Annotated in this window: 50 protein-coding genes and 1 pseudogene (2 of these 51 cut by a window edge); 19 read left to right on the top strand and 32 right to left on the bottom strand. The window is 65.7% G+C overall.

Annotation, left to right across the window (positions count from 1 at the left end; all coding sequences use genetic code 11):
- Positions 1-162, top strand: partial view of a hypothetical protein gene (locus KDG50_08935; protein MCB1865544.1) — the 3' portion only. It extends 90 nt beyond the left edge of the window; 162 of the gene's 252 nt are visible here — the last part of the coding sequence; its start codon lies beyond the left edge, outside the window; the stop codon is at positions 160-162.
- 135 nt (positions 163-297) lie between these two features.
- On the opposite strand, the gene KDG50_08930 is transcribed toward KDG50_08935, so the two are convergent.
- Positions 298-432 carry a DUF3096 domain-containing protein gene (locus KDG50_08930; protein MCB1865543.1) on the bottom strand — a complete coding sequence of 45 codons (135 nt, stop codon included), beginning with the start codon at positions 430-432 and terminating at the stop codon, positions 298-300.
- A gap of 285 nt (positions 433-717) precedes the next feature.
- Between KDG50_08930 and KDG50_08925 the strand changes: the two genes are divergently transcribed.
- Entirely contained in the window at positions 718-3,153 is a 2,436-nt protein-coding gene (locus KDG50_08925; protein MCB1865542.1) for a PD40 domain-containing protein, read from the top strand.
- Between the two features lie 9 nt (positions 3,154-3,162).
- On the opposite strand, the gene modC is transcribed toward KDG50_08925, so the two are convergent.
- The 9 genes and pseudogenes from modC to katG all read right to left on the bottom strand — a co-directional run bounded on the left by modC (position 3,163) and on the right by katG (position 12,543).
- A complete protein-coding gene (modC, locus tag KDG50_08920) occupies positions 3,163-4,242 on the bottom strand; it encodes a molybdenum ABC transporter ATP-binding protein (GenBank protein ID MCB1865541.1) in 1,080 nt (359 codons plus the stop codon).
- Entirely contained in the window at positions 4,239-4,922 is a 684-nt protein-coding gene (modB, locus tag KDG50_08915; protein ID MCB1865540.1) for a molybdate ABC transporter permease subunit, read from the bottom strand. Before modB ends, modC begins: the two co-directional genes overlap by 4 nt.
- A 14-nt stretch (positions 4,923-4,936) precedes the next feature.
- Entirely contained in the window at positions 4,937-5,728 is a 792-nt protein-coding gene (gene modA / locus KDG50_08910) for a molybdate ABC transporter substrate-binding protein (protein MCB1865539.1), read from the bottom strand.
- A 23-nt stretch (positions 5,729-5,751) separates the two neighbouring features.
- On the bottom strand, positions 5,752-6,378 hold the full coding sequence (locus KDG50_08905) for a hypothetical protein (GenBank protein ID MCB1865538.1): 627 nt from the start codon (positions 6,376-6,378) through the stop codon (positions 5,752-5,754).
- Between the two features lie 18 nt (positions 6,379-6,396).
- A complete protein-coding gene (locus tag KDG50_08900) occupies positions 6,397-7,659 on the bottom strand; it encodes a YrzE family protein (protein MCB1865537.1) in 1,263 nt (420 codons plus the stop codon).
- A 107-nt stretch (positions 7,660-7,766) separates the two neighbouring features.
- Positions 7,767-8,462: pseudogene (locus KDG50_08895) on the bottom strand (DUF2075 domain-containing protein).
- Positions 8,429-9,778 (bottom strand): DUF2075 domain-containing protein, encoded by a 1,350-nt coding sequence (locus KDG50_08890; protein ID MCB1865536.1) that lies wholly within the window; start codon positions 9,776-9,778, stop codon positions 8,429-8,431. Before KDG50_08890 ends, KDG50_08895 begins: the two are co-directional and overlap by 34 nt.
- Positions 9,779-9,940: 162 nt before the next feature.
- Complete coding sequence (locus KDG50_08885) at positions 9,941-10,198, bottom strand: hypothetical protein (protein ID MCB1865535.1); 258 nt, start codon at positions 10,196-10,198, stop codon at positions 9,941-9,943.
- Between the two features lie 173 nt (positions 10,199-10,371).
- Positions 10,372-12,543, bottom strand: a complete 2,172-nt coding sequence (gene katG, locus KDG50_08880; protein MCB1865534.1) for a catalase/peroxidase HPI — start codon at positions 12,541-12,543, stop codon at positions 10,372-10,374.
- Between the two features lie 258 nt (positions 12,544-12,801).
- Here katG and KDG50_08875 point away from each other — a divergent pair, with 258 nt between their 5' ends.
- Positions 12,802-14,253, top strand: coding sequence for a hypothetical protein (locus tag KDG50_08875; GenBank protein ID MCB1865533.1), 1,452 nt, complete (start codon positions 12,802-12,804; stop codon positions 14,251-14,253).
- An 85-nt stretch (positions 14,254-14,338) separates the two neighbouring features.
- Positions 14,339-16,111 (top strand): radical SAM protein, encoded by a 1,773-nt coding sequence (locus KDG50_08870; protein ID MCB1865532.1) that lies wholly within the window; start codon positions 14,339-14,341, stop codon positions 16,109-16,111.
- A 425-nt stretch (positions 16,112-16,536) separates the two neighbouring features.
- Here KDG50_08870 and KDG50_08865 read toward each other — a convergent pair whose 3' ends face one another.
- Genes KDG50_08865 through KDG50_08855 form a run of 3 tightly spaced genes read right to left on the bottom strand, consistent with a single transcriptional unit; the run spans position 16,537 to position 17,911 of the window.
- Positions 16,537-17,151 (bottom strand): hypothetical protein, encoded by a 615-nt coding sequence (locus KDG50_08865; GenBank protein ID MCB1865531.1) that lies wholly within the window; start codon positions 17,149-17,151, stop codon positions 16,537-16,539.
- Positions 17,115-17,546, bottom strand: a complete 432-nt coding sequence (locus KDG50_08860; protein ID MCB1865530.1) for a cytochrome c — start codon at positions 17,544-17,546, stop codon at positions 17,115-17,117. The genes KDG50_08865 and KDG50_08860 overlap by 37 nt, the downstream gene beginning before the upstream one ends.
- Entirely contained in the window at positions 17,543-17,911 is a 369-nt protein-coding gene (locus KDG50_08855) for a hypothetical protein (GenBank protein ID MCB1865529.1), read from the bottom strand. The genes KDG50_08860 and KDG50_08855 overlap by 4 nt, the downstream gene beginning before the upstream one ends.
- A gap of 74 nt (positions 17,912-17,985) precedes the next feature.
- On the opposite strand from KDG50_08855, the gene KDG50_08850 reads away from it, so the two are divergent.
- Complete coding sequence (locus tag KDG50_08850; protein ID MCB1865528.1) at positions 17,986-18,489, top strand: hypothetical protein; 504 nt, start codon at positions 17,986-17,988, stop codon at positions 18,487-18,489.
- A gap of 20 nt (positions 18,490-18,509) precedes the next feature.
- On the opposite strand, the gene KDG50_08845 is transcribed toward KDG50_08850, so the two are convergent.
- From KDG50_08845 to KDG50_08835, 3 genes are all read right to left on the bottom strand, one after another.
- Positions 18,510-19,394 carry a right-handed parallel beta-helix repeat-containing protein gene (locus tag KDG50_08845; GenBank protein MCB1865527.1) on the bottom strand — a complete coding sequence of 295 codons (885 nt, stop codon included), beginning with the start codon at positions 19,392-19,394 and terminating at the stop codon, positions 18,510-18,512.
- A 124-nt stretch (positions 19,395-19,518) separates the two neighbouring features.
- Positions 19,519-20,169: a hypothetical protein gene (locus tag KDG50_08840; protein ID MCB1865526.1), complete on the bottom strand. Its 651-nt coding sequence runs from the start codon at positions 20,167-20,169 to the stop codon at positions 19,519-19,521.
- The gene (locus KDG50_08835; GenBank protein ID MCB1865525.1) at positions 20,166-20,963 is read right to left on the bottom strand and encodes a glycosyltransferase; all 798 of its coding nucleotides are present in this window, start codon (positions 20,961-20,963) and stop codon (positions 20,166-20,168) included. The genes KDG50_08840 and KDG50_08835 overlap by 4 nt, the downstream gene beginning before the upstream one ends.
- A gap of 82 nt (positions 20,964-21,045) precedes the next feature.
- On the opposite strand from KDG50_08835, the gene KDG50_08830 reads away from it, so the two are divergent.
- Positions 21,046-21,804, top strand: a complete 759-nt coding sequence (locus KDG50_08830) for a glycosyltransferase (protein MCB1865524.1) — start codon at positions 21,046-21,048, stop codon at positions 21,802-21,804.
- A gap of 10 nt (positions 21,805-21,814) precedes the next feature.
- Here the strand turns inward: KDG50_08830 and KDG50_08825 are convergent, their stop codons facing one another.
- From KDG50_08825 to KDG50_08810, 4 genes are all read right to left on the bottom strand, one after another.
- Positions 21,815-22,654: a hypothetical protein gene (locus KDG50_08825; GenBank protein MCB1865523.1), complete on the bottom strand. Its 840-nt coding sequence runs from the start codon at positions 22,652-22,654 to the stop codon at positions 21,815-21,817.
- Positions 22,647-23,843: a glycosyltransferase family 4 protein gene (locus tag KDG50_08820; protein ID MCB1865522.1), complete on the bottom strand. Its 1,197-nt coding sequence runs from the start codon at positions 23,841-23,843 to the stop codon at positions 22,647-22,649. The genes KDG50_08825 and KDG50_08820 overlap by 8 nt, the downstream gene beginning before the upstream one ends.
- Positions 23,844-24,158: 315 nt before the next feature.
- Complete coding sequence (locus tag KDG50_08815) at positions 24,159-24,683, bottom strand: IPTL-CTERM sorting domain-containing protein (protein MCB1865521.1); 525 nt, start codon at positions 24,681-24,683, stop codon at positions 24,159-24,161.
- Between the two features lie 149 nt (positions 24,684-24,832).
- Positions 24,833-25,870, bottom strand: a complete 1,038-nt coding sequence (locus KDG50_08810; protein ID MCB1865520.1) for a Fic family protein — start codon at positions 25,868-25,870, stop codon at positions 24,833-24,835.
- Between the two features lie 834 nt (positions 25,871-26,704).
- Here KDG50_08810 and KDG50_08805 point away from each other — a divergent pair.
- Positions 26,705-27,256 carry a hypothetical protein gene (locus KDG50_08805; protein MCB1865519.1) on the top strand — a complete coding sequence of 184 codons (552 nt, stop codon included), beginning with the start codon at positions 26,705-26,707 and terminating at the stop codon, positions 27,254-27,256.
- 38 nt (positions 27,257-27,294) lie between these two features.
- Here KDG50_08805 and KDG50_08800 read toward each other — a convergent pair whose 3' ends face one another.
- The 4 genes from KDG50_08800 to KDG50_08785 all read right to left on the bottom strand — a co-directional run bounded on the left by KDG50_08800 (position 27,295) and on the right by KDG50_08785 (position 30,466).
- Entirely contained in the window at positions 27,295-28,113 is an 819-nt protein-coding gene (locus tag KDG50_08800; protein MCB1865518.1) for an ion transporter, read from the bottom strand.
- 174 nt (positions 28,114-28,287) lie between these two features.
- Positions 28,288-29,232 (bottom strand): phosphatidate cytidylyltransferase, encoded by a 945-nt coding sequence (locus tag KDG50_08795; protein ID MCB1865517.1) that lies wholly within the window; start codon positions 29,230-29,232, stop codon positions 28,288-28,290.
- Complete coding sequence (locus KDG50_08790; GenBank protein MCB1865516.1) at positions 29,229-29,828, bottom strand: 1-acyl-sn-glycerol-3-phosphate acyltransferase; 600 nt, start codon at positions 29,826-29,828, stop codon at positions 29,229-29,231. Before KDG50_08790 ends, KDG50_08795 begins: the two co-directional genes overlap by 4 nt.
- A 2-nt stretch (positions 29,829-29,830) precedes the next feature.
- Positions 29,831-30,466, bottom strand: a complete 636-nt coding sequence (locus KDG50_08785) for a CDP-alcohol phosphatidyltransferase family protein (protein ID MCB1865515.1) — start codon at positions 30,464-30,466, stop codon at positions 29,831-29,833.
- A 291-nt stretch (positions 30,467-30,757) separates the two neighbouring features.
- On the opposite strand from KDG50_08785, the gene KDG50_08780 reads away from it, so the two are divergent.
- From KDG50_08780 to KDG50_08765, 4 genes are read left to right on the top strand one after another with little or no spacing between them, the layout of a single operon-like run.
- Positions 30,758-32,908, top strand: coding sequence for a glycosyltransferase (locus KDG50_08780; GenBank protein MCB1865514.1), 2,151 nt, complete (start codon positions 30,758-30,760; stop codon positions 32,906-32,908).
- On the top strand, positions 32,905-33,759 hold the full coding sequence (locus KDG50_08775) for an HAD-IIB family hydrolase (GenBank protein ID MCB1865513.1): 855 nt from the start codon (positions 32,905-32,907) through the stop codon (positions 33,757-33,759). The genes KDG50_08780 and KDG50_08775 overlap by 4 nt, the downstream gene beginning before the upstream one ends.
- Positions 33,749-34,636: a carbohydrate kinase gene (locus tag KDG50_08770; GenBank protein ID MCB1865512.1), complete on the top strand. Its 888-nt coding sequence runs from the start codon at positions 33,749-33,751 to the stop codon at positions 34,634-34,636. Before KDG50_08775 ends, KDG50_08770 begins: the two co-directional genes overlap by 11 nt.
- Entirely contained in the window at positions 34,633-37,035 is a 2,403-nt protein-coding gene (locus KDG50_08765) for a sucrose synthase (protein ID MCB1865511.1), read from the top strand. The genes KDG50_08770 and KDG50_08765 overlap by 4 nt, the downstream gene beginning before the upstream one ends.
- A 45-nt stretch (positions 37,036-37,080) precedes the next feature.
- Here KDG50_08765 and KDG50_08760 read toward each other — a convergent pair whose 3' ends face one another.
- A complete protein-coding gene (locus KDG50_08760; GenBank protein MCB1865510.1) occupies positions 37,081-39,204 on the bottom strand; it encodes a hypothetical protein in 2,124 nt (707 codons plus the stop codon).
- Positions 39,205-39,724: 520 nt separating this feature from the next.
- Between KDG50_08760 and KDG50_08755 the strand changes: the two genes are divergently transcribed.
- Positions 39,725-40,759 carry a prolyl oligopeptidase family serine peptidase gene (locus KDG50_08755; protein ID MCB1865509.1) on the top strand — a complete coding sequence of 345 codons (1,035 nt, stop codon included), beginning with the start codon at positions 39,725-39,727 and terminating at the stop codon, positions 40,757-40,759.
- A gap of 330 nt (positions 40,760-41,089) precedes the next feature.
- Here the strand turns inward: KDG50_08755 and KDG50_08750 are convergent, their stop codons facing one another.
- The gene (locus tag KDG50_08750) at positions 41,090-42,307 is read right to left on the bottom strand and encodes a cytochrome P450 (GenBank protein ID MCB1865508.1); all 1,218 of its coding nucleotides are present in this window, start codon (positions 42,305-42,307) and stop codon (positions 41,090-41,092) included.
- 109 nt (positions 42,308-42,416) lie between these two features.
- Here KDG50_08750 and KDG50_08745 point away from each other — a divergent pair, with 109 nt between their 5' ends.
- The 7 genes from KDG50_08745 (at position 42,417) to KDG50_08715 (ending at position 50,209) form a co-directional block, all read left to right on the top strand.
- Positions 42,417-43,316 carry a hypothetical protein gene (locus KDG50_08745; protein MCB1865507.1) on the top strand — a complete coding sequence of 300 codons (900 nt, stop codon included), beginning with the start codon at positions 42,417-42,419 and terminating at the stop codon, positions 43,314-43,316.
- Positions 43,313-44,170 (top strand): sulfotransferase domain-containing protein, encoded by an 858-nt coding sequence (locus KDG50_08740; protein ID MCB1865506.1) that lies wholly within the window; start codon positions 43,313-43,315, stop codon positions 44,168-44,170. The genes KDG50_08745 and KDG50_08740 overlap by 4 nt, the downstream gene beginning before the upstream one ends.
- A gap of 125 nt (positions 44,171-44,295) precedes the next feature.
- Positions 44,296-45,057: a hypothetical protein gene (locus KDG50_08735; protein MCB1865505.1), complete on the top strand. Its 762-nt coding sequence runs from the start codon at positions 44,296-44,298 to the stop codon at positions 45,055-45,057.
- Positions 45,054-47,753, top strand: coding sequence for an alkaline phosphatase family protein (locus KDG50_08730; GenBank protein MCB1865504.1), 2,700 nt, complete (start codon positions 45,054-45,056; stop codon positions 47,751-47,753). The genes KDG50_08735 and KDG50_08730 overlap by 4 nt, the downstream gene beginning before the upstream one ends.
- Before the next feature lie 7 nt (positions 47,754-47,760).
- A complete protein-coding gene (locus tag KDG50_08725; protein MCB1865503.1) occupies positions 47,761-48,249 on the top strand; it encodes an aspartyl/asparaginyl beta-hydroxylase domain-containing protein in 489 nt (162 codons plus the stop codon).
- A 55-nt stretch (positions 48,250-48,304) separates the two neighbouring features.
- Positions 48,305-48,937 (top strand): YdcF family protein, encoded by a 633-nt coding sequence (locus KDG50_08720; protein ID MCB1865502.1) that lies wholly within the window; start codon positions 48,305-48,307, stop codon positions 48,935-48,937.
- Between the two features lie 18 nt (positions 48,938-48,955).
- Complete coding sequence (locus KDG50_08715) at positions 48,956-50,209, top strand: redoxin family protein (GenBank protein ID MCB1865501.1); 1,254 nt, start codon at positions 48,956-48,958, stop codon at positions 50,207-50,209.
- Positions 50,210-50,406: 197 nt separating this feature from the next.
- Here KDG50_08715 and KDG50_08710 read toward each other — a convergent pair whose 3' ends face one another.
- From KDG50_08710 to glnE, 6 genes are all read right to left on the bottom strand, one after another.
- The gene (locus KDG50_08710; GenBank protein ID MCB1865500.1) at positions 50,407-52,134 is read right to left on the bottom strand and encodes a carbamoyltransferase; all 1,728 of its coding nucleotides are present in this window, start codon (positions 52,132-52,134) and stop codon (positions 50,407-50,409) included.
- Positions 52,135-52,254: 120 nt separating this feature from the next.
- Positions 52,255-53,298: a lipopolysaccharide heptosyltransferase I gene (gene waaC / locus KDG50_08705; GenBank protein ID MCB1865499.1), complete on the bottom strand. Its 1,044-nt coding sequence runs from the start codon at positions 53,296-53,298 to the stop codon at positions 52,255-52,257.
- A gap of 13 nt (positions 53,299-53,311) precedes the next feature.
- The gene (gene waaF / locus KDG50_08700) at positions 53,312-54,313 is read right to left on the bottom strand and encodes a lipopolysaccharide heptosyltransferase II (GenBank protein ID MCB1865498.1); all 1,002 of its coding nucleotides are present in this window, start codon (positions 54,311-54,313) and stop codon (positions 53,312-53,314) included.
- A 40-nt stretch (positions 54,314-54,353) separates the two neighbouring features.
- Positions 54,354-54,575 carry a zinc-finger domain-containing protein gene (locus KDG50_08695; protein MCB1865497.1) on the bottom strand — a complete coding sequence of 74 codons (222 nt, stop codon included), beginning with the start codon at positions 54,573-54,575 and terminating at the stop codon, positions 54,354-54,356.
- 18 nt (positions 54,576-54,593) lie between these two features.
- Positions 54,594-55,523, bottom strand: a complete 930-nt coding sequence (locus tag KDG50_08690) for a branched-chain amino acid transaminase (GenBank protein MCB1865496.1) — start codon at positions 55,521-55,523, stop codon at positions 54,594-54,596.
- Between the two features lie 13 nt (positions 55,524-55,536).
- Positions 55,537-57,671 carry the 3' portion of a bifunctional [glutamate--ammonia ligase]-adenylyl-L-tyrosine phosphorylase/[glutamate--ammonia-ligase] adenylyltransferase gene (gene glnE, locus KDG50_08685; protein MCB1865495.1) on the bottom strand. Its footprint extends 646 nt past the window's final position, so the window shows 2,135 of its 2,781 coding nt (coding positions 647-2,781); its start codon lies off the right edge, out of view; the stop codon is at positions 55,537-55,539.

Here is a 57,671-nt window from a genome sequence, read left to right as displayed (position 1 = left end):
AGCTACGCCAAGGTGACCTCTGAGTGCACCAAGCTCGAGGGCGACGCACAGGTCTGCATGGTGCAGTTTTCCGATGGCACACGCTGCGTGGTGGCGCGCGAACCAAGGGAACCCGGCACGAGCGCAGCACCCTCGCCGGCGATCGCCTGCTCGTTCCGCTAAGGAGACTCTGAACAATTCAGAGTTTCCCGCAGCACAGGAACGTGCTGCTGTTCTGGCAATCCGGGACGGATTGACCAGACCTTCCCCATGGGCCGACACCGGCCTGCGGTCGGCCGCGCACCGACCGCAGGCCGATCAACGCACCAGACCGAGCACTCCGATCGCGATCAGATAGATGGCGACCACATAGTTCAGCAGGCGCGGTTTCACGAGAATCAGGATGCCCGCGACCAGCGCGAGCAGAGGGGCGATCTGGACATTCAGGGACATGGTCGTGTGCTCTTTGTGGTTGGACTGGAGTCGTTGTCCGGCACGCGCCGGCCTGCCGGGGCAATCGTAGCTCGCTCCGCCCGCACCCGGAACCGGAAGGCGTCCCCGCCTCGCCTGGCGTGGAGCAGGCCGTACCGGCGGGTTCATCGCCGTAAACCCGGATATTTTCTGATATAACGCAAGGGCAGTGACTGCCGGGCCTTGGCACGCAGGACCCGGACATAATCTCAAAAGCCGGCACACCGGAATTCAGAACGAGCGTCAACCGCTCAGGGAGTCAGCTACATGATCCGATCGCTAGCCACGGCGGCATTGGTTTTCTTTTCCGGCATCGCCCCTGCGGCCGAGCCGTTCGAGCAATGCGGTTCCACCGAACTCCTGAGGGCCAGCACGCCGTTCAGTTTCATTCCGTCCACCAACGAGGACGGTACGCTGACGGTGTTCTATTCCACGGCTGATTTCACCGGCGGGAATCCGAACGGTGACTTCCAGGCGTTCTTCCATAACACCGTGACCGCGCAGATCGTGCAGCTGACGGGCGGCGTCGTGCCCGTGATCGCCGCACCGAGCACCCAGAACGCCTTCACCGCCGATGGCACGCTCCTGGCCTATGCATCGAATGCGAATCCGACTGGTGGCAATCCGGATGGTAACACCGAGATCTTTCTGTACAACACGGTGCTCGAATCGCACACGCAGCTGACGAGCACCACGGGATCGATCAACGGGTTCCCGGCGCTCAGTGACGACGGTACAACGGTCGCGTTCTTCTCCACCGGCGATTTTCTGGGCACCAACGCAGACGGCAACGCAGAGATATTCATACTTGCGATCGGGGCCGGGACGATCAAACAGGCCACGAATGTCGCCGGTTCCCATCTGTCGAGCGCGCCAACGATCAACGCGGCCGGCACCGCGATCGCGTTTACCTCGTCCGCGGACCTGACCGGAGGCAATCCGGACGGCAACACGGAACTGTTTTTCCAGCACACGGCGACGCTGTTGACGACCCAGGTCACCAGCACCGTCGGTTTCGAGAGCAACGATTCGCCACAGATGGACGACCTGGGCAACACCGTCGTGTTTACCTCCAGCGCCAACCTGGTGCCGCCCGGCAACATCGACGGCAACACCGAAATCTTCCTGTGGGAGAACGGCGTGGGTTTCACCCAAGTCACCGCGACCACGGGCGGCGAAACCGATGCGCCGACCATCAGCGGCGATGGCACGCGGGTGGGCTTTGTTTCGGATCGCGACCTCGTCGGCAGCAACGCCGACGGGAACCAGGAGATCTTTTACTGGAGCAGCATCTCGGGCGCGACCGGTCAGGCCACGGATTCAGCCGGCGACCTGCTGCTCGGCAACGATTTCCCCGCATACTCGGGCGATGGAGAACACATCGTTTTCGCAAGTGACGCGGACTTCAGCGCCATGCCACCGATGGGCGTGTTTCTTTTTGGTTCGATTCAGAATGCCGAGATACTGCGCTTCGATCACATGGGCGGCGGCATCGTCGCACTGACGGACACGCCAACCAACCTGCTCGCGGCCGTGTCGCTGAGCGGGGACGGATTACGGCTGGCGTTTGACGGTGTGCTGGAGATGTTCCCGCCGCCGGTCAATCGGCTGCAGCTCTATGAGGGTCCTGTGGCGAGCCTGTCGACTTCGCAGCGCATCGTCACCGATGGAGCATCGTTCATATTCTTCGTCCCGCAGGCCGCGGCCAACAGCACCGATGGTTCCCAGGTGATGTTTGCATCCACCGGCGACCCAGCCGGCAACAATGCGGACGGCAGTCTGGAGGCGTTTGTCTACGACGCGACCGGGCCGACCTTCATTCAGCTTACGGATGCCGGCGCCGTGACCGATCAATTCGCCGCGCCGACCTCGATCAGTGGCGACGGCATGCGCATCACAATCCTGTCGAGCGCGGATCTCACCGGCTTCAACGCCGACAACAGCGTTGAGCTGTTCCTGTTCGATCGCGGCACCAACACCCTCACACAGATCACCAGCGGCTCGGCCGGACTCGGCACCTCGCCGGCGTTCATCAGCCGGGACGGTTCACGCATTGCGATGATCTCCAACACCAACCCGTCCGGAACGAACCCGGACCTCAGCATGGAGATCTTCGTCTACGACATCGCATCGACGACCTTTACCCAGCTGACCAGCAACCCGACGGATATCCAGGACCTCGCGATCAATGCCGATGGCAGCCGGGTCGCGTCCACGTCCATTGACGACCTGACGGGACAGAACGCCGACGGCAACCGCGAGGTGTTCGTCTTCAACGTGCCGGGACCGGGTGTCACCCAGATCACCCAGACGACCAGCGGCGAGAATACCGGCCCGGTCATCAATGGGGACGGAAGCCGGATCGCGTTTCTTTCGAACGCGGATCTGCCTGGAATCGTGCATGGCACGGAGAATGACGTGATCCGCTACGACCTCGCGACCGGCGTTTTTCGCCAGTACTCGTCGCCGGGCGACACGTCCCGATCATCCCCGTCCATCGATGCGGCGGGCGACAAGGTGGCCTATATCGAGGGTGGCGCCCTGGCGCTATTCTCGTTTGAAGCGAGCGTGCGGCTCGGTCAGTGCGTGACCATTGATCCAAAGGATGTGCCCACGACGAGCACTATGACGCTCTGGCTCTCGCTGCTGACGCTCGCAGTCGTCGGCCTTGTGGCACTTCGGAGCAGAAAGCGGTTGAGCTGAACCGCGCCGTCAGACCAGCGCCGCGGTCTTGACCTGGGCGTAGACGCGGGCGCCTTCGCGCAGACTGAGCGCATGCGCGGATTTGCGTGTGATCCGCGCCAACAGGGGCGATCCGCACAGATCGAGCCGTACGAGCAACTGCGCCGGACCATCGTCGGCGAGTTCGGAGACGGTTGCCGGGAAGATGTTCAGGATGCTCGTGCCGGTCTGATGTTCCAGCGTCAGACTCACGTCGCGCGCCAGCACCCGCAGTCGTGCACGCTGACCGACGGGCAGTTCGTTACGCGCGATGCTGAAGCGTCCGCCGGCGAAATCCAGCAGCGTCAGATGAAACCTCTCGTCATGCGCGGTGACCTGCGCCTCGATAACAGTGTCGGCCTCCGCCCCCAGGTCACGCGCAAGGTCGAGTCGGGTGCGCAGCTCGCGCAGAGCACCGCTGGCGCGTACGCGACCCGTTTCCATCAGCACCAGATGATCGGCCAGTCTCGCGACCTCGTCGGGTGCGTGACTCACGTAGATGACCGGCATCGCGAGTTCCGCGTGCAGTCGTTCCAGATACGGCAGGATCTCGGCCTTGCTGCGCTGATCCAGCGAGGCAAGGGGCTCATCCATCAGCAACAGTCGCGGACTGGTCAGCAACGCGCGTGCAATCCCCACGCGCTGGCGTTCACCGCCGGACAGATCGGTCGGCGCACGATCGAGCAACCGGTCGATTCCAAGCAGGGTCGCGGCGTCGCCGAGGCTCACGCGCCGATCCGCGGCGGCGATGCGTCGCAGGCCGTACTCCAGGTTGTCGCGCACGCGAAGATGCGCGAACAGGCTTGCTTCCTGAAACACGTAGCCGATCGGGCGCCGATGCGCTGCCAGAAACACGCCGGCGGAGTCGTCCTGCCAGACCTCCCCGCCGACGTGCAGTTGTCCACCCAGGCGCGCCAGACCGGCGATACAGCGCAGCACGGTGGTCTTGCCGCATCCGGACGGACCGAACAGCGCGGTGATGCCGTGCATCGGTGCGCTGAATTCGGCATCCAGCCTGAAGCTGCCGATGCTTCCGGCGAAACGCAGACGGATTGCCTGCGCGCCGTTCATGGTGTGATGCGCGCGCCGCGCCTGTTGAGCAGGAACATCGCGAGCACCACGACGAACGCAAACACCAACATGCCGCCGGCGAGCCAATGGGCCTGCGACCATCGCAGGGTCTCGACGGCATCGAAGACCGCAATCGACAGCACCCGTGTTTCGCCCGGGATGTTGCCGCCGATCATCAGCACCACGCCAAATTCGCCAACTGTGTGTGCAAAGCCGAGTACCGATGCGGTCAGGAATCCCGGTCGTGCAATCGGTACGGCGACCGACCAGAACGCATCCCAGGGTGACGCGCGCAGCGTCGCCGCCACTTCGAGTGGACGATCGCCGATGGATTCAAACGCATTGCGGATCGGCTGCACGACGAAGGGCATGGAATAGATCACCGAGCCGATCACGAGCCCGGTGAAACTGAACGCGAGCGACCGCCCGCCGAACAGGCCCGCGATCCAGCCGCCGGGTCCGTCGGGCCCGAGTGCAATCAGCAGATAAAAGCCGAGCACGGTCGGCGGCAGCACCAGCGGCAGCGCGACAATGGTTGCCACCAGTTCCTTCCACCGCGCGCGGGAACGCGCGAGCCACCAGGCGATCGGCGTGCCGATCACGAGCAGGATCAGCGTCGTGATGGACGCCAGCGCGATCGTCAGCCGGACGGCGCTCCAGATCGCGCCAGAATCAGCCATGCCGGTTGTGTGCTTCAGTCGCCACGGTCATAACCATAGCGTGCCTTGATCCCGTCGGCGGCCGCACTGCGCAGAAAATCCAGGAACCTGCCTGCCGCAGGGTTGGTTGCGCCGCGACTCAACAGCACTGCGTCCTGCGCGATCGGCGGGTGCAGCGAGTCCGGCACGATCCAGCGTGATCCATCCGTGCGCTGGATGACCTGCGACAACGCCACGAAGCCGAGTTCGGCATTGCCGGTTGCGACGAACTGAAACGCCTGCGCGATGTTCGCCCCCTGCACGATGCGCGGTGCGACGGCGTCATACACGCCCAGCGCGTGCAGCGTTGCAACCGCCGCGGCACCGTAAGGCGCGGTCTGCGGGTTCGCGATCGCGAGCCTGTGAAACCCGCCAGCCCGCAGGCTGGATGCGCCCGCAACGCGGTCGGCCTCGCGGCTGAACAGCACCAGCCGACCGGTGGCATAGGTGAACTGGCTGCCGGCGACGGCAAGACCGTCGGCGATGGCCTGGCGTGGACGCGCCTGATCGGCGGCGAGGTACACCTCGAACGGCGCGCCCTGGCGGATCTGCGCATAGAGCTGACCGGTGGAGCCGAAGCTCAGGCGCACCGTGTGACCGGTCTCGCGCTCGAATTGTGCGCCGAGTTCCTTTGCAGGCTCACTGAAGTTCGTCGCGACGGCTACGAAAAGCTGCGCAGCCTGCGCGCCGCCCGGTGCCGATACAAAGCCGACGAGCGCGAACCACAGCGCAACATACCGAATCCGGCCGCGGCGCCCCGTCAGGTTGTGCAATCGCTGTTCAGTCATCGTGCCGTTGCGCGCCGCGTTCGCTACAGGTAAGCCGCCGGATCGATTCCCAGCCGCACGCATAGCTCACGAAACACCGCCTCGCGCGCCGCGCGCTCCGGCGTGTTGAAGCGCAGAAAGAATGGCCGTTGATCCATGTCGAACGACGACTCGGCCTTGCCGTGCAGATACATCAGCATGGCGGCGAAGTGCACGGCCACCTCGCCCGTGCGATCAAGTGCGCCGCGCAGCAGTGCGCTCAGTATCGCCTGTGGGTGAAATACCTCGACTTCATCGAGCGCCTGACTCAGACCGCCGTAGAACTCCGCGCGCTCGAGCGCGTCAACCAGCGTCCGCGTGCGGGTGTCGGAGTCGGCCAGTTGCGGCGCATGGCGCAGCACGGCCGTGGCGAGTTCGCTGTCATCGCCGTGCGCGAGCGTCTCGCGCAGCCGTGTCAGCGCCGGCTCGCTGCCGATTGCGGCCAGCGCCTCGACATCGCGCCAGTCGCTCACACCGCGCGCGAGCAGAATGGACTCGATCGTCGCACGCTGCACCGGCGTCGCCGCATGGATCGCGCCGATGTCATAGCCGGTGCCGTCGTGCCACTTCTCGTAGTCGATCCGCATGCTCTGCACAAAGCGTTCGACCAGCGGGTCGCCGGGGTTATGCATGATGCGTTTCGATTCGCGTCAGTTCGCGGGCTTGTTGCGCTTGTCCATTTCGTCGAGCAAAACCTGCGCGTTGGTGACGATCTCGCCCATCGTGGTGTCGGCTGCGCGTTTTTCAGCGAGGTCGCGCATGGTTTGCAGTGGTGTGCGTCCGTCAATCTCAAAGCGGTGAATCACGACCCACCAGGCGGTCTTCCACTCATTGAACCGGCTGCGCAGCGCCACCTGTGTATCCATGAAGCCGGTGTCATTGGCGTCCATGGCATTGAATGCGCGCAGCGCATCCGCGAGCGCTTCACCCTCGGCCGCGACTGCGTCGCGTATCTCGGGCTGGACCTGCTCCAGACTGACGACCACGCGCAGACCGGCGGCGCGAAGTTTCCCGTCCGGCGCGCGAATCAGTTGCGCGACCTCGGGCTGGCGGGCCTCGACGACCTTCATCACCGCCTGCACGCGCTTGAACGGGGCGCTGTAGGGCATGTGTGCGATCCACTGCTCGACGGGGTCGTCGGGTCTCAGCGCCACGAACGCGTCGGCCTCGGCAATGCGCGGGTCGGGCGCCGGCTTCGGCGGCGCATTCAGTTGATAGCGATAGCGGTACGACATCTTGCTGTCGGGCCAGGCGCTGCCGTCCTGCTGGCGTGGCGGCAACCACTCGCTCCAGGCGTCGCCGGCCCGCACCGGACCGCTCGTTGTCGGCATGCCAAAGGCGGCATAGCCTTCGAGCCCCTTGGCCAACCGGATGACGCGCTGGCCGCGCTGCGTGAACAGGTAAACGCCGGCGGGCATGATCCAGCGTCCGGCTTCTTCACGGACCGCGTCCATTCGCACGCCGCCTTCCTGCTTCGCGCGCTGGCGGCCGCCTTCGACCGAGGCGAGTTCGAAACGCCAGTCGGCGTCGGCGTCCGGGCGCTCACCGGCCGGGAAACGAAGCTCGACCTCGAGCGTCAGCGTCTGGCCGTCCTGCTCGGGTGCAATGTCCGCGCCCATGCGTCCGATCACGGCGGCGATTCCGCCGATCGATGCGATGCAGGCGAGCGAAATCAGGCCGGCCTTGAGGAACCCCGCCGAGCCGGGGCCGCCGAGATAACGGCTTACGAGCACCCCGATGACGATGCCGGCGACACCGCCGAGCAAACCGATGCCGACGACCAGATAGCCCGAGGCGCCCTCAAAGTTCGAGACGTGGTACCAGTTCGCCCAGGCCGCGGCGACATAGCCCGCGACCGCGAGCCCCAGGGCGCCGCTCAACAGTGCGACGACGATCGTCACAATCCAGCTCATCTAGGTCGATCCTCTCCGGCGCCGAGTCGATCTCGAGCGTATTGGCGACTCATTATGTGCGGCTTTTGGGACAAAACAAACGTGACCTACCCTCGGGCCTCGTCAGTTCATATTTCTACCAACCCCACTCCCTTTAGGTACCTGAAAGTTTCATCGTAGAATCGTGGCAACCGCGTGTGATCCTCGGGGTCGCCGGGAGGCACCACGATGACCATTCCTTGACGTGCTCGCGTAAGTAGCACTCGGTAAGCATTCTTCTGATACATCTTGCGCTCTGGTTTGTTGATTTGATTCCAGCGGTTTCCTATGAACGATCTGTGTTGCCAGCCGACCTGAGAGTAACGAAAGTCGGCATCCCAAGTAACGCAGGCCCAGTCGAGTTCCAGCCCCTGAATATGGAATTCAGTTGCTACGTCTTCCAGGTAGTAGGACGAGCGGACGTCCTCTTTGCCATCTAAGAACCAGTGCACTGGATCAACCGGTGTCTTTACGTCCATCGCGTAGGGTTTAAGCCGCTGGGCCTGCGAGGAAACCACAATGCCATAGCGCTCACTACCGCGCGCCTGCTCACGCAACCAGGCCTTAGCAACGCTCACATCACGGGTCAGCGCAATGGGATATTTCCCATGCAATTGCGACAAGGTCTGCTTTGCCAGATCGGAGTCGCAGTCCAGCAACTGCTTAACCCACAGCGCTAGATTCTCGGCACGAAAAGAGCGCATTGAAACCCCCAGGTGCAATTCTGGCCTGTGGTTAACCCTTGGATGACTTACAAGCTTTTCGAGCGCACCTTGGGCACTGTATTCGCATCCGTTAAGTTAGAAGAAAGATGTACATCCCAATTGGGATAGCTGCGAAGAATGGCATCAATCCACCCCCCAATACCGGCCTCCCCTGTATTGATTTCCTGTCCGCCGCCAACCAAACACACGACAACAGCCCAATCTGGGTGGCGATCCATACAGGAAATCAGGAACTCAGGCTCGGACTGCTGGAACCCATAAAGCCCCTTCTTGGTCGCCATAAACTTGGAAGTTTGCGCAATATTCCAGGCTCGCTGCGCCTCGTCGAATAGCGCCACATGCTCGGCAGGTGGGTCTTCGTCACGGAGACAGTCGTCTCGGAAATGGTGGACATTCTGGATGAACGCTTTCACCTTGCTGAGCGCTTCGCCCTTTCTCATACGTCCGCCCTGCTGTTTGGCACGACTGACGGTATCGCGCGCCAGGGCCTCGTGCAGTATTTTAACCAGCGGGCCGTTTCCAGAAAGGAATACGCTGTACAACGATTCGGCAGGATCGATGTGCTTTGTAGCAATATCCAGCCCTACCAGCGTTTTTCCAGCGCCAGGCACGCCAGTAACAAAGCAAATAACCTTGCGTTTCTTGTGCTTCGCTTCGGCGATGATCTTGTCCAAAGCAGCCGAAGTAACAGACAAATTGGTCGCGTCAGCATCACTACGCGAGATCGCTTCAACGGAATGGCCGCTGTATAGCGCCATTGCGGCCTCCACGATTGTTGGGGTTGGGCAATAACGGCCAGCGCGCCAAGCATCGGCACTCAAGGCTGGCGTATCGGCGAACGCCAACACTCCGCACAAGACTTCGCCAAGTCCCTCGCCATTAGTCAAGATCGGCTTAAGAATGTGATCATCCTTGCTCTGGGCAACCATTCTGAATGAGCAATCGGCGCGAGTGGCAATCAATATTGGAGCCACAGTCGCCGCATGGCTGACGTCATGAAAGTTCTTGAGGTCTAGGGCATAGTCCACCACTTGATCAACCGCATGGGCGGCATGTGCGCGCTCCCCCACCTTGAATTCCAGCACAAAGATCGTGGAACCCAGCAGTAGCACCACATCCACCCGCTTGCCCATGCGAGGAATTGCGTATTCAAAGTACACTGCGCCTTGCGCTCGTATCGTTTGCAAGCGGAGGTCGACCAAGACCTCCTTCAGTATGCGGATTTGCTCCCGCCAAGCATGTGTTTGCGCTTGCTCAATGGCGAAATCGCTATTTCTTGCGAGGCAGCCAAGTATGGATTCCTCGGTCGCCGCGAGAAAAGCAGGGAGTGTGGCGGAGTAGTACTCACGAGCGAGGCCTGGGTGTGGAGAACGCATTTGGTTGATCCTTCAGGAATGCACCGGGCTACCACGCTGCCTGTGCGCAGCCATGATCGCGGCGGGCGCGCGATTACGGGCGGCTTGCGCGCAAGACAATCGTAGCCCGAATCTCCGGTGGGCGCAGTCGCTGAAGGCAACTCCGAACTGGCCAGCGTTGCCTCAACGCGCGGTGGAGGCCGCCGTGCCGACCGCCGGTGGCACCGCGCCGGCCGGCTTGGACGCAGGCAGGGCACTGACGCCCGCCATGAATACGCTCGTCGCGTATGGCAGGGACTGAATCATCAGTACGACGATCCACACCACCATGTCGAGCAGTTCGGTGCCGTCGCCACGCGAGCGGGTCGCAACACTTCCAGAGGCCGGACTCGCCCGGTCGCGAGGACTTGGACTTGCAGTTGAACCGTTCGCCGGCGTCATTGCGCCCCTCGGACCTACGGCAAATGCGGTTCGGCGCAGCGCAACGTGAAGGCGCCCCTTGTAGCGACAACTCGACACGCGCGGGGCAGTGAGATGGGGGCAAAGAAAAAGGGGCGTCCGCCACGGTCGCGGCGGACGCCCCGGGATGCCCGAGTCAGGAACGACTCAGCGTGTCAGGCGAGGTCGAAACGGTCCAGCTCCATGACCTTGGCCCAGGCCGACACGAAGTCGTTGACGAACTTCTTGCCCGCGTCGGCGCCGCCGTAGACCTCGGCGATGGCACGCAGCTGCGAGTTCGAACCGAACACCAGATCCACGCGGCTAGCCGTACGCTCGACCTTGCCGGTCTTGCGGTTGGCGCCCTCGAACGCGTCGGCATCCTTGGTCACGGGCGTCCATTTCGTGCCCATGTCGAGCAGGTGCACGAAGAAGTCGTTGCTCAGCACGCCGGGACGGTCCGTGAACACGCCTTCCTTCGAGCCACCGAAGTTCGCGCCCATTGCCCGCAGGCCGCCGACCAGCACCGTCATCTCAGGCGCGCTCAGCGTCAGCAGCTGGGCCTTGTCGAGCAGCATCTCCTCGGCCGAGCAGGCGAACTTCTTCTGCTGATAGTTGCGGAAGCCGTCGGCGAGCGGTTCGAGCACCTCGAACGATTCGACGTCGGTCTGCGCCTGCGTGGCATCGGTGCGGCCCGGGGTGAACGGCACGCTGACCGTGACGCCGCCGTCGGCCGCGGCCTTCTCGACGCCGGCGCAACCGGCCAGCACGATCAGATCGGCCATCGAGATCTTCTTGCTGCCGGTGTCGAAGCCGGCCTTGATGCCTTCGAGCACGCCGAGCACTTTCGCGAGCTGATCCGGCTGGTTGACGGCCCAGTCCTTCTGCGGGGCCAGACGAATCCGCGCGCCGTTCGCGCCGCCGCGCTTGTCCGAGCCGCGGAAGGTGGAGGCCGACGACCATGCGGTGTAGACGAGTTCCGACACCGACAGGCCGGAGGCAAGGATTTTTTCCTTCAGCGCCTTCTGATCGGCCGCATCGACCAGCTCGTGATTCACGGCCGGCACCGGGTCCTGCCAGATCAGGTCTTCGGCCGGAACCTCGGGACCGAGGTAGCGCGACTTCGGACCCATGTCGCGGTGCGTCAGCTTGAACCAGGCGCGCGCGAAGGCATCGGCGAACTCCGCCGGGTTCTCGCGGAAATGCCGCGCGATCGGCTCGTAGGCCGGGTCCATGCGCATGGACATGTCGGCCGTGGTCATCATGATCGCGCGTTTCTGGCCGGCGTCCTCGGCGGCCGGGGCCATGTTGCGGTCATGATTGTCTTTCGGCGTCCACTGGTTCGCGCCGGCCGGGCTCTTGGTCAGCACCCACTCGTTGTCGAACAGCATCTCCAGGTAGGTCATGTCCCATTTGGTCGGGGTCGGGGTCCAGGCGCCTTCGATGCCGGAGCCGATCTGGTCGCCGCCCTTGCCGCTGCCGTGCCTGCTGATCCAGCCGAAGCCCTGCTCTTCGAGCGGGGCGGCCTCGGGTTCCGGGCCGACCAGCGCGGCGTCGCCGGCACCGTGGGCCTTGCCGAAGGTATGCCCGCCGGCGGTCAGCGCGACGGTCTCGTAGTCGTTCATCGCCATGCGCTTGAAGGTCTCGCGCACGTCGCGGCCCGAGGCGACCGGGTCCGGGTTGCCACCGGGGCCTTCGGGATTCACGTAGATCAGGCCCATCTGCACCGCGGCCAGCGGGTTTTCCAGGTCGCGTTCGCCGGAGTAGCGGTTGCCATCGGCCAGCCAGGTGCTCTCCATGCCCCAGTAGGTGTCGATCTCGGGGGCATAGACGTCTTCGCGTCCGCCGCCAAAGCCGAAGGTCTTGAAGCCCATGGATTCCAGCGCGACGTTGCCGGTCAGCACCAGCAGGTCGGCCCAGGACAGCCGCTTGCCGTATTTCTGCTTGATCGGCCACAGCAGGCGGCGCGCCTTGTCGAGGTTGACGTTGTCCGGCCAGCTGTTCAGCGGCGCAAACCGCTGCTGACCGCTGCCCGCGCCGCCGCGCCCGTCCATCGTCCGGTAGGTGCCCGCCGCGTGCCAGGCCATGCGGATGAACAACGGACCGTAGTGACCATAGTCGGCGGGCCACCAGTCCTGCGAGTCGGTCATCAGCGCCGTGAGGTCTTTCTTCACGGCCGCCAGATCGAGTTTCTTGAACTCCTCGCGGTAGTTGAACTCGCCGTCCATCGGGTTCGAGGCGGGCGAATTCTGGTGCAGGATGTCGAGTTTGAGCTGGTTCGGCCACCAGTCGCGGTTGGACTGGCCGCCACCGGCGGTGTGATTGAACGGGCAAGTGCCATTGGACATGGGGGAACTCCTCGTATTGGCTTCGGGTATCCAGGAACGAGGCTCATATAGAAAAGTAATTGAGAATCAATCTCCAATACTTATTTTCAAATTGGTCGATAGCCTCAGACTTTCGGAGGTCCGGCGAGGGCTTGGCGAATGCCCCGGGTCGCCGTACTGTGCCTTCCACGCACAGGGGCGGACATGACGCCGGGTTTTCCAGGGCGCCAGGCGACCCAACGGGTGCCAGCCTGCGCGTCCGTCAATCGTGAGTGATGAATGAAGAACCTGCCGGCTGTTTTTGCGGTTGCGGACCGCATCGCTTTTGGCGCTCCGCAGACCGTCGCCGAACGGGGGGTGCGGGGGCTGCTGGTTCTGGCCTTGTATCTCATTGGCGCCGCACATTTGATCCTGTTTTTCAACGGCGGCGACCTGGCGCTGGTGGCCTACGACTGGATCAAGGAGGACGCCTACCTCAATGCCCTACGCGATGCGCAAACGACAGGCGTACCACCGTGGACCTGGAGCGAGGCGTTCTACCATTCGACGCCGCGACTTCTGGCGAACCCGGAAATCATCCTGACACCCGACATCATTCTGCTGCGCTGGGTGCCAAACAGCATCTTCGTGATCATTCATATCCTGTTGTTCTACACAATCGGATTTCTGGGCAGTCTGTCGCTGGCCAGGCGAGCGAATGCGAGCCTTGTCGCCTTTGCGTTCTTCTGGCTGGTGTTCAATTTCAACGGAAGCATCACAGCGCATCTCGCGGTCGGTCATCTGCAGTGGGCGGGCTACTATCTGCTGCCGTTGTTTTTCGCCCTGCTGTTCCGTATCGCGGCCGATACCCGTGAAACCCCGGTATTTGAGCGATTCCCGATGCTGGCTATGGGGTTGCTTCTGGGTCTGTGGTTTCTGAACGGCTCATTTCACTTCGCAATCTGGGCTTGCATGTTCATGCTGATCGCGGCGCTGTGGAATCGTTCGCTGTTCAAGGGCGCGCTCTGGTCGATTGCCATCGGCGTCCTGTTGGGATTCGGCCGTGTATTGCCGGCGGCGCTGTGGTTTCCTGATCAACGGTCGTTTCTGTCCGGATATCCGGGATTCAGCGTGCTGTTTGACGCCCTCGTACTGATGCGGGAGCACGACCACCCGGCGATCGGCGGCCTGTTTGGGCGGCTGGGTTGGTGGGAGTACGACGTCTTTGTCGGATACGTGGCCCTGTTCGCTGTCGCGGTGGCGGGATACGCGGGCTTTCGCAGTCACAGAATCAGGTTTCGGGCACCGTTGATTGCCGCAGCCTGTGCGATGGCGCTGCTGTCTATGGGTGATGTGTTTGCCGTAGTCGCCAACTCGCCGCTGCCTTTTGCGGGAGTCGAGCGCGTTTCGTCGCGTTTCATCCTGCTGCCGCTCGTGCTGATTTTCGTAGTCGCCATGGCAGGACTGGATCCGCTGTTCCGGTCATCTCCAGCGATCTGGAAACCGGCGGTACTGGCGGCGCTTCCGCTCATGTTTGCCGAGTTGATGAACCACTCGCGGATCTGGCAGGTCGGGCGCCTGGAGGCGGCCGTGCACGATGTTGCCAAACCCGGGCTGTCGATTTCGCCAACCCACGACGCCGCCTATGCGTTCAGCGTCTATGCCGGCTGGTTCGTCTCGCTGCTGGCCATGCTGTTTGCGTTCTACTGTCTGGTCCGCGCCAGGGCCGCCGCCTGGCGGGCTGCCCCATGAGGACACCGGCGATCCGGGTCTCCAGCGTCCACGCGCCCCGCGGGTTCTGCTAGATTATTCTGTCTTAACGGGGGGTTACGTGAACATGAGCGCACCAGCGCAGCGCAACCGGTCGACCTTTCACGTCGAGCTGATCAAGCCGTCGCACTACGACGACGACGGCTACGTCATCCAGTGGTGGCGCGCCTGGATTCCGTCCAATTCCCTGGGCGTGCTGCATGCGCTGATCGGTCAGGCGGCCGAGCAGCGGGTGCTGGGCGACGCGGTCGATATCGAACTGCGCGCCTACGACGAATGCCACACCCGCATCCCGGTCGCGCGCATCGTTCGACGCATCCGCCAGGCCGGCGGTCGCGGCTTGGTCTGCCTGGTCGGCGTGCAGACCAACCAGTTCCCGCGCGCGATGGACCTTGCGCGGGAATTCCGCGCCGCCGGGATCGATGTCATCGTCGGCGGTTTCCACGTCAGCGGCTGCCTGGCCATGCTGCCGGAGACGCCGCCGGACCTCGTCGAGGCACAGGCACTGGGGGTCACGCTGTTCGCCGGCGAGGCCGAGGGCCGCATCGATCAGGTGCTGCGAGATGCTTGGGAAAGGCGCCTGCCGCCGGTCTACAACTATCTCGATTCGGCGCCCGCGATGAACGGGCAGCCGACACCGTCGCTGCCGCGCAGCCTGGTTCGACGTTACGCGGGTTCGCTTTCGACCTTCGATGCCGGCCGCGGCTGTCCGTATCTGTGCAGCTTCTGCACCATCATCAATGTCCAGGGGCGCAAATCGCGCTACCGCGACGCGGATGACGTCGAGCGGCTGATCCGCGCGAATGCCGAGGTCGGCATCAACCGTTATTTCATAACCGATGACAACTTCGCCCGCAACAAGAACTGGGAGGCGATCTTCGACCGTCTCATCCAGTTGCGAGAGCGTGAGGGGTTCGATTTCAACTTCCTCGTGCAGGTGGACACCATGTGCCACAAGATCGAGGGATTTGTTGAAAAGGCCGCGCGCGCCGGCTGCAAGAAGGCGTTCATCGGGCTGGAGAACATCAAGCCGGAAAACCTCGTTTCCGCACGCAAGGGGCAGAACCGCATTGGTGAATACCGCGACATGCTCAACGCCTGGCGCAGCCATGGCGTCGTCACCTACTGCGGCTACATTCTCGGCTTTCCGGACGACACGCCGGAATCCATACTTTCCGACCTCGCGCTGATCAAGCGCGAACTGCCGGCGGACATGCTGGAGTTCTTCATCCTGACGCCGCTGCCGGGCTCGCAGGACCACAAGAACCTGGTTCTGAAGGGCGAATGGACCGATCCCGACATGAACAAGTATGACCTTGAGCATGTCGCCAGCCGTCACCCGCGCATGTCAGCCGACGAATGGCAGGGCATCTATCGCCGCGTGTGGGACGAGTACTACACCCAGGAGCACATCGAAACGCTGTTCCGTCGAGCCGCGGCCAGCGGCGTGAAGCCCAAGCGCATCCTGAGCATGGTGTTCCAGTTCTACGGCATGATGATTTTCGAGAACGTGCATCCGCTGCAGGGCGGGTTTCTGCGGCGCAAGAATCGCAGACAGCGTCGGCCCGGCTTTGCACGCGAGAGCGTATGGTCGTTTTATCCGCGGCGGGTGCGTGAGTTTGCAACCACCTACACGCGCGGAACGCTGTATTACCTCGCTCTGCGGCGCACCCTGCGGCGCATCCTCGCAGAGCCCGGGGTGGCCGGCTATACCGATCGGGCGTTGCAGGCCGATGATCAGTCAGCAGTGGACGGTCTGACGGCGCTTGAAACCCGGCAGCGTGAAGTCACCGCCGCGCGACACGCGAAGGCGCGCCTGGCGGCCAGTCGCGCGCATTAGTGTCCTATCCCGCCAGGGCGCGGCGCGAATCGATCGCCACGCATCGATTCGCATGACGGTGCGTGATACGCACCCTACATGTGCGGCGTGAGTAGGGTGCGCACCGCGCACCGGAAGGCGATTGAAATGCCGTACGCGGTGCGTGGTATGCACCCTGCCGAGTTGCAATGAAATCTTTCTGCGTGCTCCGCGTCTGTGCGGCTTGGTGCCAACGGCCTTTGAACCGCAGAAACGCAGAAACGCAGAGGGCACAGAGAGTTTCAGGGAACGAGGCTGCGCACGGCGTAACGTGTTCAATGATCACGCGCCGGAAATGGTGCGTGGTACGCACCCTACATGTGCGGTGTGAGTAGGGTGCGCGCCGCGCACCGTTTGTATCCTCGGCCCTGCGAGATGATCGCTGTTTAATGGAAGTGGCGGCGGCATCAACCGCAGGCATCCTTGTCGCCGAAGTTCTCCGGCTTGCGGGACCAGCCGACCCTGCCGTCCGGGGTCTTCACCTTGACCCACCAGGTGGACTCGGGAAACGCCATGCGTTTGCCCCAGCAGGTTCCGTCAGTCACGCAGCGATCCCAGCCGCCGTGCCCCTGGTACATGAACGTGGCCTCTTCGTCGAACAATTCGCCGTCGTGCCAGACCTGAAAGAATCCTTCGCCCCGTTCCGCATATACGCGAACGATGTCGCCCTTGCGATAGTCGTGACCGGAATCGAGGCTGCGGTAGTCGTGTAGCACCTCGATCCGGCCTGGCCGCGTCACGATGAGTTTTCCCGTGAGTCCTGCGACGCGGGTGCCGGGCAGTACGACCGCGACAACCGCAGCGGCATCGTCGGGATCAGCCAACAAGGTCGTTTCCGCGAGCGTGGACCATTCGCGGTATGCGCAGCACTCGAATGGACAGGCGCCGTCTTCGACCAGGGTTTGCGGCGGCGTCCGGTCGCTCGCGGCGGCGCCATCCGAGACAACGATCAGAAACCACAGCGCGCTACATACGGCGCGCGACGCTAGCGAACCCGGTATGCGGTGTGACACGCGACGCACGCGGCGGTCACTTCCGCCAACGCGCCCTGGGCCGCCTGTGCATCGCCTTCCTGGACTCTGAGCGCAAACCGGCTCGCCGCGCGGTGCATCTGCGTTCCGGTTTCCCGCATCGCCTGCGGCATCAGCCCGGCCATGTGGTGCGCGCCGTGCGCATCCAGTGAACTCATGCCCAGCCGCGCCTCGGCAATCGCCGCCGCCTGATCGTGTTCTCCTGCGGCCATGGCGTGGAGGATTTCGTCGAGCGCCGCGAGATGATCACGCATGTTCGCCATCATGTGGTTCTGCATCATCGCGGGAAACTCGACGAGCTGCCGCGAGTCGTTTTCCGCATGGGCCGAACCGGCCCCGATCACCAGCCACAGCAACGTGGCCGCAAGCCCGTGGAACCGCGTCATTGCCATTGTGACGGATCGTTGCATTTCGGACTGTTGAGCCGCTTCGGCAGCAGTTCCCGCTCGAAGTTGCCACCCGCGCAGCGGCCGACCTGCTGGCCCCAGGTCCTGCCATCCTCGGGCTGCCTGAGTTCATCCGGGAGTTTCGGGGCGACCTGTTTAAGGCAGGTCTCGGTCGTCGCCGACGCCTTGGCGTGGCAGGCGTCCGCCGTGATCGAGAAGCAGGAGCGAAAATAGCTCCCGTCCTCGCAGAACACCCGCGGCAGCAGGTCCTGCATCCCCGCCACCCAGCCGTCGCGGCTGACGACCACCTCGGCCGCCTGCGCGGGCGGCGCGCCCGCCAGCATCACGATCAGGGAGCCAGTCATAAAAGATTTGCGAACGTTCATGATGGAGTCTTTGAGGTACTGTCGACGACGGGGGTGCTATTGTAGCCACCCTCATGTTTCACAGGTCGCGTCGGTCTTTCGCCGTGCTCGGCGCCCTGCTCGCCTCGCTGGTCGGCTGCGAGCGTCCGCCGCGCGAGGTCCCGGTCAGCGAGCTGCGGTTTCCGGTCGTGCTCGTGTTTGGCGATACCGAAGCGCAGATCAACGTCAACGCACAGGACCTGGCGCTGATGCACATGGGGCATTACACCCACATGCCCGAGCAAATGCGGGTGATCGACGCGCAGGCACGGGTCTTCGAAATGCGCGACATCCAGGGCGAACACGGCGGCCTGTGGATGATGCTGAACCCGACCGGTCTGATGCCGATTTCCTTCCGGCTGATTCCGGCGCGGTCGTCCGGCCTTGAAGCCGCACGTGGCGTGATCCTGGGCTGCGAGTTCTTCGACCGTGTGCGGGGCGCGGACGAAACCGAACGCGTGCGCGATGCGGTGCGTCGCGCCTCGGACATGGCCAGCATCCTGCGCGCGATAGTCAACGCGCCGGAACCGGGTCAATAGGCCCTGCCGACGCCCGGGTGTTATGGGCAGAGAACCCCGTGGCAGTAATTCGCTCCGAACTGGTCCCCACCCGTGACCTGGTTTGTGGGGTCCGGCGTTCCGGATTGTTCATTGGCCTGAAACACATTGCCGCCGTAAATGGTCACGCTTGTTCCCACCAGGCCGGCGCCACGATTGCTCGAAACAGAGTTGTTCTCGATGAAGCCGTCCGCGATGATGCCCGGGCCGGTCATGCCACCGCCGATCCCGTTCGACTCCACCTGATTGATCCGGATTCTCGACAGTCCAGCGCCGACTATCCCATAGGCGCCGTTGTTTGTAACGACATTGAATTGCATGAGGCATGTAAAGCACTCGATGCCAGCTTCGCCGTTCTCGCGCGCAACATTGTTCTGCACCACACCGAAGCTGTTGATGATCCCGGAACCGCCGTTGTGTTTCACGACCACGTTCTCGATAAGCCCCTCGAATGACCGGATGCCGGTATCGCCCATGTTCCGAACGGTGCCATTCAATATCGAGCCGGTTTTGCCGGCCTGAATCTCTACGCCGTTCCCGGTCCCCGTCTGCGTGCAGACCAGCGGACTGGTGCCGCTGCAAGTTGTCACGCCCGAAATCGTGAAGCCGCCCAGGTCGATCGAGACCGAATCCGCGCTGGAGTAGATCGCAGTCGTGTTCTCGTCCGCCACGGCGATGTTGGAGGTCAGCACGTAGCTGCCGCTCGCAGTGATTTCGACAGGGAATCCCGGGGCGTCGCCCGGGAGACAGCCGGCCGCGACACAGGACTGACTGATCTCAAGGACTCCGTTGGATGCGTAGACCTTCGTCAGTGCGCAGGACGCGACTAGAAGGAGCGAAACAAAGCCCGCGAGACGGAAACCTGAATCCGGGTGGAATGAATGCATCGGCTGAGCCTCCGGAACCCCAAACTCGAGAACGTTTCGCGACCGTGCCCGGCCGCGTGCATCGGAGTATAGGCCGATTGGGCCCCGTTGCGGTGTCTGCGGGACGGGCGATCGTCGGCCCGTTTCAGGTCGCCACGGTGCCAAAGTGCTGCGTGACGATCTCGGCGTCGACGTGGATGTCGAAACCAAGCCGTCGCAACGTTCGACAGACCCAGAAATCCTCGGACAGGTAATCACCGTCCACCACGCCGACCTGGAATACATCGTAGTGCACGGTGGGGCCACCTTCGCCGCGCTGCGAGTCGGGTGGTGAATAGACCCGACCGTCGTTCTTTGCATCGGTGATCAGCGCGTCCACGGCGCGTCGCGAGAGCATCAGTGCGGCCGTGCCGATGCGTTCGTGCAGACTCAGCACGCCGTCTTCCCCGACCGCGCGACCGACATTGAAGATTCGTGCACCGTTCGCATCGCGACCCTTCAGGGCAACCGGCGCGCCGATCACGTCGCGATCGTGTTCGAGCAGCTTTACGAGTCCTGTCGCCGGCAGCTCGACATCGGCATCCAGAAACAGCAGATGTGTGAATTCCGGGCGGGCATGAAACAGTGCGAGCAGGGTATTGCGCGCACGCGTGATCAGGCTTTCGTTGCCGATGCTCACCAGGCTGAACGCAATGCCCGCGCGCTGGTAGCCGAGCAGCGTTTGCGTGAAGTTCATGTGCACCATGCCGCCGTAGGCCGGCGTGCCGATCATCACGTTCGCGTCGGGATGCTTCATGCGAAGGGCCGGTATTTTTCGCGATGGCCCATGGTCTGGCGGTTCAGCTCGCCGAGGCGCGAGAGCTCGGCGTCCGAATAGCGCAGATATCGCTGCACGAGCCCGTGGTTCTCCGCGTAGTGCGGATGATCGTAAGTGCTGCCGTGCGGCCGGGGATGCCACAGATGCACGGCCGGGCGTTCGTCCAGTTCCACCGTGGCCAGCCGCGCGCGCTGGATTTTCAGGGTCATTGCATCGTCCTCGCCACCCCAGCCACGAAACCGTTCGTCCCAGGCGCCGATTCGTGCGAACGCGGCCGCGCGGATCAGGAACATGCCGCCGCACAGCACGATGCGCTCGGCGATACCCTCGCGGTTGGGTTTGATATCGGTACCCCGCTCGGGGACGAACGCATGTTTCCCGTCTCGCACCCGGGCGGTTTCCTCAGGCGTCAGATCGATCAGCCGGCGATACGGCTTGACCACCTCGAAGCCGCGTTCAGCCGCCGCGATCATTGCCGGGAGCATGTCGCCGGCCACGAGATCCGCGTCGCTGAATATCAGCAGCGAGGTGTCGGCCCGGCGCGCGCCGACGTTGAGCCCCCAGGCCTTGTTGAACGGCCCGGGGTTGTAGGCGAACACGATGCGTCCGTTCGGGTGCTGCAGCGGTTCGGTGAGCCGGGGAAAGGTGTCCTGCTCGACCACGATCAGCGGCTGGTCAGGCCATTGCGCGAGCCAGCCGGTGACGGCTTCCAGGTTGCGGCGGCGGTCGTCCGTGGCGCCGTCGCGATAGGTTAGGATGATGGTCGCGCGCATCGGGCGATTCGCGTTTTCGGAGTTCCCGCTAGCGTACAGGATTGCCCACGATTTCGTGATTATTCACCCCTCCCGCCACGCGATGCTCGTCAGCTGTATCACCGTCACCCAGCCCGGCCGCGAGGCGTTGTTGCAACTCGCGATCAGCGATTTTCTGCGGCAGACCCACTCTAGGCGGGAGCTGCTGATCATCCACGACGGCGGGGCGGCGTTCGACGCACGGCTGCGCGCCATGGCGGCGGTGGATGCCCGCGTTCGCGTGGCTGGAACCCCCGAACGACGCACGCTCGGGGCCCTGCGCAATTTCGCCGTCGAGCGCGCGCGAGGCGAACTCGTCTGTCAGTGGGACGACGACGATCGCTTCCATCCGCTGCGCCTCGAATCCCAGCTTGCGGCACTCGAATCGGCAGGATCGGACGTCTGCTTCCTGTCCGATCAGTTGCACTGGTTTGCGGACACGCGCGAACTTGCCTGGGATGACTGGCACACCGAGGCCTATCCGATGAACTTCGTGCAGGGCACCCTGCTCGCGCGACGCGACCGGCTGCCCCGTTACCCGGAGCTGCCGCGCGGCGAAGACACGGGGCTGGTGTACGCGCTGTTCGAGGCCGGGCGTTCCATCACGCGGCTGCGCGGTGTGGGCTGGTGTTATGTCTATGTCTGTCATGGCCGCAACGCCTTCGATCACGCACACCATGCGGCGATCTCGCGCATGAAGGCGATGAGCGCGGCGCGCGTTCTTGCGGCCGAACGGGTGTTGCGCGAACGGATTGCCGGGTACGAACCACCGATCGGACCCGCGACGCTGTTCTACAAGGGTGGAAAAATCGAGTTACCGTGAGACGTCCGGTTTACGGCAGGAACCAGCGGGCGATGCGCGCATAACTCGTATCCGCGTTGCGCACATAGTCTTCAGTCAGAAGCCCGGCGTGAAAATTCGTGAAGTCGCGGCGTCCCTCGCTCCACCACAGATGCGACCACAGGTGGATGCTGCATACATCGCGCAGGTTGCCGACGTTCTGTTCGAACAGGCTTGCGAAGCTCGCGCGGTCCACGCCAAAGCGATAGAACATCCGCCGTGGCGCGACGTGGATCCCGGCATGGCCCGCGTACCAGAGTTCGGAGGCCGTCTGGCAGGAATGCCGGCTCCAGCTGCCGTCGAATACCTTCGCGGCAAGATCACGCCAACCCCCGAGAAAGCTCGCGCCGGGTTCGGCAAGGATCACGGCATTGCACAGCGAAGGACGAATGATGTCGTTGTGCCAGAGGATCGGCGGCTCCTCGCCAAGCACGCAGCGGTGCTGAAAAAGCGCGTCAGGATATGGAGCGACGAACAGCGTATCGATGTCCGCATACACGCCGCCATGTTCGATCAATGCATCCAGGCGGATGAAATCGGCCTCGTGCGCATATGACCAGCCTTCACGTTCGATCAGTCGCCCGACCTCGTGCGCGCGATAGCGTTCGGGCGCGAATCCGGACGGCGGTTCCGTGACGGGCACGAGCTCGAGATGTGGCGCGATGCGATCCCACCACGGCCCATACGGCAGATGCCGGTAATACAGGCGCATGCGTGCCGGCTGGTTGACCTGTCGGCAGGATTCCAGGCACAGCCAGTGGGCGATGTGAAACGGCCCGGCCTGCGGGCGCAGGCCGAACACGAAATGGAAGATGCGCGGAATCTCAGCCACGAATCGCGGCGAGAAAACCGCGGGTGACCTGCGGTTCGGCGAAACGGTTCGTGATGTCTTGTGCGATGCGCGCCGCCGCGGTGCGCCATTCCTCAGGCATGGTGACGGCCAGCCGCATCTGTTCGATCGCATGATCAAGGTTCGCGACCGCCCAGCGCTGTGGTGGCCACAGGGACGGCCGATGCGGCGGGAACACCGGCACGTTGGTCAGGCCGCCGCGCACGGCGCCCGGCCAGTCGCTGCCGAGGAAATCCGCATGGCCGCCCCAGCCCGTCATCACGACCGGCGTGCCACGCGTGGCGGCATCGAACGCACCAAGCGACCAGCCCTCGCCATGTGCGAGTGAAACGTAGCAGTCGCCGATTTCGTGCAGCAGGTCGATGCCTCGGCCGTTGAGTTCGAACGGCATCAGGCAGACTGCTGGCGCCTCGTGCCCGCTGCGCTCGACTGCTGTTTCCATCACCGATTCGGCCAGCCCTTCCACGGCGACTTCCGGGTAGTACGGTGCGGCGCCGAAACCCTTCGCGCCGGTCTTGACGACGAGGGTTACCGGGTCGTCCGCGCTGAAGGCGCTCGCAAACGCGAACAGCAGGTCGTCCAGCGCCTTGCGTGGCGTCCACTGCCCGATCGTGTAGAACACGAAGTGCGATTCGGGAATGCCGAGCTGTTCGCGGAACTCGCTGAGCTCGGCAGGCGCGAACTCATTCCACGCATAGCGGTATAGATGCGGCACCGTGTGCACGGGCACGCGGATGCCGGAGGCACGAAACACCTGCGCGTTCAGGCTGGAGGGCACGCACACGCCATCGGCGCGTTCCAGCAACGGCAGCCAGTGCGGCGGCAGCGCGTCGGCCTCCCAGGTCGTGTAGCCGATATTGCGGTGGTCAGGCTGGAACAGCCGGGGCCAGTGTTCGGGGACCGTGTGCGCGACGACGGTGTCGCATTCGACCGGGCGCGCAGTCGCGGCGATCAGGGCCGGCAGATCACGCAGCGCCGCATCTTCGGCAAGCGTGTCCAGAAATGGGACTGACTCGCCGGGCTGGACCCGAAGGACGGCATCGCCGTTGGAAACCACCGGCACCCAGTGCACCGGCACGCCGGCGTTGACCAGCCCGCGCACATAGGCGATGCCGGCCAGACCGTAGCCAGTGGCCTCCAGGAACGAGCAGTAGCGAATACCGGCGGACAAGGTCTGGCTCCCGGTTCGGGCCCGCGCCGGTCGCGGACCTGCTAGCGACCGCTAGTGTCCTGTCCCGCAATTATCTGGCATTTCTGAGGGTTCCTACGGTTCGAGGGCAAGGCGCGTCGTGAAGGCAATGGTCATTGCATTGGCAAGCGGCGCAACACCGCCCTCGAACCGTAGAAGCCCTCCCTGCGGGCGCGGCTGAGCAGGGCTGACTCGGCGTTGGCGATCCTGTCCATAGCCCGCTATGGCTGCGCATCGCCGCCTTGATTCAGCCCAGCTCAGCCACGCAGAAACGATAGATAATTGCGGGACAGGACACTAGTTTTCGTCTTCGTCCTTGCGACGGCGACGCAGGCCCATCCAGCCGAGTGCGCCGGAAAGCGCCGCGACCGCCGCGGTGCCGAGCGTCGGCACATGTGGTGGCGGCGTGACCACGATCGTGACCAGTGCGTTGTCCACGCCTGAGGACGCGTTGAGTAGGTAGCTGACCGTGTCCGTACCCGCGAATCCGGGGGCAGGGGTGTAGCTCAGCACACCGCTCGGCGAGATGGCCGATGCGCCGTGCATCGCGGGCACGGTTTGCGTAACCGCAATACCGGCGGAATTCCAGAAGTCGTTGTCCGTGACGTTCTCGGCGGTGATCGACTGGCCCTGCCGAATGACGTAGTGGTCATCAATGGCATCGGTCGGCGAGCCGAGCAGCGCCGAGCTTGTGCCCGGTGCGGCGGCGGCCAGGACGCCCAGCCCTGCCAGCAGCTTCGGCCCGGCGACGCGCAGCCCCGCCTTCGGGCTGCCTGCGGGTTTCTTCGCCTTAGCGCCGGCGCTGTGGTCGTTCTTGCCCATCATCGCCCCCCAAGGCGAAAACTCGGTGCCGCAGACTATAGCTTGGCCGCTGGCATCGGGCAATTCGAGGCGGGTGGCTTGGCCGTGCCGGCGACGCTTGTCGCAGACCACCGCGGGCGGTAGATGGCACCCCGCGCCTGTAACGTGGGTCAGCGCTTTCGAGTTGCGGCGTGCTCAATGCGTTGGCGGAGATCCGCGGGCGCATGAAAGATGAATGCGCGTCCCTGTTTGCCCTTGTCCAGCAGGCCAAGCGTAACCAGCTGTTCGAGGTCCGTCCGCGCGGTCTGCTGGGTGATGCGGTGTGAGCGTTTGTGGCTCATGGTTGTATAGCCGTGACTGGCATGGCGCAACGCATGGGTCAGCAGCGCAACCTGCCGATGGTTCAGTTGATTCGCCAGACGCGGAGCCGTACGCAACAGTTTTTCCGCTGCGTTTTGTTCGGTCATCTTGTGCTTCAGGTAGTCATGCAGCGCCTGAATGGCCTTCTCAATCACTTCCAGTTGGTGAACGATGAAATAAGTCGTGTCGTTCGCATCGGTTTCCGTATGCAGAAAGGCGCGTGCATATTGTGCCGGCGCCTTGTGGAGCAGGCGAGAGATCGAGACGTATTCGATCAGCCAGTAGCCTGACCGCGCCATGCTCCAGTAGAAGATGGCACGCGCAGTGCGCCCATTGCCATCAACGAACGGGTGGTCGTAGCCAAGCATGTAGTGCAGCAATATGGCGCGAAGCACCGGGTGTACGAACTTGCCGCTGTCTGCGGACGCGTTTGCAAACGCGCACAGACGTTCCAGGCGGTTTGGCAGTGATTCGGCTGCCGGTGGCTCGTGTAGCACCGTGACGTGGTCCACGGAAACGACGTTAATGCGTTCGTCTGGCCGTCGCAGGCGGCCGACGGCGCTCGGATTTTCAAGCGTCCCTTCTGTAATCACACGATGCAGCGCCAGGACAATCTCCGGCGTGAGCGCCCTGTCGCGAAATTGCCTCACGGCCTCCATGGCGTTGTAGTTGTTCATAATCATTCGCTCGGAGCGGTCGCGTGGAACACGACCGCTTCGCAGCATCGCCTTGGCTTCCTCGCGCGTGGTGGCAGCGCCTTCGAGTTGGCTGGATGTGATCGCTTCCTCGATCAGCGAACTCACCAGATAACGATCACGGTCATCGAAGGTCGCGACAGGCAGATCCATCGCGACATGACCGGCGGCCTGGCGGTCGATCGAATGCAGGCGCGCAAGCACAGGGTCCGGCGTGCCGAACTGCACCGAGTTTCCGGTCTTGTCAACAAACGGCAGGCTGCGAAGCTGCGTCTGCCGTGCGAGCCGGACACCAGCCCACCAGGTTTCATGCGACAGGCCTTCGGGCGGCTGCCTATGGCGCAACTCGTCCCAGTGCAGGTAGCGGTCACCCACGAGCGGCCCCATGCCGAACAGGGGTGACGGGTTGTCCATCTCCTGAATCACGCGCAAAAAGGGCGGCGGTATCAGCGGAATTTGCATCGCTTAACTACTAAATTTTGTCGAATTAGCATTTCACTGACAGCTTAGTCTTAATTACTAAATTTGGTCAATTTAGTAGTTCATTGGCGGTTCCGGCAAAGACTTCATAAATTAATATATATTTCAGTTAGTTATGGGGAGATCGCCCGATCCGGGCTGACTGTCCGGTGCAAAACCGGGTGAGCCGATGTCGCTTGGATGGCGAGCCAAGGGGGGTGAGGCCACCCCGGGGTACGCATCCGTCCCCGTAACTGCCTAAGGCGGGTAGCCGAAAATGCAGCAGGACAGGCGAGTTTCCCTGTTGCCATGACGCCCACGAGGCCCGCGCAGATGCAGGGTTGCATATCACGCCCCGTCGCGAGATGTTCCCGGGCGGTGCTTGGTGCACACCCCGCGGGACGTCGGTTCCCCTGGCAGCTGGGTGCGTCAGGCAGGGCAGCAAACTCGCGCAGGGTTTTCAGCCAGCTTCTATCCTTCATACTCCGGATTGCATGGGGGCCGCCGACAACGGCGGTAGAGTGGGCCTTGAGTTCGACTTTCGCCGTTCCGTTGCTGTTGCTCGCCGGTCCGTCCGGTGCGGGCAAGACCACCGTCGCGCGAATTCTTGCCGCGACCCGCCGCTGGCAGCATTACGAACTGGACCCCTACTCCCGTGCGACGCGCCATTCGGGTGTGCCGGCCGCACAGTGGAATACGTTTTACGCCGGGGGCAATGCCGCACACCTGGCGCTGGAACTGCGACGCCGCGCGATGATTGCCGGCAAAGCGGGCGCGGTGATCTGCCTGCCCAGCCATATGCTGCTCGCGCCGGAGCAAATCCATGCCGCGGAACTGGGAGGCTTTGCGACCGTTATCCTCCACGGGGGTGCGGCGGAATGTCTCAAGTCCTTTGAATCGCGTGAGGCGACCACGGGGCGTGGGCTGACGCGCGAGCACTGGGAGCAGTACAGCGCGCTGGCCTGTCAGCGTTATGCGGGGCCAGACTATGTGCGCTACCGCGTCGATGCCTTCAGTGGGGGCCACCATCGTCTGATTGAACAGACCCTGGGCGAGGTCACCCGGCGGTTCGCTTCATGACTCCCAGCGACGGAGAACCTTCAGGCCGAGCGCGACGCTCACCGGTAGTCGGGCGATTCGGTCGCCTCGGCGAGTGACTTGCCGCAGTGCGGGCAGGTTTGCGTGTACGGTGATTCGCGCCGGCGTTCGATCTGTTCGACAAATCCTGAACTGATGATGCCGGCCGGCAGCGCGACCATGCCGATGCCAATGCTGGCGATCAGTCCGCCAAAGACCTTGCCGAGCAGCGTGATCGGGTAGGTATCGCCGTAGCCCACTGTCGTCAGCGTCACGACCGCCCACCAGAGTGTTGCCGGAATGCTCGAGAACGCCTCGGGCTGGGCATCGTGTTCCGCGTAGTACATCAGGGTCGCGGAGATCAGCAACAGGAACACCAGCGTGATGCTCGTCAGCACCAGTTCTTCGCGCCGCGAGACGAACACACGACCGATCATGCGAAACGCCCGCGAGTAGCGCGCAATCTTCAGGATGCGAATCAGGCGGAACAGCCGGAAAATTCGGGCAACGCGCGCATCCACGCCGAGGAAGGGCAGATAGAACGGCACGATCGCCAGCAGGTCGATGATCTGCATCGGTCGCGCGGCAAAACGCCAGCGTCCCCGCGGACCGGCGAATCGCGGGTCTTCCGCGCATGACCACAGCCGCAGCAGATACTCCAGCGTGAAGACCGTGACGGAGAAGACCTCGAACGCCCAGAGCGGCCCGGCCCAGGCCGCTTCGACATCCGGAATGCTGCCGACGATCACCGCCGCGACATTCGCGACGATCAGCGCGATGATCGCCATGTCCACAAAGCGGCTGGGCCGATCACCAGCGCTGGCGGCGGAAAGCATTTCCCAGGTTCGTTTGCGTGTCATGCAGGGATTCTCGGCGGCGCGGGTTAGCCGTGGCGAACGGGTTGGCCACGATTGTAGAGCGCGTCGCACCCCGGCGGTTCGAGCGGCAGCCGGGCAACCGGCGTGCGGGTGCGAGTCCGGCCGTGGCGAATGGTGCGCGGTGCGCATCACGCACCGAATGGGCCGTTCTACGGCTCAGGGCGTGAAGAAATATCGCGTCAGATGAAAGAAAATCGGTGCGGCGAAGCTGACCGAATCCATGCGGTCCATCATGCCGCCATGGCCCTTGATCATGCTGCCCCAGTCCTTCGCGCCGAGACTGCGCTTGACGGCCGAGAGCACCAGCCCGCCGAGGAAACCCATCAGCACGATCGCCAGTGACATGCCGGCCGCCTGCAGCGGCGTGAACGGTGTGATCCACCACATCGTGGCGCCGAGTGCGGTCGCGCTCGCGGCACCGCCGACGAACCCCTCGACCGTCTTCGACGGGCTCACGACGGGCGCAATGCGCGTCTTGCCGAACAGCTTGCCGAATACGTACTGAAACACGTCGCTGATCTGCACGACCAGCAGCAGGTAGAACAGCAAAAGCGCGTTGTGACCCTCGTAGCCTGGGATCTCCAGCAGCAGGATCGCCGGCACATGACTGATGCAGTAGACCGCGATCATCACGCCCCACTGGATCTTCGCGGCGCGCTCCAGAAATGATTCTGTGTCCTCGGCGAGCGCCGACAGCGATGGCAGCAGCAGGAATCCGTATACCGGAATGAAGATGCTGAACAGCGCATACCACTCGATTGCGATCAGGTAGTACTGCACCGGCACCAGCACGAAGAACGCGACCGACAGCGCGCGATAGTCACCGGCCCGCGTGGGTGTCAGCGTGAGGAACTCGCGCAGCGCCGCAAACGAGATCAGCGCGAACAGCACGATGGTCGCGATCTTGCCGAGCAGGAAGGCCACCGCGAACACGCCGACCATGACCCACCAGGCGCGCGTGCGCTGGATCAGGTTGTCGACCACGGCGCGGCCGTCGTCGGTCTGCATGCGCGCGCGGATCACCCGCCCGGCGATCGACGCGATCGCGAGCAGTGCGACGATGCCGCCGATCAGCCAGTAGAACTTCTGCTGTGCGTTCATTTGAGTGCGGTCACCGCAGCGCGGGCACGTTCGAGGAATTCGGATTTGGGTTCTTGCGCAATCCGCGCGAGCGGCGCGCCGAAACGCACGGTACAGATCAGTGGAATCGGCACGAAGGTCCCCTTCGGCATGGTCCGGTGCAGGTTCTCAAGATACACGGGCACGAGGTTCACGTCGGGGAAGCGTTCCGCAAGATGGAACAGCCCGGATTTGAAGGGCCCCGGCAGGGCGTCGCGGTTGCGCGTGCCCTCGGGAAACAGGATCAGCGAACCACCGTTTTCGAGCGCCGCGTTCAGCGGTTCTAGCGGGTCGCCGTGCGTCTCGCCGCGCACGCGTTCGATGAACACCGCGTTCAGCGCATGCACGGCGATGTATTCGCGAATGCCGCCGCGGTTCCAGTAATCGGCCGCGGCGACCGGCCGGGTGCGAACGCGCAGTGGCTCGGGCAGTGCCGACCACAGCGCGAGCGTGTCGATGTGGCTCGAATGATTCGCAAAGTAGATGCACTGCGCCGCCCTCGGTTCGCCGCCGACCCAGCGCGGTGCCGCGCCCACGAGCGCGCGAACCACACCGATCAGAACGCGCGAAAGCCACATGATCAGGCGTGCCCGAGTTGCCGTGCGATGGCCAGCGTGCGCGTGACGCAGGTCAGCACCGCGCCGACCGCAATCGCAATCGCCGCCGCCGTCAGCGTGTGGCGGCTGCCGAGCCAGGGCAGCTCGATTGCTCCCAGGATGCAGGCCACCGTAAGCACCGCCATGCGGTGCTGCTTGGCCATCGGGCCGCGAAAGTCCTGCGCGAAGCCCAGCGATCCGCCGAACACCCGCACATAGGCGGTGAGTGCCGCGGCCAGTGCGCCGAACCAGCCCAGCCACGGCAGGCCGATGCCGTAGCCGAGCGCGACGATCAGCAGCGAATCGGCGATACGATCCGGGAACTCGTTGTAGATCTGTCCGAGCGCGGACTTGCGACCGCCCTCGACCGCGACCATGCCGTCGAGCAGGTTGCAGATGAGTCGCGCCTGGATCGCAAGCGCGCAGCCGACGAGCGCCCAGGCGCCGGGGTTGCGCGCCAGCAGCGCCGCGCCGGCGGCGGCGAATGCGACGCTGAGCACCGAGATCTGATTGGGTGTCACGCGCGAGCGGGCCAGCCAGGCCGCCGTGCGCTGCGCCCAGGCGCTGGAACGCGCCGCGATCGGGCGGCGATTGTCGATGAGGTTTTCGTCGTGGCTCATGGCGGAATCGCGCTGCGGGCGCATGCATGCGGACTGCCGCGCACTTCTACGCCTGATCAGGGCCGCAATGCAATGTTCGCTTGATTTGAAGCAGGTCCGTCATTGGAAATGCTGGGGCCGGTTCTTTATTCTCCCTTGGTTGATTCGACTGACGTTGCAGACTTATCACTGATTCAATCACGAAATGTCGGCCGCGTGCCGGTGCGGCTTGCGCCGCAGCGGACGGCCGCGTCACCAGCGTCATGAGGCGGGCGGTTGCGGCGCTGCCTTGCGGTGGACACGGGTGAGTGCATGCGAATTGCGCTGATCAGCGTCCACGGGCTGATCCGTGGCGACAACCTCGAACTCGGTCGCGACGCGGATACCGGCGATCAGACCAAGTATGTCGTCGAACTCGCGCGTGCACTCGCCGAGTGCGAGGGCATCCGGCAGGTCGACCTGATCACACGACTCGTGGCCGATGCCGCGGTCGATGCCGACTACCGCGAGCCGATCGAACCCCTCGGACCACGTGCGCGCATCGTGCGCATCGCGGCCGGACCGCCCGGTTATCTGCGCAAGGAACTGCTCTGGGATCACCTCGACGCGTTCGCGGACAACCTGCTCGACTGGTTTCGCGACAACGGGGGCCTGCCCGATCTGATCCACAGTCACTACGCCGATGGCGGCTATGTGGGCGCGCGGCTCGCGAATCTCTCCGGCGTACCGCTCGTGCATACCGGCCACTCACTCGGTCGCGTCAAACGCCAACGCCTGCTTGCATCCGGGCTCAGCGCCGCGGAGATCGAAAGCCGCTATCACATGGCGCGGCGCATCGAGGCCGAGGAGTTCACGCTCGCATCCGCGCGTCGCGTGATCACCTCCACGCATCAGGAGATCGAATCCCAGTACGGCCTATACGATCACTACCAGCCGGAACGCATGGCGGTCGTGCCACCGGGCACGGACCTCAAGCGGTTTCATCCTCCGGACGGACACGAGCGCGACAGCGAGATCGCGCGCGCCGTGGGACGGTTTCTGCGCAAGCCCGAAAAGCCGATCGTACTGGCGCTCTCGCGCGCCGACGCACGCAAGAACATCGCGACGCTGGTAAACGCCTACGGCGCGTCCAGCAAACTGCGGCGCATGGCGAACCTCGTGATCGTTGCCGGCAATCGCGACGATATCCGCGATCTGGATGAAGGCGCCGCAGCGGTGCTCGGCGATCTGCTGCTGGCGATCGACCGTCATGATCTCTACGGCCATATCGCCTATCCCAAGCACCATTCCGCCGCCGATGTCCCGGAGTTGTATCGGCTCGCCGCTGCGACGCGCGGTGTTTTCGTGAATCCGGCGCTGACCGAGCCATTCGGGCTGACCCTGATCGAGGCCGCGGCCAGCGGACTGCCCGTGGTTGCGACCGAGGACGGCGGTCCGCAGGACATCATCGCCAACTGCGACAACGGCCTGCTGGTCGATCCGCTCGACGCCGAGGCGATGGCGCATTCGATCATTGCCGTGCTGGGCGATGCCGAGCGCTGGGATCAACGTGCGGCAAGCGGTCTGCGCGGCGTGCGCGAACACTACGCGTGGCCCGCGCATGCGCAGAAGTACTTGGACATCGTGCGGCCGGTGCTCGGGCGCGACGAGGTGCTCAGCCGTCCGCCACTGAACCGCCGACGCGCAATGCTCTACCACGATCGTGCGCTGTTCACCGATCTCGATCAGAATCTGCTGGGCGATCCCAGCACGATCCCGGCGTTCGCCGAGCTGCTGGTTGCGCATCGCAAGTGTGCGTCGTTTGGGATTGCCACCGGCCGGCGCCTGGATTCCGCGCTCGCGATGATCAAGCGCCACGGCATTCCGGAACCCGACGTGCTGATCACCAGCGGTGGCGCGGAGATTCATTACGCACCGAAACTCACCGCCGACGCGTACTGGGCCGATCACATTGATCATGGCTGGACCCCGAATGTCGTGCACCGCGTGCTGCGTGGACTGCCCGGCATCAAGCCACAGCCGCGCGGCGAGCAGCACCGGTTCAAGATCAGCTATTACATCGACCCGGCCAGCGCGCCGTCGGCCGAAGAACTGACCGCCCTGCTGCATCAGGAACTGCAATCGGTCAACGTGTTCATCTCGTTCGGACAGTTTCTGGACATCCTGCCGATCCGAGCGTCCAAGGGTCTTGCGCTGCGCTATTTCGCGGCGCGCTGGGAGATACCGCTCGAACACATGCTGGTGGCCGGCGGCTCGGGTGCGGACGAAGACATGATGCGTGGCAACACGCTCGCCGTGGTGGTGAAGAACCGCCATCACGAAGAATTGTCGCGACTGGTCGACATCGATCGTGTGTACTTCGCCGAGCGGCCGTTTGCGGCCGGCATCTGCGAGGCGATCGAGCACTACGACTTTTTTCGCAGCTGCACCGTGCCGGAAGAAGCAGCGGATCGCGCCGGATGAGTGCGCGCATGCTGCTGTGCACCGATCTGGATCGCACGCTGATCCCGAACGGGCCCGCACCGGAGTCGCCCGAGTCGCGGCAGAGCTTCGCACGTTGTGCCGCACGCGCGGACGTGACACTGGTGTACGTCTCGGGACGGCACCTGAAACTCGTGGAACGCGCGATTGCAACCTACAGCCTGCCAAAGCCCGCGTTCATCATCGCCGACGTCGGCACGAGCATCTTTTCGTGGCACGACGACCGCTGGCAGCCCTGGCCAGACTGGGAGCGGGAAATCGGCCAGGACTGGAGCGGCCGCACCGGCAACGATGTGCGCGCCGTGCTGGCCGGCACGAAGTCGTTGCGACTGCAGGAGCGCGCGCGCCAGGGACGCCACAAACTCAGCTATTACGTGCCGGCGAAACTGCGGCGCGAACCCATCGCAGCGGAAATCGGGCAACGCCTGCAGGCCGCGGGCCTGCATTCGCGGCTGATCTGGAGTCTCGACGAACCGGCCGGTATCGGCCTGCTCGATGTGCTTCCCGAGCGGGCATCCAAATTGCATGCAATTCAGTTTCTGCGTGCGCGCACCGGATTCGGGGAGGCCGAAGTGCTGTTCGCCGGTGACAGCGGCAATGATCTGGAAGTGCTAACAAGCGGCCTGCCGTCCGTGCTGGTCGCCAATGCAAGTGACGAAATCCGCCAGGCAGCCCAAGCGCTCGCGCATCGAGACGGTCATCCCGACCGGCTGTATCTCGCGCGCGGCTGGTGCCGGATGAACGGCAACTACAGCGCCGGGATTCTGGAAGGCATCGCACACTTCATGCCGCACATGATCGAGGCATGCGAGGGTTCAGCGGATGCCGACTGAACGGACGCTGTGTGTATTTGGCGAGGTCCTGTTCGACCGATTCGAGGACGGCCGCGCCGTGCTCGGTGGCGCGCCGTTCAATCTCGCCTGGCATCTCGCGGCGTTCGGTGCGCAGCCGGCGTTTGTGTCGCGCGTGGGCGATGACGACCTCGGCCGCGAGATCCGCATGCGCATGCGCGAGTGGGGACTCGACGACACCGGCCTGCAGGTCGACCCCGATCGTGCAACCGGCGTGGTCGATGTGCGGATCGTTGACGGGCAGCCGCAATACGAGATCGTCGGGGACCGCGCCTGGGACGCGATCCATGCGCGGGGGCTCGCGGCAACCGCTGCGGACGCGATTCTCTACCACGGCACACTCGCGCTGCGCGATGTCGGGAATCGGGCGGCGCTCGCCGCGCTGGCTGCCAACGGGCCGGGCCGTTTCGTCGACGTCAACCTGCGCGCACCGTGGTGGACCGGCGAATCCGTACACGCGGCCCTGCATGCCGCGCGCTGGGGCAAGCTCAACGAAGACGAACTGGCCCTGCTTGCGCCGGATCACGACGGCACGGCACGTCGCGCCCGGCATCTGATCGAGCGGCATGGGCTGGAACGTCTGTACCTGACGCAGGGCGAGCGTGGCGCGGTCGCGTTCAGCGCCGGCGGTGACAGCGTCGGCATCGCGCCCGCATCCACCGGTGCCGTGGTCGATACCGTTGGTGCCGGCGATGCGTTTGCGGCCGTTCTCCTGCTCGGGCTGGCACGCGACTGGCCGCTGGAGCGAACGCTCGAGCGCGCGCAGGGGTTTGCCTCGGCCGTCGTCGGCCTGCGTGGCGCAACGACCAGCGAGCGCCGCTTCTACCAACCGTTTCTTGAAGCCTGGGGTGATTCATGAGCCTGCGCGAATCGATCGATCGCGAACTGCACGACTTTTTACAGACCGAGCCGCAGCTTGCGCACCGTTTCTGGCACGAGCTGCGCAGTCGCGACCGTGCGCTGTTCCTGCGTTCGGATCTGCAGGACAGTTTCGCCGGCGTGTGCGAGTCGCCACAGTGCGAACGACTGGTCGACACGCCGCTCGGGCAGCTCGTGCGCTGGGCGCAGGAGGCCGTGCTGCACGAGACCTGGCTGTATTTCGCATTGCGCTCCAAGGTCGCACGCTGGATGTACCTGCGCGTGGAGACCGACACCGGCAGTGTCGCGGCCGTGCCGGTCGACGAGTTCCTGGCGTTCAAGGAACGGCTTGTAGCCTCAGGAAAGCCCCCGGAATGGACCCTGACCGTGGACCTCGAACCGTTCGCGCGTTCGTTCCCGCGCATGCGTGAGGCGCGCTCGATCGGGCGCGGCGTGGAGTTTCTGAACCGGCGCCTGTCATCGAGCCTGTTCGAGGAACTCGGCAAGGGCGACGGTGGCCTGCTGGAATTTCTGCGCGTGCATCGCTGGCGCGAGCAGCAGCTGATGCTGAACGACAGCATCAACAACGTGCGTGAACTTCGCGCAGCGTTGCGCGCGGCGGAAGACTGGCTGGCCGGCGAGGACGCGGGCGCGGACTGGCACGTGCTTGGCGCACGGCTGCGCGGCCTTGGTTTCGAGCCCGGCTGGGGTCGCACGGCGGCGGACATGCGTCAGACCATGCAGCTGTTGCTCGAGATGCTGGAGGCGCCGACACCCGACGGACTCGAGCGATTCCTGGCCCGCGTACCGATGATCTTTTCGGTCGCAATCGTCTCGCCGCATGGTTGGTTCGGGCAGTCCGGCGTGCTGGGTCGGCCGGACACCGGCGGCCAAGTCGTCTACATTCTCGACCAGGTGCGCGCGCTGGAGCGCGAGATGCGCGAACGCATCGCCGCGCACGGGCTGGACATCGAACCGCAGGTCGTCATTGTCACGCGCCTGATCCCGAACGCGGAGGGCACGACTTCCGATCAGCGGCTGGAGCCGGTCGCCGGCACCGAACATGCGCGCATCCTGCGGGTGCCGTTTCGCACGGCGGACGGCACCGTCGTGCCGCAGTGGATCTCGCGTTTCGAGATCTGGCCGTTTCTGGAACGCTATGCGGCCGATGTCGAGCGCGAACTGCTGGTCGATCTGGGCGGACGCCCGGACCTGATTGTCGGCAACTACTCCGACGGCAACCTGGTGGCGACACTGCTGTCGCAGTCGCTCGGCGTCACGCAGTGCAACATCGCGCATGCGCTGGAGAAGACCAAGTACCTGTACTCGGATCTGTACTGGCGCGAGACCGACGCGCAATATCACTTTTCCTGCCAGTTCACCGCCGATCTCATTGCGATGAACGCGGCCGATTTCATCATCACCTCGACCTATCAGGAAATCGCCGGCACCGACGACAGCGTCGGTCAGTACGAGGCGCACGGCGCGTTCACGATGCCGGGCCTGTATCGGGTGGTGCATGGCATCGATGTCTACGATCCGAAATTCAACATCGTGTCGCCCGGCGCCGATGCCGAGGTGTATTTCCCGGCCGCCGAACACGAGCGCCGCCTCGTGCACCTGGCGCCGGAAGTCGACGATCTGATCGACGGGCGCGAGACCGCCCACGACATCCGTGGCGTGTTCGAGGACACCACGAAACCACTGTTGTTCACCATGGCACGCATGGATCGCATCAAGAACATCACCGGGCTGGTCGAGTGGTATGCGCGCAATGATGCGTTGCGCGAGCGAGCGAATCTGCTTGTGGTTTCCGGGCATGTGGACGTGAACCGCTCGGGCGACGCCGAGGAGCGCGCGCAGATCGAACGCATGCATGCGCTCATGAACGAATACGGGCTGGATGGCAGCGTGCGCTGGCTCGGCAAACATCTGGACAAGTCGCTGTGCGGCGAACTGTATCGCTCGATTGCCGACCGCCGCGGCGCGTTCGTGCAGCCCGCGCTGTTCGAGGCGTTTGGTCTCACCGTCGTGGAGGCGATGGCCACGGGGCTACCCACGTTTGCGACACGCTTCGGCGGTCCGTCGGAAATCATCGTCGACGGCGAATCCGGTTTTCACATCGACCCGAACCACGGCGACACGGCCGCGCAACGGATGGAAGCGTTCTTCGTGCAATGCGAGGCCGACGCCGACCACTGGGATCGCATCGCGCGCGGCGGCATCGAGCGCGTCGCCGCACGCTACACCTGGGCGCGCTACGCCGAGCGGCTCATGACGCTGTCACGCGTCTACGGCTTCTGGAAGTTCGTCAGCGACTTGGAACGCACCGAGACGCGTCGGTATCTGGAAATGTTCTACGGCCTGCAGTTCCGTCCGCTCGCGCAGGCGATCGGCTGAACCCGGAATGTCCGGGGCGCGACGCGCCCCGGCGTTTCGGGCACCTCAGGTCGGCCGCCTGCGCGCGACGCGAAGTCCAAACCCGGTCAGGATCAGCATGAACAGCCCCAGTCCCAGGGGGCCTAGCGCGGGCACGGGCGCGGCCGGGGTGGGCGTGATCTCGACCAGTCCCGTGTCGTAGGAGCCGCCCGGTCCGAACGGCAGAGCGCCCGTCGGCACAGCGGGAATCGGACTGAACGTATCTCCCGCAATCAGCATGCGCGGGCCATCGGCAATCAATGCACTGCCAATGTCCGTGCTGTCGCCGCCCCAGAGGGTGGAGTAGTGCAGCGTGGTGAGGTCGGTCGACAGCACCGACAGGAAGAAGTCGTAGTTTCCGCCGTTGATCGTCTGAACCGCGCCCGCGGTCGTCGGAAAATTGGAAGATGCGGTGCCGCCGGTCACGACAACCCGCGATCCGCTGAGCTGAATCGCCCGGCCGAGATCGGTGGAGTCCCCGCCCAGCAGGGTTGATGCGTCAAGGGCGGTGCCGGCCGTGTTCACGACCGCGATGAAGGCCGAGTAGCTACCCGGCTGCGAAGTCTGGTAGGCGCCGCCGCTTACCGGGAAATTCGGTGACGCGGTGCTGGCCACCACCCAGGCCCGTCCCAGCGTGTCGACGACCAGGGGATTGGCCCCTGCCGTCCCCAACAGGCCGCCGGTATAGGTCAGTGATGTGGTCAGTTCCGAACCGGAACCACCAAACCGCAGGGCATAGATCAGGTTGTTGAGCCCGGCATCGAACTTCGCGACAAACTGGTCGGAACCGCCGCCGGTGCCGAACAGCGTATTGAGCGGGCTGTCGGTCGAAAACGTCGATCCGGTGATATACACGTTGTTGCCGGCATCCACGGCGACGCCCAGGGCGCCCTCGGATGAACTGCTGCCGCCGAAGTAGGTGAAGTCCGTCATGGCCGTCAGCGCGGCGTTGAGCCTGAGGACGAACGCGTCGGTGCCCGACGGTGCCGTGTCGTATCCTGTCGGCGAACCCCAGCTCACCAGGTCGGACCCGGTCTGCCCGGTCAGCACCAGGTCGCCGCCGGTGCCAAAGCGCATGTCGCCGAGGTAGTCGGACGCTGACCCACCGAGGCGGGCCGACGCCAGCAGGCTCTGGCCGTTCGCGGCCAGATGAAACACCTCGAGGTCGTACGAGCCGCCCGTGCCCTGGATCAGGCCCACACTTCCGCTGAGGACGGAGCCGGCGACGTACAGCGAGCCATCTGCGGCCAGCACCGAACGACCCAGGTACTCGGTCGCCGTGGTGCCGACGTAGGTGGCCCACAGCAGCGTATCGTTCGCAAGATTGAATTTCGCCGCAAAGAAATCGTTGGCGCCGCCCGCATTGCCCGGTTGCACCACACCCGCCGTCGCCGGGTAGTCGCTCGAGCCGCTCCAGCCCGTGATGTAGCGGCCCGAGGCGTCTTCGTGCACCGAGGCGACATACTCACTGCTTGAACCACCGATGTGCCGCGAGAACGTCACCACGGGGTCGATCACCAGCGGCAGTGTCGGGTCGAGCGTGCCGAGCGCGAAACGGATTTCCGTGCCACGAAGTTCGAATGCCGCGGCAATGGGCAGGTGCTGACCGTCGGCGTTCACCTGCCAGGCCAGCGGCCGGCTCTCGACGATGTCGCCGGCGGTTGTTGTGATCACCAGGTTGCCGTCGGCGTCCAGTTGCAGGTCCGAGGCACCGGTGTAGCGAAGGCCGATTCGGTCGGGATCCGCGCCGGGTGCGACCTCGAAGGTCGTCTCGAGCGTGCCGCCCCCGACCACGTCAAAGCGGGCGTCGATCCCGGTGTAGACACCGCGGTAGGCCACCCGCCGCCAGGCATGTGCGGGCGCGGATGTCGCGCCTGTGCCGAGCCAGTTGTAAGTGCCGGGCAATTGCGACTGTGCGGAAACGGACGCTGCTGCCGCGCCCACGAATTCGACGGCCACGCTGTGTCGCGTCGTCGTCGGAGCGACATCCTCCACCGCGCTGGCACCGAGTGCCGACGCGTCGTAGACGAAGCCACCGCGATCCAGCCAGACGCTGAGCTGCGCGCCCTGGTCCCCGGTGGTCTCCAGCCGATACAACGCGGCCGGGTTCCACTGGCCGCGGTTCTCGATAAAGCCGGGCTCCCCGGTCATGGCCCGTGATGCGCACGGGAGCAGTGCGCATGCCGCGAAGAGGCTGACAGCAACACGAGTTGATCTCACCATCATTCCCCCTTCAGAAACTGGCGTGATGTGCGTTTCGGCGGTGTTTTTTTACGGCAAGCTCGCGGAACGAGGTCTCCGCTTCTTGTGAGCATCCTGCGCTTGCCGCGGGCGAAGTATTGCACGATCGATCCACAGACGGGCACTGTTTTTCTCTGCCGCCAGGGGCAGTCCTGCAACCCGTGGTCAGCGCGGAACGGACACCAGAGAAACACTGAACAAATCTAGAGTATCCCGCGGCACATGGAAGTTCGCTGCTCTGGCAATCCAGGATGGATTGATCCGAGCTTCCCTGGATTGTCCGGTTTGAAAAGCGCGATGAGCACGAACCTGCGTTGTGCCGAAACTCGGCCGAAACGGGTCGCGTCGCACGGTGACGTACGCCTATGATGGCCCCCGCCGCCAGACTCGCGCCGGCTTGCCCCTTCCGCCCGGGAGTAAACCCAGTCCCATGATGATTTTGCGTTCGTACCGATCGCTCTGCGCTGCGCTGCTTCTGTTCGTGCCGGGCGTGATCACGGCTGCTGCCGAATCGACGCCGGTTGTCAGCCAGCCGGGGTCCAGTCCGCCCGCAACAGGCTGGCACGACATCCAGCTCGATGTCAGCGGCCGCTATCGCCATCTGCGGGTCTATGTTCCGCAGACGTTCAAACCTGGCTCGCCTGCCCTGGTGCTCCTGCACGGCGGCACGCAGAGCATGCGCAAGTTGTTCGAGCCGGACGCCGGCGGCAGCCAGGCCTGGCAGACCATCGCCGATCGCGAGGGCTTGTTGCTGCTGGTGCCGAACGGCACCGCCGCGCGCAGCGGCGATGCGGCCGGCGACCGGCAGAACTGGGACGATCTGCGCGCCGACGGGCCGCTGGCCAAGGCCGAGGTCGACGATCTCGGCTTCATGCGCCGGCTCACGGACTGGGCGCGCGAGCGCTACGCCTACGACCCGGACCGGCTGTATGTGTCGGGTGCGTCGAACGGCGGCGTAATGACCTATCGACTGCTCATCGAGCAGTCCGATCGCTTCGCCGCCGGCGCGGCGTTCGTCGCGAACCTGCCGAAGCAGAGTACCCGCGTGCGCCCGCCCGCCAATCCGCGTGCGCTGATGATTGCCAACGGCACGCTCGACCGCATCATGCCGTTCGAAGGCGGCCAGGTCGGGCGCATGCGTGGAAATGTCCTGTCGGCCGCCGACACCCTGGAGTGGTGGGTAAAGGCCAACCGTGCAGATGCCAGCGCCAAGCAGACCGAGGCACTGCCGGACGTCGATCCCGAGGACAAGTGCCGGATCGAACTGACGCGCCATCCGGCCGGGAGCGACGGCGCGCCGGTGTGGTTCTACCGCCTGACCGGCGGCGGTCACTGGATGCCGTCGATCGGGCATGCCGTGAAAAACCGCAAGGCCCTTGCGCGGCTTCTCGGCCCGCAGTGCCGCGATGCCGAGGGCGCCGAACTCGCCTGGGCGTTTCTGCGCGAGCGCAAGCGCAAGGACTGACGCGGCTCATACCGCGGCGCATTGCGGCAACGCGAAGTGCCGCGCCGGCTAGTGTCCTGTCCCACAATGATCTGTCATTTCTGAGGGTTCCTACGGTTCGAGCGCAAGGCGCGTCGTGAAGGCAATGGTCATTCCATTGGCAAGCGGCGCAACACAGCCCTCGAACCGTAGGGGCCCTCCCTGCGGGCGCGGCTGAGCAGGGCTGACTCGGCGTTGGCGATCCTGACCATAGCCCGCTATGGCTGCGCATCGCCGCCTTGATTCAGCCCGGCTCAGCCACGCAGAAGCGATAGATCATTGTGGGACAGGACACCAGCCCGGATGGCTTGATCAGGGCTTGTGCGAGGTTTCCCAGGCGATCGGCAGTTTCCACAGCCCGCGGATCAGGATGCTCGACCGCCACGGCAGCGCAGCCGGATCTGCGGCCAGGCGAAGGTTCGGCAGGCGTTCGAGCAGGGTCGAGAGCGCGATGCGCGCCTCGAGCTTCGCCAGCGAGGCGCCGAGGCAATAGTGGATGCCGCCGCCGAACGCCAGATTGCGCGGCCCGTCGCGATTCAGGTCCAGGCGATCCGGGTCGCTGAACACGTTCGCGTCGCGGTTCGCCGATGACAGCACCAGACGGATCGTCTCGCCGCGACGGATGCGCTGGCCATCGAGTTCGAAGTCCACGGCCGCCCAGCGCCGCGTCGAGGTGCGCACCGGGCCGTCGTAGCGCAGCAGTTCATTGACGGCGGACTCCATCAGCGCCGGTTCGGCGCGCAGGCGGTCGAACTGCTCGGGATTGCGCAGCAGGGCCAGCATCGCGTTGCTGATGAAGTTCGCGACGGTTTCGAACCCGGCGGCGATCAGCACGACCACCATGTTGTACAGCTCCGGCCCGTCGAGCCGGTCGCCCTGCTCATGCACCTCGACCAGCGCGGTGATCAGGTCCGCCTCGGGTTTGCTGCGCCGCGCGCTGAACAGCCCGCCGAGATAGTGCACGAACTCGTGCAGGCGCCCGGCGAGCGAGGCGTACGGTGCATTGGCATTGGTCAGGTCGACCAGCGCCTGGATCCACACACGCAGCGCACCGTAGTCGCGTTCGGGGACACCGAGCAGTCGCGCGATGACGATCTGCGGCAACTGGTAGGCGAAGTCCTGCACGAGGTCCATCTCGCCGCGCCCGATCACGCGGTCGATCAGGGTGTCGGCGATGGTCTGGATGGGACCGGCCAGCCCCTCGACCTCGCGGCGCGCAAACGCCTTGTTGACCAGTGCGCGCAGACGGGTGTGATCCGGTGGATCGCGAAACAGCACGTGACGGTTGACATACTCGACCACCGGCGGGACGTGTGCGCGTCCCGGCCCGGTCCGAAGCCGCCATTCGTCCTTGGCGATGCGGTCGCTGTCGCGCAGCAGCGCATCGACGTCGCGAAAGCGCGTGACGTACCACTCCAGCACGTTGTCCGACGCACGCACGCGCAGTGCCGCGCCCGCTTCGCGCATGCGTGCGAACACCGGGAACGGGTCGGCGATGAAGGCGGCGTCGGCCGGGTCCAGAGGGTACATTGCGGATGGTGCTGGATTGACGCGTTGCGCGGCAGCCGGTGGCAGCGCGGCAGCTGGCGCGGGCTATGATACTGCCTGCCACTCTCCACGACAGTTCCCTGCGATCCCCGTGCCGATCGAGTACCGGCCTGCCTGGCCCGACGAAACCGCGCTCGTGCTGCGCCTGTTCCGTGTGCCGTTTCGCAGCGGGCCGCATCTGCGCATTTTCGTTGCCAGCGCGACCGAGCCGCGCGAGCGCGTGGTCGGCTGCTTTGTGTCCTGCGCGACGCCAGCGCTGGCCGGTGGCGACGGGCGCGAGCGCTGCTATTTCGTCTGGCGCCTGCTGCCCGGTTACGAGGATGGCCCGGTTCGCGCCGAGCTGCTCGAGCGGGGCCTTGTCGACGTCGCTAGCGTCCGTGCGCTGCCGCTGGTCACGCAGGACCTGCTCGAAAGCGCGGACTGCCCGCGCGCGCAGCTGCTCGCAGCCCACGGGTTCGCGCAGCTGGAGACGATCGACGAATACCAGGCCGGGTTCGACGAGGTGTGGTCACGCTGCCGCCGGATTCATGAGCGGCTCGAGCGTCACGGTGGCGTGCCGGCCGGTGGCCGGGTGCTGTCCTTCGAGCCCGGCCTGCTGCCGGCGATCCGGACCGCGTTGCACAACGATCACATCATGAACACGGCGGAGTTCGACGCGCGCGTAGGCGGCGAGAACGCCGAACGCGTCGATCTCGAGCGCAGCACGGCGATCGTCGTGAACGACGAGCTGGTCGGCCTGATGGCGGTCAGCCCGGTCGCGGGCGAACGTGGTTATGTCGTGTCCGGTCGCTGGGTCGACCCGGGCTATCGCAACGGCTGGGTCAACGCGGAACTCATCTACAACTCGGTCCGCCAGGGCGTGCCGCTGGGGCTCGAATTCGTGCGCTTCGTGGCCAGCCAGAAGCGGCACCAGGAAACCGCGCGGCTCGCCATCCGGCTCGGCGGCGAACCGGTGCGTCGTCTGATTCGCTATGCGCGGGAGTCGCAATGAGGCCAGAGCTGCACATCCTCCAGAACGGCGTGCCGCGCAGCGGCAATGTCTGGCTGTACAACCAGGTGCGCCGGTGTCTGGTCGAGGCCGGGGTGGAGGTTCGCCAGAACGTGGATTCGGACCCGGTCGCGCTGGCCCTGCGCGAGCGCGATCTGGGCGTGCGCCATGTAGCCGAGGTGGATTTCATCAACATCGGCACGCTGAAGCTTTTCTATTCGATCCTCGACGTCTATAAGTGGCCGATCGACGATATCGACGCCTACGTCGCTTCGACGACGCAGGCGGCTTCGCACTCGTCGTGGACCACGCTGTCGGCGGACATCTACCGGCGCTTCTCCCATGTCCTGTATGTGGTTCGCGATCCACGCGACGTCGCGCTGTCGCTCGCGCGTTTCGCGTTCACGCCGTTCAATCTGCGCATGCGCCCGCACGGATTCGACCGGCCTGCGCAGTACCTCGATCACGGTCTGCGCGAGTCGATCCACGCCTGGGTCACACACATCCAGTCGCACCTCGCCTACCGGCCCGAGTATCACGGCCACGTGATCTTCTACGAGCGCATGCTCAGCGATCCGATCGGCGAACTGCGCCGGATTGCGGATTTTCTCGGGCTGCAACTCGATGACGCCGCACTCGCGGGCGTGGCCGGTGCGACGAACCTGCCGGCGATGCAGAACCAGCAGCCGAACCATACGGGCAAGGGTGGCTGGGGCGGCTGGCGCGAACAGCTTTCCCGACCGCAGAAGGCCCTGGTCGAGAAGCTCGCCGGTCCGTTGCTCGCGCATCTGGGCTATCCGGTCGATGCGGCGGAGGCCGAATCGTGGACGCCGGAGGCCCTGCGGCTGGATGCGTGAACGGGCGTTCGCGGGATTGGCCGTCCGCTGACCGCGATTGCGCGTGCGCGAACACTGGGCCTAGAATCGCGGCAGCGCCGAGTTTTGAATCAGGCGCACCAGACCATACTCCGGGGGGGGACGACATGGGCTTGACCATCGACGCGATCGGATCCGATCGCAAACAGCTGCTGAGCTATCTCGTCGGCGCCGGCTTTGCCGGTGGCGCGCTGCCGGCCTCCGCCCTGCATGTCGAATGGGGCCCGCCGCTGTCGGCAGTGGATACCGATACGTTCCTTGGCCTTGACGCCGTGGGGCTGAGCAAGCACCAGGGCGTGGATCTGGATATCGCGCTGGGTACCGGTTCGGTTTCCGGTCCTCCGCCCGGCGTACTGTCCATGAAGTCCGGCACCCCGCCCGACGTCAAACTCAATCTGCCGCAGAACTCGCTGTACCTGATTCCGGGCGACACGTTCAAGGCGAACAAGGGAGAAAAGATCGCCTCCACCAAGACCGGTCCGGGACTTGCGGTCGGCGGCCCGAACGTCACCGTCGCGAAGGGCGGCAACCTGCCTCCGGGCACGGTGATCGACGGAACCCTGCCTTGGCAGCGCGGGAGCTTTCTAGCGCTGAAGGGCAAAGGCTTCAAGTCCACGGGGCAGGATCACTATATCGGCCTTCGGCGCGACGCCGGTGGCGGCCAGATCTACTACGGCTGGCTGCGTTACCAGTACGGATCGATCGACGCGCACGAGCTGTTCATGCAGGATGTGCCGAACGTCCCCGCGGTGGTTCCGGGCGGACCCAGGGAAGTACCGCTGCCATTCGCCGCGCCGCTGACGCTGCTCGCGACCGGCGCCGCCGGGCTGGCGGCATTGCGGCGCAGACGCAAACCCGCCGCTAAGTGAGCGAAGCCGCGGCAGGAGGCCCACTCCTGCTGATCGACCTGCCCGGTCTCGACTGGGCGCTGCTGCATCCGCTGATCGACGCCGGCGAGCTGCCGAATCTCGCGCGGCTGGTCGAGGCCGGCTGTTCCGGCACGCTCACCGCACCCCGCCCCCAGGTCAGCGCCCTGCTCTGGAACAGCCTTGCGAGCGGCCAGCCCGCGGCCCGCCACGGCGTGTTTGCGCGGGTGCGCCAGAACCCCGGCGATGCGGCACCGCATGTACTGACCGCGCGCGATCGACAGGTCTCCATGCTCTGGCAGCGGGTCGCGGCTTGCGGTCGCCGCGCCGGTGTCGTCGGCGGCGCCGTCACGCACGGCGAAATCACCAAGGGTGTAGATGTCGTTTCGGAGTACCTCGGTTCGCCGACCGCGCCGAAGACCGATGCACTTGTCGATGGCTGCATCTCCCCCGCGGAGCTTCGCGAGCCACTGGCCGAATGCTGGATGCGCCCCGAAGAAGTCGACTGGGAAATGCTCGCGTTCTTCGAGCCGGGGCTGGGCAGCGTCAACCAGGAGCGCGATCCACGCCTGGCCATCATCGGCGCGGCGCTCGCGCAGACCTTCTCGCGCCATGCCGCGCTGCTTTGGCTCCTCGAACACCGGCGGCCCGACTTCACGATGGCGAGCTACGCGCTCCTGGATGACCTGTTGCACGCGTTCATGCCCAGCCATGTGCTCGGGCGGCAGCACAACGCCGGACTCTTCGGGGCGGTGCTGGACCGGGCCTGCCGCCTGCTGGACCTGCTGCTCGGCCGGCTCCTGGAGGTCGCCGGGGCATCAGCAACCGTTTTCGTCACGTCGACCCACGGCGCGCGCAAGCCGACCGGGCCCGCGATCGCGCGCTGGGTGCGCGAGCCGCGCGAGGCGCACCGCCACGGACATGGCGTTCTGATCGCCGCCGGCCCGGCCATCCGCGCCGATGCGCTGCTGCACGGGGCGCGCGTGCTGGACGTCGCGCCGACGGTACTGCAACTGCTGTCCCTGCCCGTGACCGACGACCTACCGGGCCGCGTGCTGGGCGAAATCCTCGCCGCGACACCGGCCACCGAGCGCGCACCCGCAGCCAGCATCGCGGCACCGGCCGCCTATGCCGCAGTCGAGGCGCCATCGGACGAGACCGCGTCGCTCGGCGGGGTTTTCGCCGCCATGGGCGCCGGCGTCGCGGCCGAATCGCAGCCGGCGGCGACGCCGCTCGCAAAGATCGACGAGCGCTGGTACTGGAACCGCGCGCGGGCGCTGCGCGACGCGGGCCAGCCGGCGGAGGCGCTGGGAGACCTGGAGCGCCTGTGCGAAGCCGCCCCGGAGCAGACCCGTTACCTGGTCGAACTGATCGACCTGCAGCTCTCGCTCGGTCTGTTGCGCGAGGCGCGCGACAACGCCGAGATCCTGCGCGAACTCAGCCCCGAGTCGCCGAACGTGACGCTGGTGCTGGCGCGGATCGAACAGGCCTCCGGGCGTTACGCGGAGAGCCTAGAATTGCTGCAAACGCTGAACGCCGAGGATGGCGGGCCGGCTCCTGGCGTCGACCGTTTCGTGGGTGTCGCTCAGCTGCGGCTGCGTCGCTGGGCCGAGGCCATCCAGACCTTCGACCGCGTCGTCGATCGCAACCCGACCAACGTGCACGCGCTGCGTGGCCGTGCCCGCGCACTGCTGGGTCTGCGGCGTTTCGACGAGGCCGCGGCCGACGCGCTGAAGGCGATCGGACTCGACTACCAGCACGCACCCTCGCACTATCTGCTGGGCGTCGCGCTGCTGTCGCAAAAGCGTGATTTCGAGGCCGTCGTGGCGCTGCGCACGGCCGCGCGTCTCGCGCCGGGCTGGGCAAAGCCGCATATCCAGCTGCTGCGGATCAAGCGGCGCAACGGCGCGACTGAAGCCGATCTGAAGCTGCATCGTGCGGTGATCCAGGCGGCGGGCCACCAGGATGCGCTGCGCGACGGGCTGCGCCGCGACATGGCCGAACGCGCCCGGGCCCGGGCTGCCGAGAAGGCCCGCCTGCGGGCGCAGTGGGTGGCCGACGGCGTGACGCTCGAACCGCCAGCGCTGGCGCCGGCACTGGCGATGAACCAGTTCGTGGTCAGCGGGCTGCCGCATGCTGGCGTTGAAGCCGTAGCCGGCATTCTGGCGGCCGGTGGCTTTGCGCGGTTCGATCCGGCGACGGCGCCGGGGGCCGACGGACCCGGCTCGATCAACGACCTGCCGGTGAATCCGCGCCTGCTGGATGCCGCGCGCGGGCGGCTGATCGGCATGCCGTCCACGCTGCTCGGCTATCTGCCGCGGATTCACCACTACAAGATCCTGTTCATTCGCCGGCCCATTGCCGAGATCCTGATCTCGCAACAGCGCGCCGGCCGCGATGAACTGATCGCCGGGCTGCCGCTGCGGGAGGCCGCGCGCATGTTGCTGAGACATCGTGACGGCGTGCTCGCCGCGCTGCGCAACGCGCCGCATGTGGAGCTGCTCGAAATCGACTATCCGGCGCTTTGCGACGAACCCGAGGCCCAGCTGCTGCGCATCCAGGAATTCTTCGGCGTCGACGAACTGCCCGATCTCGCCGCGATGTGCGCGGCAGTGGTTCCATCACGACGCCATGCGCGCGCGGATTCCGCGCGCGTGCCGGCACCGCTGCGCGAGCCGGCCTACCTGCTCGCGTCCTGAGCCGACCGTGTTCCGGGATCCGCACAGCCACCCCGCCGTGGCCCGGCTGGAAGCCGCGTTCGGCACCATCCGCGATGAATTCCGGGCGCTGCACGATCGCGAGTTCGTGCCCTGGCCCGAGCGCTACCTGTATGGGGAAGGCTGGACCGTGTTCGGCCTGTACTTCGAGCACCGCCCCATTGAGCACGGCTGCGGCTTTTGCCCGCAGACCGCCGCGGTACTCGCAGAAATCGGCCCGATCCGGGCCGCGGGGTTTTCGCGGCTCGCGCCGAACACGCACATCCAGCCACACTGCGGCCGGCCGAAGCAGGAACTGCGCTGCCATCTGGGCATCGTGATTCCGGATGGCGATCTCGGGCTGCGGGTCGGCCCGGAGGTGCGGAACTGGCGCGAGGGCGAATGCCTGCTGTTCGACGACACCGTCGAGCACGAGGCCTGGAACCGCACGTCCAGCGATCGCATCGTGCTGCTGGTCGATATCCCGCGCGCGGACTGACCGCGTGTTCTCGCGCAGCCTGCATGCGCGGCGTCGCCGCGGGATTAGGCACCGTTTGCTCCTGACCGTTCTGATCGTCGCCGCGCTCGCGCTCGCCGCGCGTTACTGGCTGCTGCCGGCGATGGGGCGCTGGCTGGTGGAGGATCAGACGCCGACGTCGGCCGACGCCATCGTGGTGCTTGCGACCGGCGAGGAGTACTACCCGCGCGCGATCGAGGCGGCGCGGCTGCACGGACTCGGCCACGCGCCGCGGGTCATCGTCAACGGAGATCGCAGGACGCCGGCGCTTCAGGCGCTGGAGGCGCAGGGCTATCGACCGCTCGCGCCCTGGCCGCTGGAGATCACCGGGCTTTACGGCTTTCTCGGCGTCCCGGCGCCGGCGCTCACGGCCGTCGCATTGCCGCAGGCGTTCGATACCGTGTCGGAGGCGCAGGGACTCACCGCCGCCCTGCAGGCCGAGGGCCCGCTGCCGCGGCGGATCCTGCTGGTGACGAGCCGGTTCCACACGCATCGCGCGGCGACCATCTGGCGCGAGCGCATCGGCGCGCAGACCGAGATCATTCCGGTGGCCGCAAAAGAAGACCCGTTCGACCCGGAACACTGGTGGGCCGACGCGCGTCAGATTCGCTGGGTCATGGCCGAGTACGGCGGCTGGCTGTCCCTGCTGTGGCGTGGTTTGAACGACTGAACGAGCGATGCACACGAGATGCGCGGTTTGAAGTGGATTGCGGGCCTGCTGGCGATGGTCCTCGCCGGGCCGGCCGGCGCGGTTGACGAGACCCTGCTCGAGTCACTGGGCGTGGAACGCCTGGACCTGCCGGGCGCGACGGGTGTCCTGTTGTGGCTGCCCGGCGAAAACGGCTTTCACGGCCGCGAACGCGAGACCATTCGCTCAGTGCATGCACGCGGGTTGTCCGTTTGGCGCGTGGACCTGCATGCCGGCGCCTTCGCGACCCCGGGACGCGGCTCCCTGCACCAGTTCGATGCCGGCGCGGTCGCGGGACTCGTCGATCTCGCCGCGCGTGACGGCCGCCGGGTGTTCATCGTCGCCGCCGGTCGCGGCGCGGCCTTCGCGCTGCGCGTCGCGCGCGAGTGGACCCTGCGCGGCGATCCGGCGCGGCCGCTGGCCGGCGCGATCCTGTTCAGCCCGAACCTGACCGCGGACCGTCCCGAGATCGGCCGCCCGATCGAGTTCGACCCGGTCGTCGATGTCACCCGGCTGCCGGTCGTGATCGTTCAGGCCCACTCGGCGCGCCTGGACCAGTTCGAGCAGCTGGCCGAGCGGCTGCGTGCGGGTGGCAGCGCGGCGTATCGCTGGGCGCTCGATGACGGCGCCGAGCTGATCTACGGCGAGTCAGGCCGTGGTCCGGACCGTTCGAACGTATTGCTGCGTGCGGTCCAGATGCTCGGACGCCACGCCGGCTGGATGGACGCGCCGCACGCGGCCGATGACGGCGCGCCGCTGGCCTTGCCACCACGCTCGAAATTCGACACGGCGCTGACCGCCATCGAGCCGCCGCGCGAGGCGCCGGGGCTGGCGCTCGCGGATGTGGACGGCAGGCCGCTGAGTCTGGACGAGTTTCGCGGCGAGGTCGTGCTGCTCAGCTTCTGGGCGACCTGGTGTCCACCCTGTGTCGAGGAGCTGCCGTCGATGAATCGCCTGCGCGCGCGGCTCTACGAACGCGGGCTGCGGGTCGTGGGCGTCGACGTCGGTGAAACCGCCGCACAGATGCGTGCGTTTCTGAAGCGGGTCGATGTGGCGTTCCCGAACCTGCTCGATGTCGAGGCGAGCGCGGCGGCGCGCTGGAACGTGCACGCGTTTCCGACCAGCTTTGTCATCGATCGCGACGGGCGCATCCGCTACGGGATCGTCGGCGCGCTGGACTGGGAACGCGCCGAGAACATGGGGCCGATCGAGGCGCTGCTCGACAAATCCGTCGGCAATGAAAAACCCCGGTGAATCCGTCCACCGGGGTTGGTCGCCGGGCTTGGTTGGAGGGGTCCGTTGGGGGCGCTTCCTGCACCGTGTCGCATCCCTGCGTCCGTTCGGTGGCGACGGTTAGAGTTTGGTTTTCCGACGCCCCGTACGACAGCGGCAAACACCCCGAGATCGTGTAGGCAAAGGCTTACAACCGGCCTGCCTCGCTCGCGGCAGCATCACGGCTTGCGAACGAGGATGTCCTCCATGATCAGATACTGGAGATCGGAGCCGAAGAACATGTTCAGCGCGTCGGTCGGCGAGCACACCATGGGTTCGCCGCGCCGGTTCAGCGAGGTGTTCAGGAGCACGCCGTTGCCGGTCGCGGCCTCGATGCGTTCGAGCAGTTCGTAGTAGCGCGGGTTGGTGTCGCGCGTGACGACCTGCGCGCGCGCCGTGCCGTCCTCGTGCACGACCTCGGGCACGCGCTCGGCCCAGCCATCGGCCACGTCGAAGGTGATGGTCATGAACGGCGCCGGGTGATCGGTACCGAGCATCTGCGGTGCGACGCGGTCCAGCACACTGGGGCAGAACGGCCGCCAGCGTTCGCGGTATTTGATCTGCGCGTTGATGCGGTCGGCGATGCCAGGCACCGACGGCACGCCGAGGATCGAGCGGTTGCCGAGCGCGCGCGGGCCGAACTCCATGCGGCCCTGAAACCAGGCCAGCGGGTGGCCGGCGGTCAGCAGTTCGCTGGCCACGCGGGTGGTGTCGGCCAGGCGTTCCCATTCGGGTTGTGAGCCGTGCGCTTCGCAGGCCGCGATGCACTGCTCGTTGCTGTAGCGCGGCCCGAGATATGCGTGGCGCATGGGGGCGATGCGAGCGCCGGCCCGCGCGGCGACATACGAGGCCGCACCGATCGCGGTGCCCGCGTCGTTCGCCGCCGGCTGCACGAACAGCTCGCGCACCCCGGGCATGGCAACGATGCGCTGGTTCAGCTTCACGTTCAAGGCGACGCCACCCGCGAACACGATGCGGCCGGTCTCCCGCAGCACGTCGCCGACGTGATGCTCAATGAGTTCGAGCGCGGCGTCCTCGAGCAGCTTCTGCACCGAGGCGGCATAGTCCACGTACGGATCATCGATCTCGTCGCCGACGCGGCGCGGACCAAGCCACTCGATCAGCTTCGGGCTGAAGTAGAAGTTGCGGCCGTCTTCCTTGTGGCGGCGCATGCCGATGACATTGATCAGGCGCGTGTTGACGCTGAAACCGCGCGGACCGTGTCTGAGCAGGCGCGACAGGTCGTGACGGGTCGGGTCGCCATACGGCGCCATGCCCATGACCTTGAACTCGCCGTCGAACATCTCGAAGCCGAGGTATTCAGTCATCGCGGCATAGAAACCGCCGAGCGAGTCCGGATCGTAAAACGCCTTGCGCTGGGTGATGCGGCCGTTCTCGCCGACACCGAAGAACGTCGTCGCGTATTCACCCTTGCCATCGATGCCGACGATCGCGGTCTTTTCCTTGAAGCCGCTCAGGTGATAGGCGCTCGATGCATGCGCGAGATGGTGCTCGACCATCTCGATGCGCACGCGGTTCGCGCCGATGCCCAGGTCGTCGCAGAGCTGGCGCAGTCGCGCGAGATTGCGCCGGTAACGGCGGTTGCCGTTGAAGAGCGCCGTCAGCGCGCGATCCGGCGCATACCAGTAGCGCCGCGCGAAATGCCAGCGCGCGAGTGAGTTGAACAGGCCGATGTGAGCGTACGGAAACGCGACGACGTCGACCTGCTGCGGCTGGATGCCGGCGAACTCCAGACAGAACCGTGCCGACTCATACGGGAATTTTCCCTTCGCGTGCTTGTCGCGGAGGAAGCGCTCTTCCTCGACCGCGGCGACCAGTTCGCCGTCGACGAACAGCGCCGCGGACGGATCATGGCTGACCGCGCCGGAGAGTCCCAGGACGATCACGGCGTCGGCAGTTGGTGGCGGCGAAACATGCGGAAGTCAGTTGCGATTTGCGGAACGCGCGACAGACTGCCAGAAAGCTCCGCAAGCGACCAGTGCGCGCGGCCGGCTGGCCACTGCGGTTCAACCCTGCGCATGGGCCTCGGCTTCGCGCAGGACCGCCTGCAGCGCACCCCAGACCCGGCCGGGATCGACGCTGCCGAAGCACGGTGGATCGACGTCGCGTACGCCCGGGTAGGTACAGTCGCGGCGCAGGCAGGGTGCACACGCAAAGTTCGCCTTGAGGTTCACCTGGCGCACGCCGAGCGCCCCGGCGCGGTCCGGCGCCGTGGAGCCGAACAGGATCACGCCGGGCGCATCGAACGCCGCGCCCAGGTGTGCGAGCCCGGTGTCGACGCCGACGTAGGCCTGCGCCGAGCAGATCTCCCGCGCGGCGCCATCGAGCGTGAGACGCGGCAGCACGCGCGCGCCGCTCGCCACCGCGATGCGTTCGGCCGCGGCCTTCTCGGCATCGCTGCCCCAGGGCAGGCGCACGTCGAATCCGGCCGCGATCGCGCGCCGGGCCAGGTCGATCCAGTACGCCTCGGGCCAGAGCTTGCTGGCCCAGGTCGTGCCGTGCAGGAACACCAGCCGGCGTTCGTCGAGGCGTGGCGTCGTCGGCGGGCGCAGGCCGTAGTCGAACGCGCCACGCTCGCCGCTGGTATAGCCGAGGCAGCCGGCGAACAGCAGCCGGATGCGCTCGATGATATGGCGCTCCTCGCCGATATCCACGCCGCGCGAATACAGCCAGGTCGCCGCGCGCTCGCGCGAAATGCCCGCTGGCCAGCCGCAGACTCGCCCGCGCGCCAGCGTGGCGACGAAGGCGCTCTTGATCAGCAAACCCTGGGCGTCGATCACACAGTCGTAGCGTTCCTCGCGCAGAGTGCGTGCGAACGCGCGCATCTCGCGACGTGCACTGGATCGCCACAGGCCTTCGAGCCGCCAGCGCCGATAGGCGATCGGGATGACCCTGCGCACGGCCGGGTGCCAGCCCGGGATCGGCGCAAGCGCCTCTTCGGCGACCCAGTCCAGCGTCAGATCCGGAATCGCGCGTGCGGCTTCCGTGACGGCCGGCAGGGTGTGCACGAGATCGCCGAGCGAGGAGGTTTTGACCAGCAGGACCTTCACCGGACGTGATTCCTCAGTCCTCGAGCGCGGCGGCGGCGACCGCCGCGATCACCTGCGCGGGCGCGAGATCCACGAGGCAACGGGTGTGACCCAGCGGGCAGTCGCGCTTGAAGCACGGGCTGCATTCCATCCCCAGCCGCAGCACGGTGGCGTGCGCGGACAGCGGCGGCGTGTGGCCCGGGTCGGACGAGCCGTACAGCGCGACCACCGGCCGACCGAGCGCGGCCGCGACGTGCATGAGCCCGGAATCGTTGCTGACCGTCACGGTCGCGAGCGACAGCAGATCAATGGCCTGCGCGAGCGTCGTGCGCCCGGTCAGATCGATCACCTCGCCGTCGCCGTCGATGCCGCCGTGGGCCGCGATGTGGTCGGCGATTCCCGTGCTGATCGGTTTGTCCCTGTCCGAGCCGAACAGCCAGACGCTCCAGCCGCGCGCGGCGTAGTGCCGGGCAAGGTCGGCGAAATGCGTGGCCGGCCAGCGCTTGGCCGGGCCGTACTCGGCGCCCGGGCACAGCGCGAGCAGTCGCACCGGGCGCAGCAGGTCGAGTCCGGCCAGTGCGGTCTCGACCCCCTGCGGATCGGCGCGCAGGCGCGCGACCGGGTCCGGCGCGATGGCGGGGTCGTAGGCGCCGTCGGGGTGGGCGAGGGCCAGAAAGCGGTCGACGGTGCGCGGCAGGCGGCGCCGGTCCAGGCGCCGGCCGTCATTGAGCAGAGGCCAGCGTGCCTCGCCCCAGTAGCCGGTGCGTTTCGCAATGCCGGCCGCCCAGGGCATCAGCGCGTGCTTCCAGGCGTTCGACAGCACGATCGCCCGGTCATGGCGACCGCGCAGACCGCGACCCATGCGCCAGCGTGCGGCGAGCGCGGCCTGGCCATGCTGGAACGGCAGATCGATGCCGGCGTCGACCTCGGCCATGCGCCCGGTCAGTGCGCGGGTCCAGGCCGGGGCGGCGACGTCGATCGGGGTGGACGGCGCCTGTTCGCGCAGCGCCGCGAACAGACATTGCGCCATGACCATGTCACCGATCCAGGCCGGACCGATGACCAGCGTGCGGGCGTCAGTCAACCAGCGAGTATTCGGTGCCGCAGTACGGGCACGCCGCGCTGCCGGTCTTTTCGATCGCCAGGTAGACGCGCGGATGCGCGCTCCACAGCGGCATGTTCTCGTTCGGGCAGTACAGCGGCAGTTCCGAACGCTTTACGGTATAGCGCACACGCGCCGCGCCCTTGTCGCCGGCGGGCCGCTTCGAACCGTTACTGCGATCGTTCGTGGCAGGCATGGTCGTAGGGGTCCTGAATCAGACCGGCGTGAGCCAGCCCTCGGGGGTCACGCGGCGGCCGTGCACGAGGTCGAAATACATCGATTGCAGCCGCTCGGTCAGCGGGCCACGCCCGCCGTTGCCGATGGTTCGGCCGTCGAGTTCGCGGATCGGCGTGACTTCGGCGGCCGTACCCGTGAAGAACGCCTCGTCGGCGACATAGACCGCGTCGCGGGTCAGGCGCGCTTCATGCACCGGCACGCCGATCTCGGCGGCCAGCGCGAAGATCGTGCGGCGCGTGATGCCGTCCAGTGCCGAGGTCAGCTCGGGCGTATAGATCGCGCCGTCGTGCACGATGAAGATGTTCTCGCCGCTGCCCTCGGCCACATAGCCGTCGACGTCCAGCAACAACGCCTCGTCGTAGCCGCACTGCTGCGCCTCGGTGACGGCCAGCATGGAGTTCATGTAGTTGCCGTTGGCCTTGGCCTTGCACATGGTGATGTTCACGTGATGGCGCGTGAACGACGAGGTGCGCACCCGGATGCCCTTTTCCAGCGCTTCCTGGCCGAGATACGCGCCCCAGGCCCAGGCCGCGACCATGCAGTGCACCTTGAGGCCTTCGGCGTGCAGACCCATGCCCTCCGAGCCGTAGAAACACATCGGCCGGATGTAGGCGGCCTCCAGGCCGTTCTCGCGCACCACGGCACGCTGCGCATCGTTGAGGGTCGCCTGGTCGTAGGGCAGTTCCATCGCCAGGATGTGCGCCGAGCCGAACAGGCGGCGGGTGTGGTCGCCGAGGCGAAAGATCGCCGTGCCGGATTCCGTGCGGTAGGCGCGCACGCCCTCGAACACGCCCATGCCGTAATGCAGGGTATGGGTGAGCACGTGCACGCGCGCCTCGCGCCAGGGCACGAGCCTGCCGTCAAACCAGATCACGCCGTCGCGATCGTCGAATGGGGGTTTCGCCAAGGGTCGTTACCGTTCAAGGGGTCTCAAAAGTCGCCTGCCACTGCGCCTGCACGAACGCCCGTTCGGCGGCATGCGCCCCGGGGTCGATCAGCACCGGCCGGTCGAGCAGGCTGGCGCGATGGATGTCGCCGCGCAGCCGGCGGTAGATCTCGGCCAGCCGTCCGGCGTCGGAGGCAGGCATCAGACCGCATCCGGCCAGAGTCTCCAGCAGCCGGATGTTGTCGGTCCAGCGCGTGAGCTCAGGATGCTCGAAAGCGTGACGCAGAACGCGATATTGAACCATAAACTCAATGTCCGTAATACCGCCGTGGCCCTGCTTGAGGTCGAAGTCCTCGGTGGTGCTGCGGTCGAGTTCGGCACGCATGCGCGAGCGCATTTCGACGACCTCCTCGCGCAGCTTCCGCGGATCGCGTTCGCGGCGCAGGACCGCATCGCGGATCGCCGCGAAGGCGGGCTCGGGGCGGCCGATTGCCGCGACCGGGCGGGCGCGGATCAGGGCCTGGTGTTCCCAGGTCCAGGCGCTGTCGTTCTGGTAGAGCGCAAACGCGTCGAAGCTCGACACCAGCAGGCCGGACTTGCCGTTCGGCCGCAGGCGCGTGTCGACCTCGTAGAGCGTGCCCGAGCGCATCGGGGCGGTCAGGATGTGGATGATCCGCTGCGCGAGGCGCGTGAAGAACACGGCGTTTTCCGCGCTACGCTCGCCGTTCGTGTGCTGCGCGCTGCCGGTGCTGTCGTGCAGGAACACGATGTCGAGATCCGAGCCGTAGCCGAGTTCCAGCCCGCCGAGCTTGCCGTAGGCGACGATCGTGAACTGTGCGTCGCGGCGAACGCCATCGACCTCGAATCCGGGCACGCCATGGCGTTCGGTCAGCTCGGTCCAGGCCAGCGCGAGGGCGTAGCGCAGCATGACCTCGGCCAGCGCGCTCAGATAATCGCTGACCTTCATGAGCGGCAGCGCGCCGGTGATGTCGGCAGCGGCAATCCGCAGCATCTGCGCATGGGCGAACTGACGCAGCCGCTCCATCTGCTCCTCGAGATCATCCTCGGGGATCGCGGCCAGATGCGCGACCAGCTCGCGCATGAGCCGGTCGTCGGTCGCCGGCGCGTACAGCCGGCGCGGATCGAGCAATTCGTCGAGCAGGATCGGCTGGCGGGCGATCTCGCGCGCGATCCACGGGCTCAGACCGACGAGACTTGCGAGATGGGTGCGCGCCGCCGGATGTTCGTACAGCAGCGCCAGGTAGGCGCTGCGCCCGCCGATCGCCTCGATGACCGCGAGCAGCCGCTCGAGCGCGCCGTCCGGATCCGGCGTGGCGGCGGCCTCCTCGATCAGCGCCGGGACGAGGTGATCGAGCCGGGCACGGCCGGTCTGACCGAGCACCCGGAAGCCGCCCGAGCCGCGCAGCTGGCCGATGCGCTCGCGCGCGGCGGGCGGATCGCGAAATCCCGCGTGGCCCAGTTCCGCGTCGCTGCCGGCCTCCTGCGGGTGGGTCCAGACCCGCGCGAACCGGTCCGCTGCGGCGGCGTCGGTATCGGTCGAGAACACCGCCGCAAACTCCCGGTGCACCGCAGCGCGCGCGGCATCCAGGGCTGCCAGCAGCGCGGTCCAGTCCGGGTGATCGAGCGCGGTCGCGATACGCGCGCGCGTCGTGTCGTCGGCGGGCAGCACATGGACCTGCTGGTCGTCGACCTGTTGCAGGCGGTTCTCAACGTGACGCAGCAGACAGTAGGCCGTATCCAGCCGGTCGGCCACGGCCTCGTCCAGCAGGCCGAGCCGCGCCAACCGGCGCAGCACGGCGCGGATCGGACGGGCCTGCAGGGTCGGCTCGCGACCGCCGCGGATGAGCTGAAAGACCTGGCCGATGAACTCGATCTCGCGGATGCCGCCGCGGCCGAGCTTGACGTTGTCGTCGATGCGACGGTCGCGGTACTCGTCCTCGATCATGCGCTTCATGTCGCGGATCGCCTCGATTGCCGAGAAATCGAGGTAGCGCCGGAAGACGAACGGTCGCACGATCGCGTCGAGCAGGGCCTGATCGCTGGCGCGCGCCCCAATCGCACGGGCCTTGATCCAGGCGTAGCGCTCCCACATGCGCGCCTGGCCGTGCAGGTATTCCTCCAGCGCCGCAAAGCTGACCGCGAGCGGCC

This window comes from Chromatiales bacterium, assembly GCA_020445605.1.
Lineage (GTDB): Bacteria > Pseudomonadota > Gammaproteobacteria > JAGRGH01 > JAGRGH01 > JAGRGH01.
Note: the sequence above shows the minus strand (reverse complement) of the source record. Positions and strands in the feature narration are given on the sequence as shown.

Coding starts and splice junctions, on each gene's coding strand:
- KDG50_08890 (MCB1865536.1), bottom strand. CDS start 9,778: ATGCGTTCTCCACACCCAGGCCTCGCTCGTGAGTACTACTCCGCCACA.
- KDG50_08875 (MCB1865533.1), top strand. CDS start 12,802: ATGAAGAACCTGCCGGCTGTTTTTGCGGTTGCGGACCGCATCGCTTTT.
- KDG50_08775 (MCB1865513.1), top strand. CDS start 32,905: ATGAGTGCGCGCATGCTGCTGTGCACCGATCTGGATCGCACGCTGATC.
- KDG50_08795 (MCB1865517.1), bottom strand. CDS start 29,232: ATGAACGCACAGCAGAAGTTCTACTGGCTGATCGGCGGCATCGTCGCA.
- KDG50_08840 (MCB1865526.1), bottom strand. CDS start 20,169: ATGAAGCATCCCGACGCGAACGTGATGATCGGCACGCCGGCCTACGGC.
- waaF (MCB1865498.1), bottom strand. CDS start 54,313: ATGGTCATGGCGCAATGTCTGTTCGCGGCGCTGCGCGAACAGGCGCCG.
- modA (MCB1865539.1), bottom strand. CDS start 5,728: ATGACTGAACAGCGATTGCACAACCTGACGGGGCGCCGCGGCCGGATT.
- KDG50_08900 (MCB1865537.1), bottom strand. CDS start 7,659: ATGAGCTGGATTGTGACGATCGTCGTCGCACTGTTGAGCGGCGCCCTG.
- KDG50_08850 (MCB1865528.1), top strand. CDS start 17,986: ATGTTTCACAGGTCGCGTCGGTCTTTCGCCGTGCTCGGCGCCCTGCTC.
- KDG50_08715 (MCB1865501.1), top strand. CDS start 48,956: ATGCGCGGTTTGAAGTGGATTGCGGGCCTGCTGGCGATGGTCCTCGCC.
- KDG50_08760 (MCB1865510.1), bottom strand. CDS start 39,204: ATGACCGGGGAGCCCGGCTTTATCGAGAACCGCGGCCAGTGGAACCCG.
- KDG50_08870 (MCB1865532.1), top strand. CDS start 14,339: ATGAGCGCACCAGCGCAGCGCAACCGGTCGACCTTTCACGTCGAGCTG.
- KDG50_08860 (MCB1865530.1), bottom strand. CDS start 17,546: ATGACGCGGTTCCACGGGCTTGCGGCCACGTTGCTGTGGCTGGTGATC.
- KDG50_08765 (MCB1865511.1), top strand. CDS start 34,633: ATGAGCCTGCGCGAATCGATCGATCGCGAACTGCACGACTTTTTACAG.
- katG (MCB1865534.1), bottom strand. CDS start 12,543: ATGTCCAATGGCACTTGCCCGTTCAATCACACCGCCGGTGGCGGCCAG.
- KDG50_08930 (MCB1865543.1), bottom strand. CDS start 432: ATGTCCCTGAATGTCCAGATCGCCCCTCTGCTCGCGCTGGTCGCGGGC.
- KDG50_08750 (MCB1865508.1), bottom strand. CDS start 42,307: ATGTACCCTCTGGACCCGGCCGACGCCGCCTTCATCGCCGACCCGTTC.
- KDG50_08855 (MCB1865529.1), bottom strand. CDS start 17,911: ATGACTGGCTCCCTGATCGTGATGCTGGCGGGCGCGCCGCCCGCGCAG.
- KDG50_08815 (MCB1865521.1), bottom strand. CDS start 24,683: ATGGGCAAGAACGACCACAGCGCCGGCGCTAAGGCGAAGAAACCCGCA.
- KDG50_08755 (MCB1865509.1), top strand. CDS start 39,725: ATGATGATTTTGCGTTCGTACCGATCGCTCTGCGCTGCGCTGCTTCTG.
- KDG50_08845 (MCB1865527.1), bottom strand. CDS start 19,394: ATGCATTCATTCCACCCGGATTCAGGTTTCCGTCTCGCGGGCTTTGTT.
- KDG50_08835 (MCB1865525.1), bottom strand. CDS start 20,963: ATGCGCGCGACCATCATCCTAACCTATCGCGACGGCGCCACGGACGAC.
- modC (MCB1865541.1), bottom strand. CDS start 4,242: ATGAACGGCGCGCAGGCAATCCGTCTGCGTTTCGCCGGAAGCATCGGC.
- KDG50_08770 (MCB1865512.1), top strand. CDS start 33,749: ATGCCGACTGAACGGACGCTGTGTGTATTTGGCGAGGTCCTGTTCGAC.
- KDG50_08740 (MCB1865506.1), top strand. CDS start 43,313: ATGAGGCCAGAGCTGCACATCCTCCAGAACGGCGTGCCGCGCAGCGGC.
- KDG50_08885 (MCB1865535.1), bottom strand. CDS start 10,198: ATGACGCCGGCGAACGGTTCAACTGCAAGTCCAAGTCCTCGCGACCGG.
- KDG50_08695 (MCB1865497.1), bottom strand. CDS start 54,575: ATGCCTGCCACGAACGATCGCAGTAACGGTTCGAAGCGGCCCGCCGGC.
- KDG50_08925 (MCB1865542.1), top strand. CDS start 718: ATGATCCGATCGCTAGCCACGGCGGCATTGGTTTTCTTTTCCGGCATC.
- KDG50_08810 (MCB1865520.1), bottom strand. CDS start 25,870: ATGGATCTGCCTGTCGCGACCTTCGATGACCGTGATCGTTATCTGGTG.
- KDG50_08780 (MCB1865514.1), top strand. CDS start 30,758: ATGCGAATTGCGCTGATCAGCGTCCACGGGCTGATCCGTGGCGACAAC.
- KDG50_08800 (MCB1865518.1), bottom strand. CDS start 28,113: ATGACACGCAAACGAACCTGGGAAATGCTTTCCGCCGCCAGCGCTGGT.
- KDG50_08735 (MCB1865505.1), top strand. CDS start 44,296: ATGGGCTTGACCATCGACGCGATCGGATCCGATCGCAAACAGCTGCTG.
- KDG50_08905 (MCB1865538.1), bottom strand. CDS start 6,378: ATGCATAACCCCGGCGACCCGCTGGTCGAACGCTTTGTGCAGAGCATG.
- modB (MCB1865540.1), bottom strand. CDS start 4,922: ATGGCTGATTCTGGCGCGATCTGGAGCGCCGTCCGGCTGACGATCGCG.
- KDG50_08790 (MCB1865516.1), bottom strand. CDS start 29,828: ATGTGGCTTTCGCGCGTTCTGATCGGTGTGGTTCGCGCGCTCGTGGGC.
- KDG50_08830 (MCB1865524.1), top strand. CDS start 21,046: ATGCTCGTCAGCTGTATCACCGTCACCCAGCCCGGCCGCGAGGCGTTG.
- KDG50_08785 (MCB1865515.1), bottom strand. CDS start 30,466: ATGAGCCACGACGAAAACCTCATCGACAATCGCCGCCCGATCGCGGCG.